General features: G+C 63.7%; 46 protein-coding genes and 2 pseudogenes. 24 read left to right on the forward strand and 24 right to left on the reverse strand.

What is annotated here, in order from left to right:
• Positions 1–96: 96 nt before the first annotated feature.
• The 7 genes from AC3WQA_RS00005 to AC3WQA_RS00035 form a co-directional block, all read right to left on the reverse strand.
• A complete protein-coding gene (locus tag AC3WQA_RS00005; protein ID WP_369488091.1) occupies positions 97–3,090 on the reverse strand; it encodes a Tn3 family transposase in 2,994 nt (997 codons plus the stop codon).
• Between the two features lie 108 nt (positions 3,091–3,198).
• Entirely contained in the window at positions 3,199–6,285 is a 3,087-nt protein-coding gene (locus tag AC3WQA_RS00010; protein ID WP_369488092.1) for an efflux RND transporter permease subunit, read from the reverse strand.
• Between the two features lie 102 nt (positions 6,286–6,387).
• Positions 6,388–7,341 carry an efflux RND transporter periplasmic adaptor subunit gene (locus AC3WQA_RS00015; protein ID WP_492673239.1) on the reverse strand — a complete coding sequence of 318 codons (954 nt, stop codon included), beginning with the start codon at positions 7,339–7,341 and terminating at the stop codon, positions 6,388–6,390.
• Positions 7,342–7,384: 43 nt separating this feature from the next.
• A complete protein-coding gene (locus AC3WQA_RS00020; protein WP_369488094.1) occupies positions 7,385–8,878 on the reverse strand; it encodes a TolC family protein in 1,494 nt (497 codons plus the stop codon).
• Between the two features lie 57 nt (positions 8,879–8,935).
• A complete protein-coding gene (locus AC3WQA_RS00025) occupies positions 8,936–9,412 on the reverse strand; it encodes a DUF2127 domain-containing protein (protein WP_369488095.1) in 477 nt (158 codons plus the stop codon).
• Positions 9,413–9,420: 8 nt separating this feature from the next.
• On the reverse strand, positions 9,421–10,890 hold the full coding sequence (locus AC3WQA_RS00030; protein WP_369488096.1) for a heavy metal sensor histidine kinase: 1,470 nt from the start codon (positions 10,888–10,890) through the stop codon (positions 9,421–9,423).
• A complete protein-coding gene (locus tag AC3WQA_RS00035) occupies positions 10,880–11,587 on the reverse strand; it encodes a heavy metal response regulator transcription factor (protein ID WP_492673240.1) in 708 nt (235 codons plus the stop codon). The genes AC3WQA_RS00030 and AC3WQA_RS00035 overlap by 11 nt, the downstream gene beginning before the upstream one ends.
• A 432-nt stretch (positions 11,588–12,019) precedes the next feature.
• On the opposite strand from AC3WQA_RS00035, the gene AC3WQA_RS00040 reads away from it, so the two are divergent.
• The 10 genes from AC3WQA_RS00040 to AC3WQA_RS00085 all read left to right on the forward strand — a co-directional run bounded on the left by AC3WQA_RS00040 (position 12,020) and on the right by AC3WQA_RS00085 (position 20,932).
• The gene (locus AC3WQA_RS00040; RefSeq protein ID WP_369488098.1) at positions 12,020–12,322 is read left to right on the forward strand and encodes a PepSY domain-containing protein; all 303 of its coding nucleotides are present in this window, start codon (positions 12,020–12,022) and stop codon (positions 12,320–12,322) included.
• A 162-nt stretch (positions 12,323–12,484) separates the two neighbouring features.
• Positions 12,485–13,579 (forward strand): glycosyltransferase family 9 protein, encoded by a 1,095-nt coding sequence (locus tag AC3WQA_RS00045; RefSeq protein ID WP_369488099.1) that lies wholly within the window; start codon positions 12,485–12,487, stop codon positions 13,577–13,579.
• Between the two features lie 235 nt (positions 13,580–13,814).
• Positions 13,815–14,885, forward strand: coding sequence for a DMT family transporter (locus AC3WQA_RS00050; RefSeq protein ID WP_369488100.1), 1,071 nt, complete (start codon positions 13,815–13,817; stop codon positions 14,883–14,885).
• 11 nt (positions 14,886–14,896) lie between these two features.
• Entirely contained in the window at positions 14,897–15,541 is a 645-nt protein-coding gene (locus AC3WQA_RS00055) for a class I SAM-dependent methyltransferase (protein WP_369488101.1), read from the forward strand.
• Positions 15,538–16,155 carry a cation efflux transmembrane domain-containing protein gene (locus AC3WQA_RS00060; protein WP_492614687.1) on the forward strand — a complete coding sequence of 206 codons (618 nt, stop codon included), beginning with the start codon at positions 15,538–15,540 and terminating at the stop codon, positions 16,153–16,155. The genes AC3WQA_RS00055 and AC3WQA_RS00060 overlap by 4 nt, the downstream gene beginning before the upstream one ends.
• 101 nt (positions 16,156–16,256) lie before the next feature.
• Positions 16,257–16,580 (forward strand): PadR family transcriptional regulator, encoded by a 324-nt coding sequence (locus AC3WQA_RS00065; protein WP_369488103.1) that lies wholly within the window; start codon positions 16,257–16,259, stop codon positions 16,578–16,580.
• The gene (locus AC3WQA_RS00070; protein WP_369488104.1) at positions 16,577–17,083 is read left to right on the forward strand and encodes a DoxX family protein; all 507 of its coding nucleotides are present in this window, start codon (positions 16,577–16,579) and stop codon (positions 17,081–17,083) included. The genes AC3WQA_RS00065 and AC3WQA_RS00070 overlap by 4 nt, the downstream gene beginning before the upstream one ends.
• Before the next feature lie 44 nt (positions 17,084–17,127).
• The gene (locus tag AC3WQA_RS00075; RefSeq protein ID WP_369492413.1) at positions 17,128–18,618 is read left to right on the forward strand and encodes a multicopper oxidase family protein; all 1,491 of its coding nucleotides are present in this window, start codon (positions 17,128–17,130) and stop codon (positions 18,616–18,618) included.
• Entirely contained in the window at positions 18,615–19,850 is a 1,236-nt protein-coding gene (chrA, locus tag AC3WQA_RS00080; protein ID WP_369492412.1) for a chromate efflux transporter, read from the forward strand. The genes AC3WQA_RS00075 and chrA overlap by 4 nt, the downstream gene beginning before the upstream one ends.
• 68 nt (positions 19,851–19,918) lie before the next feature.
• The gene (locus tag AC3WQA_RS00085; RefSeq protein ID WP_369492411.1) at positions 19,919–20,932 is read left to right on the forward strand and encodes a YncE family protein; all 1,014 of its coding nucleotides are present in this window, start codon (positions 19,919–19,921) and stop codon (positions 20,930–20,932) included.
• Between the two features lie 86 nt (positions 20,933–21,018).
• Here the strand turns inward: AC3WQA_RS00085 and AC3WQA_RS00090 are convergent, their stop codons facing one another.
• Both AC3WQA_RS00090 and merC read right to left on the reverse strand, forming a co-directional pair.
• Entirely contained in the window at positions 21,019–21,234 is a 216-nt protein-coding gene (locus tag AC3WQA_RS00090; protein WP_369492410.1) for a GDCCVxC domain-containing (seleno)protein, read from the reverse strand.
• Between the two features lie 70 nt (positions 21,235–21,304).
• Positions 21,305–21,727 carry an organomercurial transporter MerC gene (gene merC / locus AC3WQA_RS00095; RefSeq protein ID WP_369492409.1) on the reverse strand — a complete coding sequence of 141 codons (423 nt, stop codon included), beginning with the start codon at positions 21,725–21,727 and terminating at the stop codon, positions 21,305–21,307.
• 69 nt (positions 21,728–21,796) lie between these two features.
• Here merC and merR point away from each other — a divergent pair, with 69 nt between their 5' ends.
• The gene (gene merR / locus AC3WQA_RS00100) at positions 21,797–22,204 is read left to right on the forward strand and encodes a mercury resistance transcriptional regulator MerR (RefSeq protein WP_369492408.1); all 408 of its coding nucleotides are present in this window, start codon (positions 21,797–21,799) and stop codon (positions 22,202–22,204) included.
• A 134-nt stretch (positions 22,205–22,338) separates the two neighbouring features.
• Here the strand turns inward: merR and AC3WQA_RS00105 are convergent, their stop codons facing one another.
• The 4 genes and pseudogenes from AC3WQA_RS00105 to AC3WQA_RS00120 all read right to left on the reverse strand — a co-directional run bounded on the left by AC3WQA_RS00105 (position 22,339) and on the right by AC3WQA_RS00120 (position 27,565).
• Positions 22,339–22,680 carry a hypothetical protein gene (locus AC3WQA_RS00105; RefSeq protein WP_492673241.1) on the reverse strand — a complete coding sequence of 114 codons (342 nt, stop codon included), beginning with the start codon at positions 22,678–22,680 and terminating at the stop codon, positions 22,339–22,341.
• 131 nt (positions 22,681–22,811) lie between these two features.
• A complete protein-coding gene (locus AC3WQA_RS00110; RefSeq protein WP_369492406.1) occupies positions 22,812–23,162 on the reverse strand; it encodes a copper-binding protein in 351 nt (116 codons plus the stop codon).
• A pseudogene (locus AC3WQA_RS00115) lies at positions 23,159–24,484 on the reverse strand (efflux RND transporter permease subunit); the annotation flags it as partial. The pseudogene AC3WQA_RS00115 and the gene AC3WQA_RS00110, both read right to left, overlap by 4 nt.
• An 87-nt stretch (positions 24,485–24,571) precedes the next feature.
• The gene (locus tag AC3WQA_RS00120) at positions 24,572–27,565 is read right to left on the reverse strand and encodes a Tn3 family transposase (RefSeq protein WP_492673242.1); all 2,994 of its coding nucleotides are present in this window, start codon (positions 27,563–27,565) and stop codon (positions 24,572–24,574) included.
• A gap of 171 nt (positions 27,566–27,736) precedes the next feature.
• On the opposite strand from AC3WQA_RS00120, the gene AC3WQA_RS00125 reads away from it, so the two are divergent.
• The 3 genes from AC3WQA_RS00125 to AC3WQA_RS00135 are packed head-to-tail and all read left to right on the forward strand — an operon-like array spanning position 27,737 to position 30,926.
• A complete protein-coding gene (locus AC3WQA_RS00125; RefSeq protein ID WP_492673243.1) occupies positions 27,737–29,725 on the forward strand; it encodes an FTR1 family protein in 1,989 nt (662 codons plus the stop codon).
• Entirely contained in the window at positions 29,722–30,345 is a 624-nt protein-coding gene (locus AC3WQA_RS00130) for a cation efflux transmembrane domain-containing protein (RefSeq protein ID WP_027489457.1), read from the forward strand. Before AC3WQA_RS00125 ends, AC3WQA_RS00130 begins: the two co-directional genes overlap by 4 nt.
• Positions 30,342–30,926 carry a phosphatase PAP2 family protein gene (locus AC3WQA_RS00135; RefSeq protein ID WP_008216069.1) on the forward strand — a complete coding sequence of 195 codons (585 nt, stop codon included), beginning with the start codon at positions 30,342–30,344 and terminating at the stop codon, positions 30,924–30,926. Before AC3WQA_RS00130 ends, AC3WQA_RS00135 begins: the two co-directional genes overlap by 4 nt.
• A 27-nt stretch (positions 30,927–30,953) precedes the next feature.
• Here AC3WQA_RS00135 and AC3WQA_RS00140 read toward each other — a convergent pair whose 3' ends face one another.
• From AC3WQA_RS00140 to AC3WQA_RS00160, 5 genes and pseudogenes are all read right to left on the reverse strand, one after another.
• The gene (locus AC3WQA_RS00140) at positions 30,954–31,934 is read right to left on the reverse strand and encodes a cation diffusion facilitator family transporter (RefSeq protein WP_231378292.1); all 981 of its coding nucleotides are present in this window, start codon (positions 31,932–31,934) and stop codon (positions 30,954–30,956) included.
• A 70-nt stretch (positions 31,935–32,004) separates the two neighbouring features.
• The gene (locus AC3WQA_RS00145; RefSeq protein ID WP_008209838.1) at positions 32,005–32,331 is read right to left on the reverse strand and encodes a P-II family nitrogen regulator; all 327 of its coding nucleotides are present in this window, start codon (positions 32,329–32,331) and stop codon (positions 32,005–32,007) included.
• A pseudogene (locus tag AC3WQA_RS00150) lies at positions 32,328–34,481 on the reverse strand (efflux RND transporter permease subunit); the annotation flags it as partial. The pseudogene AC3WQA_RS00150 and the gene AC3WQA_RS00145, both read right to left, overlap by 4 nt.
• A gap of 94 nt (positions 34,482–34,575) precedes the next feature.
• Positions 34,576–37,605, reverse strand: a complete 3,030-nt coding sequence (locus tag AC3WQA_RS00155; protein ID WP_369501542.1) for a Tn3 family transposase — start codon at positions 37,603–37,605, stop codon at positions 34,576–34,578.
• Positions 37,602–38,564, reverse strand: coding sequence for a site-specific integrase (locus tag AC3WQA_RS00160; protein WP_008214102.1), 963 nt, complete (start codon positions 38,562–38,564; stop codon positions 37,602–37,604). Before AC3WQA_RS00160 ends, AC3WQA_RS00155 begins: the two co-directional genes overlap by 4 nt.
• 457 nt (positions 38,565–39,021) lie before the next feature.
• Here AC3WQA_RS00160 and AC3WQA_RS00165 point away from each other — a divergent pair, with 457 nt between their 5' ends.
• The 5 genes from AC3WQA_RS00165 to AC3WQA_RS00185 all read left to right on the forward strand — a co-directional run bounded on the left by AC3WQA_RS00165 (position 39,022) and on the right by AC3WQA_RS00185 (position 48,070).
• Complete coding sequence (locus tag AC3WQA_RS00165) at positions 39,022–44,553, forward strand: hypothetical protein (RefSeq protein WP_369501541.1); 5,532 nt, start codon at positions 39,022–39,024, stop codon at positions 44,551–44,553.
• A 22-nt stretch (positions 44,554–44,575) separates the two neighbouring features.
• Entirely contained in the window at positions 44,576–45,562 is a 987-nt protein-coding gene (locus tag AC3WQA_RS00170; RefSeq protein WP_081491815.1) for an RHS repeat domain-containing protein, read from the forward strand.
• Positions 45,559–46,095 carry a hypothetical protein gene (locus tag AC3WQA_RS00175; protein ID WP_157618160.1) on the forward strand — a complete coding sequence of 179 codons (537 nt, stop codon included), beginning with the start codon at positions 45,559–45,561 and terminating at the stop codon, positions 46,093–46,095. The genes AC3WQA_RS00170 and AC3WQA_RS00175 overlap by 4 nt, the downstream gene beginning before the upstream one ends.
• 493 nt (positions 46,096–46,588) lie before the next feature.
• Positions 46,589–46,873 (forward strand): hypothetical protein, encoded by a 285-nt coding sequence (locus tag AC3WQA_RS00180; RefSeq protein WP_157618161.1) that lies wholly within the window; start codon positions 46,589–46,591, stop codon positions 46,871–46,873.
• A gap of 174 nt (positions 46,874–47,047) precedes the next feature.
• On the forward strand, positions 47,048–48,070 hold the full coding sequence (locus AC3WQA_RS00185) for a DNA-binding protein (protein WP_492673244.1): 1,023 nt from the start codon (positions 47,048–47,050) through the stop codon (positions 48,068–48,070).
• A 108-nt stretch (positions 48,071–48,178) separates the two neighbouring features.
• Here the strand turns inward: AC3WQA_RS00185 and AC3WQA_RS00190 are convergent, their stop codons facing one another.
• Positions 48,179–49,441 carry a sensor histidine kinase gene (locus AC3WQA_RS00190; RefSeq protein WP_492673245.1) on the reverse strand — a complete coding sequence of 421 codons (1,263 nt, stop codon included), beginning with the start codon at positions 49,439–49,441 and terminating at the stop codon, positions 48,179–48,181.
• 83 nt (positions 49,442–49,524) lie between these two features.
• Between AC3WQA_RS00190 and AC3WQA_RS00195 the strand changes: the two genes are divergently transcribed.
• Both AC3WQA_RS00195 and AC3WQA_RS00200 read left to right on the forward strand, forming a co-directional pair.
• Positions 49,525–49,872 carry a response regulator gene (locus AC3WQA_RS00195; RefSeq protein ID WP_369488110.1) on the forward strand — a complete coding sequence of 116 codons (348 nt, stop codon included), beginning with the start codon at positions 49,525–49,527 and terminating at the stop codon, positions 49,870–49,872.
• A 180-nt stretch (positions 49,873–50,052) separates the two neighbouring features.
• Positions 50,053–50,427 (forward strand): hypothetical protein, encoded by a 375-nt coding sequence (locus AC3WQA_RS00200; protein WP_369487767.1) that lies wholly within the window; start codon positions 50,053–50,055, stop codon positions 50,425–50,427.
• A 53-nt stretch (positions 50,428–50,480) separates the two neighbouring features.
• Here the strand turns inward: AC3WQA_RS00200 and AC3WQA_RS00205 are convergent, their stop codons facing one another.
• The 5 genes from AC3WQA_RS00205 to AC3WQA_RS00225 all read right to left on the reverse strand — a co-directional run bounded on the left by AC3WQA_RS00205 (position 50,481) and on the right by AC3WQA_RS00225 (position 54,093).
• Positions 50,481–50,609 carry a hypothetical protein gene (locus AC3WQA_RS00205; RefSeq protein ID WP_369487769.1) on the reverse strand — a complete coding sequence of 43 codons (129 nt, stop codon included), beginning with the start codon at positions 50,607–50,609 and terminating at the stop codon, positions 50,481–50,483.
• A 78-nt stretch (positions 50,610–50,687) separates the two neighbouring features.
• Complete coding sequence (locus AC3WQA_RS00210) at positions 50,688–50,963, reverse strand: hypothetical protein (RefSeq protein ID WP_492634753.1); 276 nt, start codon at positions 50,961–50,963, stop codon at positions 50,688–50,690.
• A 175-nt stretch (positions 50,964–51,138) separates the two neighbouring features.
• A complete protein-coding gene (locus tag AC3WQA_RS00215) occupies positions 51,139–52,272 on the reverse strand; it encodes a tyrosine-type recombinase/integrase (RefSeq protein ID WP_369487772.1) in 1,134 nt (377 codons plus the stop codon).
• Positions 52,269–52,973 (reverse strand): RES domain-containing protein, encoded by a 705-nt coding sequence (locus AC3WQA_RS00220; RefSeq protein WP_369487773.1) that lies wholly within the window; start codon positions 52,971–52,973, stop codon positions 52,269–52,271. Before AC3WQA_RS00220 ends, AC3WQA_RS00215 begins: the two co-directional genes overlap by 4 nt.
• Positions 52,963–54,093 carry a hypothetical protein gene (locus AC3WQA_RS00225; RefSeq protein ID WP_369487774.1) on the reverse strand — a complete coding sequence of 377 codons (1,131 nt, stop codon included), beginning with the start codon at positions 54,091–54,093 and terminating at the stop codon, positions 52,963–52,965. Before AC3WQA_RS00225 ends, AC3WQA_RS00220 begins: the two co-directional genes overlap by 11 nt.
• A 217-nt stretch (positions 54,094–54,310) precedes the next feature.
• On the opposite strand from AC3WQA_RS00225, the gene AC3WQA_RS00230 reads away from it, so the two are divergent.
• From AC3WQA_RS00230 to AC3WQA_RS00240, 3 genes are all read left to right on the forward strand, one after another.
• Positions 54,311–56,017: a DNA-binding protein gene (locus tag AC3WQA_RS00230; protein WP_369487775.1), complete on the forward strand. Its 1,707-nt coding sequence runs from the start codon at positions 54,311–54,313 to the stop codon at positions 56,015–56,017.
• A 184-nt stretch (positions 56,018–56,201) separates the two neighbouring features.
• Positions 56,202–56,834, forward strand: coding sequence for a hypothetical protein (locus AC3WQA_RS00235; RefSeq protein ID WP_369487777.1), 633 nt, complete (start codon positions 56,202–56,204; stop codon positions 56,832–56,834).
• A gap of 239 nt (positions 56,835–57,073) precedes the next feature.
• Positions 57,074–57,604 (forward strand): hypothetical protein, encoded by a 531-nt coding sequence (locus AC3WQA_RS00240; RefSeq protein ID WP_369487779.1) that lies wholly within the window; start codon positions 57,074–57,076, stop codon positions 57,602–57,604.
• The last annotated feature ends 67 nt before the right edge of the window (positions 57,605–57,671 follow it).

Genomic DNA, 57,671 nt, shown 5'->3' on the forward strand with positions numbered 1-57,671 from the left:
GTTTGGGGAGCAATGGAACGAAAAACCGGGATAAGGTCTATTTATCCATAGAAACCATATAGATAGCCAAACACCCCTCCGGGGGCACTCATCCTCTCAATCGCCTTCCCTATCGTTGGGATCTCGTAGCGGGCGTAGTTCTCCGCGGGCCACTGCCTCGGGCACGGCAAAGGAATATCGGCCGTGCATGTTGATGTGGTCATGGCTGAGCGGCGACAGCCGTGCGACGTCCTCATCCCGTACGGGAAAACCGTCTTGACGCAACTGATCCAGTGCCGCCTCCATGTAGATGGTGTTCCACAAGACGACGATGTTGGGCACCAGGCCCAGCGCGCCCAGCTGGTCCTCCTGACCCTCCTGATAGCGTTGCCGGAGTTCGCCGCGTTTTCCGTGAAAAATGGCGCGCGCCACACTGTGACGCCCCTCGCCACGGTTGAGTTGGGTCAACGTGCTACGCCGCTTCGCCTCATCGTCAATATAGGTCAGTGTGTGCAGGGTCTTTTCAATCCGTCCGAACTCAGCCAAGGCCTGGGCCAGACGGGTTGGACGGTCGCCGATCTGCAAGGTTCGCATGATGCCGTTGGCTGGTACACGACCCAGTTTCAGCGAGCCCACCAGCCGCAGGATGTCGTCCCACTGCTCCTCGATCAATGGCAGTTTCACCCGCTGGCGGGCAACGGCATTGAGGTCGCCGTAGTCGGCCTCGGGATCGATGCGCCAGAATCGCGTGCCGCCGACGTCCGCCAATCGGGGACAGAACCGGTACCCCAGCAGCCTGAACAACCCGAACACCACGTCGCTGTATGCGCCGGTGTCGGTCATGATCTGCGTCGGCTGCAATTCGGTGGGCTGTTCGAGCACCACGCCCAGCAAGATCAAGCTGTCGCGCAGCGTGCCCGGCACGGTGATGTGGTTGAGACCGCTGAACTGGTCGGAGATCAGGTTGTACCAGGTCACGCCGCGTTCCCGACCGAAATACTTCGGATTGGCGGCCGCATGCACAGTGCGCACGGGCACGACGAAACGCATCCCGTCGGCTGACGCCACGTCGCCACCACCCCACTGATGGGCCAGAATCGACCGGTTCTGAGCCGCCACCAGGATGGCATTGGCCGCAACCAGGGTGTCGTTGCGGAGGTAATTCTGGTCGACCCACGACAGACGCGATCGTTTCAGTGCAGCGATGTCGGCACGAACGAGGGGTTCGAAGCCCGTGTTGCTCGCCTCAGCCAGCAATACGGCACAGAGGCTGATCGGAAGCTCCGCAGCACGAGCAGACCGCTCGGTGAGATGGGTGAAGGCATCGGTGAAACCGGTACGGGCCGCAATCTCCAGCAATACCTCTTCAATGTCCACGCGTGGCAAACGCTCATTAACCGCAGCGCGCAAGGCCAGCAAAGACGCTGGTTCTTCGAGCTTGTCGAGGGAGCTGACGACCAGGTCGTTCTCGCCCTCGAAGCGCACCGCAGGATTGTCTGGGAGCCGGGACGCTACCGCGCGGTAGGTCTCATCGAGTTCTTTGGTAATCGCGACGAGCGCCGATGAGGGTGTTGGAGACAAATCGAGCGTGCGGCAGATGATGGGGCGCGCAGCTTCCCATTCGCTGCCGCTCAACAGCCCTGCGCGCGGGTCGGCATACTTCCAACTGGGTGCGACGAACACGTCGCGTCGGCGCAATGACGTATGCAATTCGTCGAGCACGCAGAAGGTGTAAGCACGGTGATCGATGCTGTCGTCGTCGCGAATCGCGTAGCGCTGCCAGCGCTTGCGAATGACATCGCGCGGGACGTCATCGTCGGCCTTGAATCGCCCGGGGTGCGAGCGAAGCCATTCATAGGCGGCGACCACGGCCTCGCCTGCGGGGCTCGCTCCAAAGCGCAGGTTCTCCAAGACAAAGGGTAGAAAGCGGCGGATGCGCCGATAGCGCTCACTCAGCTCGCTGTAAAAGACATCGTCGGGTGGTCGCACCAGGTTGCTCACTTCCTGAAGGGCCTGGGCGAGGATGTCGCGTGGCACCTTGGCGAACAAGGCTTTGCGTAGTTTCTTGTCCGGGAGCGTGGTGTCCAGCATCACTTGGCAAGCATCGGCCAGCAGCGTGGCTGCACGATCGAGGTCTTTCAGCGTGCGCAAACGCGTTTTCCGGTCTTCCTTTCGTGCCGTGGCAAAGACATCCCGCAGCAACATTTCAAGAACTTCGACGGCGTCATCATGCGCGGTAGCTTCCAGGCAGTGCACGAATGCCACAAGGGTCGCGAGGCGACGAACTTCGGGCAAGCGGCTCACCGCGCTGGCTTTGGCGGCCCCCGCAAAGCGGGCCAGCGCCGTGATGCGACTAGCCGGAAGATGCGACACGGTAGGTAGATCGATCCCGAGCTCCCGAACCTCTCGAAGCCGCATCAGCGTTTGAATGAGCGCTGGGCCACTGACACGGGTGGGGCCTGAGCGCAATTGATCCAGAAGCGAATAGCGGCTGCCGGTCGGCACGGTCAGCAACTGCTCAAGACGCTCATGCTGCGCATCCGAGAGCCGGGTACCCAGACGACGCCATAGACGCTCTTCGGCGCGACTTTTTACACTCGCGACAAATCGTTCGAGCGTGCTGCGACCCGGGAGCAGTATCTTGTGCGTCAGGAGCCATGTTGTGGCTCGCTCGAATAGAGCGCTGGGTCGCTCCGTTCCCGTCCAGCACAACGCGTACAGCCAGCGCCCCAACCGAAAGCCGATGGGCGGTTTGGTGATTTCGACGAAGCCGTACTGACGACAAATATCGCGCTGATGATCCCACCTGAGTTCACCAGTCCGGTAGTCATCGAGAGAGGGATCTGTGTCCGTAATACCCAGCTGTCTGGCAACGGTGGATAGCACCAGTGGCGGTAGATCCAGCGGATCGTCGAGGAATGTTCCCAGGTAGCGGAGTGTCGTGAGCTGCAGCGCGATGCCCAAGCGGTTGGCATGGCCGCGCTTGCGAGCGATGTACGCGCGATCAGCATCGTCGAGATGGAAATAGCGTGCCAGCTCGTCGCTAGACGGTTCGCCGTTGTATCGGCCATAGCTGTCGCGCTGCTCCTCGGTGACATAGCTGACAGGCATAGGGATTTTCTTCCGTAGAAGGCTTGTTCACAGCGAAGTTTGTAAGTCCACGCGTCGAAACGCCACCAAATCGAGCTGAACGCGCAACCGCCAACGCGCACGTCTGCCTCACGGCGTCGCTGGGGCAAAATGGAGCCAGCGTACGGCCATCACCGGCAGCACCAGCAGGTTGAGGATTGTCGAGGTCAGCAGTCCGCCCAAGATCACCGCGGCCATCGCGCCCTCGATCTCGTTGCCCGGCGCGCCGGCCGTGAGGGCCAGCGGCAACAGCCCGAGTGCGGTCACCAGCGCCGTCATCAGAATCGGCACTAGCCGCTCGGCGGCGCCGCGTTGCGCGGTGTCCATGTTCCATGGCAGGCCTTCGACCTCAACCAGATGGCGGTAGTGCGACACCAACATGATCGAGTTGCGCACGCTGATGCCGAACAGGGTGACGAAACCGACCAGTCCGCCCAAGCTCAGCGTGCCACCCATCAGCAGCGCTACCGCCACGCCGCCGACCAGCGCGAACGGCAGATTGACCAGCACCAGCGTCACCGAACGCAGGCTGCGCAGGGCCAGATAGAGCAGCACAATCACCCCGGCCAGCGCCAGCGCGGCGTGCGCCAGCAACTGGTTGGTCGCCGCCGACTGCGCGGCCGCATCGCCGCCGAACACTGGATAGGTGCCGGGTGGCCACGTGATGTCATGCGCCAGCGCCTGCTGCGCCTGGCGCGTGAACGTCGCGGCGTTGGCCCCGCGCAGATTCACCGTGACCACCTGCACGCGTTGGCCGTCTTCGTGCAGCACCATCACGCGCCCCTGGCTCATCGTCAGATTGGCCAGCGCCGACAGCGGCCACTGGCGTCCATCGGGTGCGATGACCGGCAATGCGCCAACGCTGGCCGGATCCAGTCGCAGCGATGGCGGCAGGATCACCTCGACGTCAAACACGCGGTTGCCGTCCAGCACCTGTCCCACCCGCGTGCCGGCGTACGCGGCCTGCAAAGTGTCGAGCACATCGGCCGGTGCGATGCCGTCGCGCGAGAGCACGTCTTGGCGCAGGCGGATCGACAGTTGCGGCTCACCCTGCGCCGCCTGCACCTGCACGTTCGCGGTGCCCGGCAGGCGGGACAGCACCGTGGCCGACTGTTGGGCCACGCGGTCGAGCTGGTCGAGCTGGTTGCCGTAGATCTTCACCACCACCGGTGCGGTGTAGCCGGACAGGGTTTCGTGGATGCGTTCGGTTAGAAAGGTATTGACCGAAAACGCGCTCCCCGTAAACGGCTTCAGCGCCCGCTGAATGCCGTCGAGCACACGCTGCTGGCTGGAACCGGAGAGCGGCTTCAGATCCACCTCGAATTCGGTGGCGAAGATCGGCGAGGGATCGACCACGCGCGCACTGCGGCCAGTGCGCTGCGCCACCGAGCGCACGCCCGGCACCGCCAGCAGCGCTTGGCTGACACGCGCACCCAGATCCTCCGAGGCTTGCAGCGAGGCACCTGGCGCCAGCCGCATATGCACGATGTAGTGGCCTTCGCGCAGTTGCGGCAGAAAGCTGCTCTGCAGGAACGGCAGCACCGCCAACGCGGCCACGCAGAGCACCGCCACCACGATCGGCAGCGCGCGCGGATGCCGCTCGACGCGCGCCAGCAGGCCGGCATAGCGCTGCTTGATGCGCCGCTGCAGCGCCGGTTCCGGTGCGTTGTCGCTGCCACGCAGCAGGGTCAGCGCCAACGCCGGCGTCACCGTCAATGCCACCACCAGCGAGGCCATGATCGCGGCGATGTAGGCGATGCCCAGCGGCGCGAACAAGCTGCCCGCCACGCCGGACAGCGTGAGCACCGGCACAAACACCAGCGCCACGATGAAGGTGGCGTAGATCACCGCGCCGCGCACTTCCAGCGAGGCGGCCAGCACCACCTGCGCGGCGGGCAGCGGCGCGGCGTCGAGCCGGTTCAAGCGTAGCCGGCGCACGATGTTTTCCACGTCGATGATGGCGTCGTCCACCACTTCGCCGATGGCGATCGCCAGACCGCCCAAGGTCATCGTGTTCAGCCCCAGCCCGAAGTGCTCCAGCACCACCACCGCCGCCAGCAGCGACAGCGGAATCGCCACCGCCGAGATCAGCGCCGCCCGCGCGTTGCGCAGGAACAGGAACAGCACGGCCAGCACTAGCGCCGCGCCGATCAGCAGCGCATCGCGCAGATGACTGACCGCCGCGTCGATGAAGTTGGCCGGGCGGAACAACGCCGGGTACAGCGTCACGTGCTGCGCGGCGAGCGCGGGTTTCAGCGACTGCAGCCGCGCATCCAGTGCCTGGGTCAGGCGTACGGTGTCGGCCCCGTACTGCTCGGCGATCACCAGCATCACGCCGGGCTGGCCCATGATGGTGGCCGCGCCAGCGGCCGGCGCCGCAGCGTTGCTCACCGTGGCCACGTCACCCAGCCGCAGCACCGCGCCGTGATGCGTTTTCAGCGCCACCTCGGCGATCTGCGCCGGTGTGGTCGCCAGGCCGGTGGGCGCCAGCACGATGCGCTGGCTGGCGTTCTCGACAAAGCCGCCGCCGGCTTGGCCGGTGGCACGACGTGCCGCTGCCATCACCTGCTGCATCGACAGGCCATAGCGTGCCAGCGCCTGCGGGTGGACCTGGATCTGCAGCTGGCGCTGGTCGCCGCCGAAGACGCTGACGTCGGACACGCCGGGCACGGACAGCAACTGCGGCTTGAGCGTCCAGTCGGCCAGTGTGCGCAGCTGCAGCGCGTCCAGTTTCTTCGAGGTCACGCCGATCGTCAGCACGATGCCTGATGACGACGACAGCGGCAGCAGCACTGGTGTGCGTGCGCCGGTGGGCAGTGTGCTGGCCACCCGCTGTAGCCGTTCGCTCACCGTCTGGCGTACGCGCTGCAGATCGGCGCCGTTGCGAAACGTGAGGGTGATCATCGACAGACCCTGCAGCGATTTGGAGCGCATGCTGGTCAGCTCGCCAGCACCGGCCAGCGCGTTCTCCAATGGCTGCGTCACCAGCGTCTCGACCTGGCTGGGGGCAAAGCCCGGTACCTCGGTCTGCACGATCGCCTGCGGCGGTGCAAATTCCGGGAATACGTCGAGCCGGGCGCGCCCCAGCGCCAGCACGCCGTAGGTCGTCGCAAGCACGGCCAGCGCGATCATGACCCCGCGCAGGCGCACCGCAAAACCGACAATCGCATTCAACATGAGCCGGTACCTGTGGCGCGGCAGGATGGAATCGCGCGGTGGATCGAGACCTCGATGTCCGCGCGATGCGGTGTGGATCGATCGGCCGGTACCAGGCCGGCCTCAATCGTCATCGTCATCGCCTCCGGCGGGCTTCGCGCCGGGCGGTGGCAACAGTTCCTGCGAGAGGAGCAACTCGCCACCCCGCACCACGATTCGTTCGCCGGCGCGAAAGCCACTCGCCTCGAACCAGCCGCTGGCGTTGCGTGCCGCCACACTCAGCGGCCGCCGCTGGTAGTGGCCAGCTGCGGTCTCGGCATAGGCCCATGGCTGACCGGCGTACCAGATCACCGCCGCCGTCGGCACCGTCACGCCGGTCTGCGCGGTGCCTGCCAGCGGCACCGTGGCCGTCAGCCGCTGATCCGTGCGCAACCCGGCGCCGTCGGCGCGATAGAAGAAGGTCGCGCCCTGAACAACCGCATCGGCACGCGGGGAGGTTCCGATCAGATGGGCCGGCAGCGAGCTGCGGCCAGGCAGCGACAATACGACGGTGTCGCCGGCCGGTGCGGGTGAATCCACGGGCATGGCCACGGCCAGCAGCGCACTTTGGCCGTCCGCATAGTCTTCCAGCGCCGACGGTCCGCGCGCGGCCAGCGCTGCCAAGGAGGCCCCCCACTGCGCTAGCGCGCTGCTGAGCACCGCCACCTCCTGCGTCTGTGCGATCTGCGCCTGCGCCTGTGCCTGTGCGGCCGCGGCGGCGGCCGCCTGCATCTGCTGCAGCGAGGTATTTTCACCATCGCGATAGAGCGCCGCCGAGCGTTTGGCCTCGGCATTGGCGCTGTGGGCGGCGACCGCGGCGGCCACTGCCTTGGCGTGCGCGGCCTGCAACTGCGCCGCCAGCGCCAGCAGCGGTTGCGGATCCATTACGCTGGCGATGGCCTGTGCCTGTGTAGTCTGTTTCGTTGCCTGCAGCGCGACGGTGGTAATGCCACTGGCGTTGACACTGGCTGCGGGCAACGTCACGCCGCCGTCGGTGTCGGTGGCGGCATGCAGGGATGGCATCCGCAGCGCCAGCACGGCCGCGCAGGCGCTGACGAAAGCGACGCGACGCCAACCGGAATCAGTGCGCATGGGCAGTCTCGGTTAGTGAGGAGGATGGCAGCGGATTCGCTGTCGAGGGTGGTGCCAGCGTCGAAGCGGGCCATAGCGGTCGCTGCAACACGTCTTCCAGTTGGCCGAGTGCATTCAGCGTGGCACCAAGCGCATCGACGGCGGCCAGGTCGGTGTGCGCAGCGGCTACCTCGGCGATCGTTTCGCGCCCGCGATCCATCTGCCCGGCGCGACGCTGCACGCGAGCATGCGCCGCGGTCTGGTGGGCGGCGGCGGCCGCGTCGAGCGTACGCTGCCAAGCGGCGTAGCGTGCGGTGTAATCGGCGCGTGCAGCATCCAGGGCGTTGAGAATCTGCGCCTGTCGCGCTTGTACCGCCGCCGCAGCCTCATCGCACGCGGCGGCCGCCGCGCGGATGCGCGCGCCGGCACCGTGGAACAGTGGCAGTTCGATATCGACACCGAACCCGAACTTGCGCTGCCCTTGGTCGTAGATGTAGCCCGGTGCCACCGCGGTTGTCGGATACCGCGTGCCCGCCGCCAAGCGCAGCCGTGCTGCACTGGCCCGGTACTGCGCCAGCAGTGCGGCGAGGTCGAGTCGGTTCCAGGCGGCCGCCTGGGCCAGCGCTCCCGTTGGCAGCGCGGCTGGCGGGGGCGGCGCATCCAATTGTGGCCACACCAACGGCACGCCATTCAGCGCCGACCACGGTACGCCGATCGCACCGGCTAGGGCATGTTCCGCCGCGATGCGCTGCGCTGTGCGATTGGCCAGGTCGGCAGCGGCGCCCTGCGCCGCCAGCTCCGCCGCCAGCTCCGCGTCGCGACTGCTGGCACCGGCTGCCACACGCCGGCGCACGCCATCGAGATAGCTGGCCTGGGCAATAGCGACCGTTTGAGCCAATGCCTGCGCACGGCGCGCGAGCAGCACCTCGCGCAGCGCTGTCACGGCGCGCGCGCGGCTCCGCCAGACCGCCAGCGCCGCTCGATCACGGGCCTGTTCCGTGTGGGCGGCCGCGATGTCACGCCGTGCAGCCGACTCGCCGGGATGCAGCAGCGGCAGCAGTAGCGATGCACCGATCGTCCACGGCGAAGCGACGTCGAGGCCGCTAATGGCTTTTTCCGGGCTTAGTTGCAGGGTAGGGTTGGCGCGCTGGGCGGCCAGCGCCGCGTCGGCCTCGGCGCGCTGCGCTGTGTCGCGCGCCTGCGCCAAGGTGGGGTCGAAGTACCAGGCCGCCACGGTGACGCGATCCGGCGTCCATGTCACATCGGCGGAGGTGGGCAGATGCAAACGCGCCTCGGCGGCAACCAAGCCTGGATCATCCAGTCGACGCGTTTGCAGCGCCTGTGCCTGATGCTGCAGGTCGGGGACGGGCGAACTAGGAACCGATGCGCAGGCGGCAACGCTGAGCGTCAGCAGCGCGCTGAGTGCGGTGCGCACGGCACTGGCACTCGAACCACCTCGGGTCTTCGCTGCTAGCGTGATCGCCTCGTACGCATGGATTTTCATCCAGCGAGCATAGTTGGACGTTCGTGATGAACCGCGCTCGGTTGGATGTCATTTCTGTCATTCGATGGGCGGAGTCTTGGCGGGTAGATGCCGCCACTCGCGCACGATCAGGCACGTCACGATGACGTCGATGACGGTGAGTAGGCCAAGCAGCAACGAAGGCTGATGGAGCTGCCGGTAGCCCTGATAGCCCATGAAGGTCGTCATCAGCACGACCGCCATCGGGTATGACCAGCGCAGCCCACGCAGCAACCCCACCACCATCACGATCTTCACCAGTCCATGCGCGAGCAGATAGATTCCCGCAAAATGCCGCGTGCTCAGCGAGAGCTGCTGCGCCATGTGCTGCAGGTAATTGGCGACGACATCGTGCGGATCCTCGATCAGCTCCTGCCGCGTGAGCAGCGCCACGGCGTGATGAATCGCCGGTCGACCGGTCAGCAGCAGCGCACTGCCGCCCACCAGTTCCAACAGGCCATCCAGCCCTTTGATGACGATGCCGATCTTGAACGCGCGATGCGCGACATGGGCCAAGTTTGGCTTCATAGGTGCGCGGATGTCGGCGATGGCGTGCCAGTTGATGTGCCGGGCTGGATCTGCAGGGCCGACGGCACATGCATGGTCACGCTGGTACCGCGGCCGCGCACACTCTCCACGCGCACTGTGCCGCCATGCAGTTCGACGATTGTTTTCACGATGGATAGCCCTAGTCCGGTGCCTTGGCCGACGCCGCGACGCCGCGCCGCGTCCACCTGGTAAAAGCGATCGAACAGGTGCGTCAGGTGCGCCGCCTCGATGCCTTCGCCGTCGTCCTGCACGCGGATGTCGACACCGGAAGCCACTTCCTGCAACGTGATCCGCACCTCGCCACCGTCGTGCGAATGGCGTATGGCATTGCCCAGAAGATTCGCCAGCGCCTGCCGCAGCAACAGCGGATCGGCCACTGTTGTAGCGGCGCCGTCCAGACGAATGCGGATGTCGCGAGCGGTCGCGCTTGGGGCATGCTGGGCAGTCACCCAGGCAAAGGCTTGCGCTATATCGAAACACTCGCAGCGCAGGGCTTGCTCGGCGTGCTCGGCGCGCGCCATGAACAGCAGGTTCTCGATCAGCCCATTGAGCCGCCGGCATTCTTCCAGGCCCGACTCCAGCGCCGTGCGATAATCTGCCGCGTCGCGCGGGCGCATCAGGCACACCTCCAGTTCGCCACTGAGGTTGGCCAGAGGCGTGCGCAACTCGTGCGCCAGATCAACCGAAAAGCGCGACAGTCGTGAAAACGCCTCCTCGATCCGTGCCAGCATCGCGTTGAACACCAGCACCAAGTCGTGCAGCTCGTCCGGCCACGGCGGTGTCAGTGGCAATCGGGCCGAGAGGTCAACTGGCGTGATCGCGCGCGCGGCACCGGCGATACGCGTGAGCGGTGCCAACCCCTGCGCCGCCACCCAGCGCCCGGCGAACGCCAGCAGCGGCACCAGCAGCAGAAACGCCAATGCCAGCGCGCGACGCAGGCTGTTCTGCAGCGCTGCGTCGCGGGTCACGTCCAATGCCAGCTGCAGTTCCGGTGGTGTGTCGCCGTTGACGCGGGTCAATCGCACTGTCGCCAGCATGTAGATATACTGGTCCGCGTGATGCGGTTGCAGCGGCCCCGCCGGCAGGCCGTCGGTGGCGGGAGGGAACACCGTAACGGGCAGCTCGCGCCGCATCTCCGGCGTCTCGCCTAGCACGTGCCCACCGATGAGCACGCGCGCCTCGTACTGACGCAAGCGCGTGCCCTCGGTTTCCTTCGCGATCTCGCCCAGCAGCACCTGCGGCTTGCCCTCGGCGTCGTTCAGGTCCATCTGCAACTCGGCCACCTTGGCCTGCATGAAACGCAGATGCTCGGCGCTAAAGTTGGTCGACAGGCGCCAGTCGGTGATGCCGGCGAATAGGACGACGGCGGTCAGCGCCACGAGGGTGTAGAGCAAGCTCAGCCGCGCGCCGATCGAGCGCCGCCGCCACGGCAGTTCAATGCTCATGGCTGTCCAGCATGTAGCCGACACCGCGCACGGTGTGCAGCAGCGGCGCAGCAAATGGCGCATCCAACTTGCTGCGCAAACGCCGGATCACCACGTCGACCACGTTCGTTTGTGATTCAAAGCAAATGCCCCACACACTTTCGGCGATCAACGTGCGCGACAGCACTCGTCCACGGTGCCGCACCAGTAGCAGCAGCAGGGCATACTCCTTCGGCGTGAGCTGAAGTGTCCGGCTGTCTCGGGTGACTTGGTGGCGCAGCGAGTCGATCAGCAGCGGTCCCACGCGCAGCATCGCCGCTTCACCCGTCGGCTCGCCCTGGCGCAACAGATTGCGCAGCCGCGCCAGCAGCTCGGCGAAAGCGAAGGGTTTCACCAAGTAGTCGTTGGCGCCGATCTCGAAGCCGCGCACGCGGTCTTCCACGTGATCGCGCGCGGTGAGAAACAGCACCGGGGTACGGATCGCCTCGCTACGCATGGTCTGCACGATGCTCCAGCCATCGCGGCCCGGCAGCATTACATCCAGCACCGCCGCGTCAAAGGCGTGCTCACGCAGCAACGTCAACGCCACGTTGCCATCCTCGGCGAGTTCGACCGAGTAGCCTTGTTCTCCCAAGCCCCGAGCCAGGTAGCGCCGGGCTTTGACCTCATCTTCGGCAACGAGTATTCGCATGATTGGGTGGGGGTTCGGTGAAGTCATCCGCAAGCCAGATGATACGTTCGACGCCCCACCTTGACACGGAACCGCATCGGTTGGCGGATGCGGCGCATGACCCGCGCAGGGACACCCTCAAGGTGAGAGGCATCCAAAGTGTTGGAAGCTCTTCGGCTACAACGCCAGCGTCAGGCGATCGCCTAAGCATCATGCTTCCTCGGGTACTCCGACTCGGCGCAGGCGTTCCCGACGCTGTCTGTTCGCAAGCCAGGACCTGCCGGTGGCGGCAGGCTGGTGGCTCGTCGAGAAGGCGTTGTCCACCTTCACCTTTCGTGGCAGATCTGGCGGGCTGGATTGAAAGCCGTGGTCATGGCCGGCCGATAAGGGCGGACTAAGTGTGGCGACGTAGGGTGCAGGTACAGCTCGCCGCATGCTCGTCGCGCGCGGCGTTCCTCATCATCCACGCCGGAGAAAAACATGCGCAAATCGATCATCCTCGTCCTCCCGGTCGCCCTGTGTGGCTTTGTGACGGTCGCGCAGGCCCAGACGCCTTCCCAGCCGGCCACGCAAGCGAAAATCAGCATGATGCAGGCGCGCAGGATCGCGTTGAAGACCTTCCCCGGTAGGATCGTCAGCGGCGAACTGGAGCAGGAGGCCGGCGGCAGTGGACTGCGCTACTCGTTCGACATCAAGGCGGGCAAGAACACGCATGAGGTTGGTGTCGACGCGAAGACCGGCAAGGTGCTGGAAAACTCGCTCGACAACAACGACGCGGATTGACGTGTACCGCGATCACAGCAAATAGCCTGCCATCACCCTGCATTTCCAGAGGTGTGGGCGTACTTGACGCAATTGCCTAACAACGGTCCGCCGGGACCCGCCGCAGGCGAACGCAGAAATCACCTACGGCGCTGTCTCGTTGCGTTCTGCTTTCAGCGTCTGTTGAAATCCATCGAAGCACAGTTGTGCGAACCTGACCAACTACCGGTTCGCGGCATCCATCGCGTGCTCGTCTGCCGCCCCAATCACCGCCTGGGCAACACCATTCTGCTCAGTCCCCTGCTGACGGAAATCGAGACGCTGTATCCCGGTGCCGAGATCGACATGGTCAACGGCGGCTGTGCGGCGGAGAGCCTATTCGCCAACCGCTTCCAGGTTCGTGCGATCTATTCGCTACCGCGAAAAATCGCGCGGCATCTGTGGTCGACCGCCCGTTTGCTCCGACAACTACGAGGCAACACCTACGATCTGGCCATCGATGCCAGCTATGGCTCGCAGTCCGGCCGTTTGCTGTTGGCCATCGTCAGGGCACGTTTCAAGCTGGGATATCCGGACGAGCATGGAAGCAGGCATGCGGCATTGCGCGCCATGCCTTGCCCAGAACATCAGGCGCATCGCAGCGTATTCCTGCTGCGCGCTGCGTATGCGGGAGCGGTCCGGCAAGCTTTTCCGTCGCTCAATCTGCGGATATCGGACGCTGAAATGACGCAAGCCCGGCAGACGCTGGCAGCAATCCTCGGCGAAACGGAGCGATCGCATGGCACGTCAGCTGTCGTCGGCCCAGCTGTCGTCGGCATATTCGCCAACGCCACGGACGACAAACGTTACGACACAGATTGGTGGATGCAGTTCATCCACACGCTGCTGGCCCGACAACCGGATCTTCGCATCGTGGATCTGGTGGCTGAACATGGCCAAAGCCAGCTTGGTGGAGATTTCCCTTGTTACTACACGCGCAACCTGCGCCACCTTGCCGCGGTGATCGCGAACATGGATGGTTTCATCAGCGCGGATTGCGGCGTGATGCACCTGGCCGTCGCCAGCGGCACGCCGACTCTCGGCCTGTTCAAGGCCACGTGCTCGAAAAAATACGGTCCATGCGGACAGGGCCATACAGCCATCGACACCCGGACCATGCTTGCCGCTGAAGTCGCCACCATCGCGTTGGACTGGCTCGATCTGACGGTGCCGGATCCGCCGCAACGCTCATCATCCGATGGGCCAGACAACCTCCTGACGCCCAGGAGGCTTGCATGATGGAATTTTGCATCCGGTACCCATCGACGAGACACGCTATCTCGCGGTCGTGTGGAACATGCACTGGAGCGGACATTGGGTGGTTCCGCAACTGGACGGCCCCCCGTTTGGACAAGGCGCACGGGTCTGGGCCGCGTCCATATCCGCCCGCGCGGCCTGCACCTCGGGGTTGGCTTGCCAAATATGGCGCACCGCCTCTTCCCAATCTATCGACCATCGTCCCTATCATGGGACCATGAAACAACCCAACTCCGATCAAACACGAAGCATCCTGCAGGCACTGGCCGCCGCCGTTCTCTTCGGACTGAGCACGCCATTGGCCAAGTTGCTTATCGGCACGATTCCGCCTTTGCTGCTGGCGGGATTGCTGTACGCCGGTTCAGGCATCGGGCTGTCGTTGTGGATACTGCTGCGCAAGGTACGCCACCAGGCGCCGACCGAAGCGCCGTTGATCCGGCGCGATGTCCCGTGGCTGGCGGGCGCCGTGCTGGCGGGCGGTGTACTCGGCCCGATCCTTCTCATGGTAGGGCTCACACGCACACCCGCTTCGACCGCTTCGTTGCTGCTCAATCTGGAAGGGGTGCTGACCGCGGTCATTGCGTGGGTGGTGTTCCGCGAAAATGTGGATCGCCGGGTATTCCTCGGCATGCTGGCGATCATTGCCGGCAGCGTGCTGCTTTCCTGGCAGCGTCAGACGAACACCGACATTCCCTGGGGTGCCTTGGCGATCACCGGTGCCTGCCTGTGCTGGGCCATCGACAACAATTTGACACGGCAGGTGGCCGGCGGCGATCCCATGCAGATCGCCGCGATCAAGGGTGGCGTGGCCGGCGCCATCAATGTGGTGCTTGCCCTGATCCTTGGTTACCGCTTTCCCAACGCGCTGCCCTTGTTGGCCACAGGATTGCTCGGCTTTGTTGGCTATGGTTTGAGTTTGGTGCTTTTCGTGCTCGCCTTGCGCGGCTTGGGCACCGCGCGTACGGGTGCCTATTTCTCGACCGCGCCCTTTGTCGGGGCCGCGCTGTCGTTGCTGTTGTTCACTGAGTACCCAGGCCTTGCGTTCTGGGTGGCCGGAGTGCTGATGGCTGTGGGTGTTTGGCTGCATGTCAGCGAGCGTCATGCTCACGAGCACGTGCACGAGCCGCTGGCGCACGATCATCGCCATCGCCACGACGAGCATCACCAACACGCACATGACTTCCCGTGGGACGGCAAGGAGCCCCACACCCATCCGCATGTGCACGATCCGCTGGTGCATAGCCACGCGCACTTTCCGGACATCCACCACCGGCATCGCCACTCCTGAAGAGGCATCTTATGGGCGACAACCAGCAGCACTGGGAATCGGTCTACCAGACCAAGGCGTCGGATGCGGTCAGCTGGTACCGCCCGCATCTGGACATTTCACTGGCGCTGATCGAGCGCGCCGCACCCGACCCCAACACCGCCGTGCTCGACGTGGGCGGCGGCGCGTCGACCCTGGTCGACGACCTGCTCGCACGCGGCTACCGCGACCTCAACGTGCTCGACATTTCCGCCGAGGCACTGCATGTCGCCCGCGAACGCCTGGGCAAGGCGGCGGACGGGGTGACCTGGCTGACGGCTGACCTGCTCGACGAACCGTTGCAACAGGCCCGCTACGGCCTGTGGCATGACCGCGCCGTGTTCCACTTCCTGACCCACGCGGAACAGCGCGCACGCTACCTGCGGCAGTTGACCCGCGCCCTGAAGCCGGGCGGCCACGCGGTGCTGGCCACGTTCGGTCCGCAGGGCCCGGTGAAGTGCAGCGGGCTGGATACGGTCCGTTACGATACCGAGGGACTTGTTCGCGAACTTGGTGACGGCTTCACGTTGATCGACAGCACGCTGGAGTTCCACGCAACCCCGTTCGGCACCACCCAGCAGTTCCTCTACACGCTGTTCCAACGAGCACCCCACCAGTACGGAGAAGTGATCGAGTGACCCATTGTGCGGACTGTTGTGGCGAAGCGGCGGCGCAACTGGCATCCCGTCAACGGGGCGTGCTGAAGGCGGTGCTGGTCATCAATGCCATCGCGTTTGTGGTCATGGTGGGTGCCGCCATGGCATCCCACTCGTCGGCGCTCTTGTCGGATAGTTTCGACTACCTCGGCGATGCGCTGACCTATCTCGTCAGTCTCTGGGCGGTCGGACGCAGCGCACTGGCCAAGGCTCATGTAGCCCGCATCAAGGGTGGATTGATCGTGGCAGCCGGGTTGTTGGTGCTCGCCCAGCTGGGCTGGCGTTTCTGGCATCCCGCCGAACCGCTGTTCACCTGGATGGGCGGCTTCAGTTTGCTGGGGCTCGCCGCCAATGGCCTGTGCCTGATGCTCTTGCGTCGACACCGGAATGACGACCTCAACATGGCCTCGGTGTGGATCTGTTCCCGTAATGACATCGCTGCGAATCTCTCTGTGCTGCTTGCCGCCGTCGGGGTATGGATGTTCGATGCCGCGTGGCCTGACCGACTGGTGGCGCTCGGCCTGGCGCTGCTGCTGTTGCACTCGGGACTCGGTGTTCTGCGTCGGGCCAGCCATGCCGTGCAAGGCACAGGCTGACGCCCCGGCCGCTTCGACGCGGACGGCAAGCCATCCGCACCTGTCTTGACGCTGCCTTTCTATCGGAACACGATATCGTCTTTCGATAGCTTCTCGTCACGATGGACGATCGAGACCTCTACGCCGGATTGATCCGTTTGCATCTGCTGCACCACGCGGCGGAAGCCCCTATCTACGGCCAAGCCATGATCGACGAGCTGGCCCATCACGGCTATCAGCTCAGTCCCGGCACGCTGTACCCCGTCCTGCACGGACTGGAGAAGAAGGGCTACCTCACCTCCACGCAGATCACCACCGGCAAGTTGAACCGCCGCTTCTATCGGATCACTCCGCAAGGGCGCCGCGCCTTGAAGGGTGCCAAGCGCAAGGTCCAGGAACTGTTCGGCGAACTGTTTCACCAGACCGCGCAGGAGAGCCGACCATGAAACTGACGAGCATGCGGGCTTGGTTGGACACCCGCGACAGAGACTGGATCGTACTGGTGCGCCTGTTGGTCGGCCTGGTGGTGTTCTTCCCGGAAGGCATCCAGAAGCTGATGTTTCCGGCGATCATGGGCGCCGGCCGTTTCACCGGATTCGGCATCCCGTGGCCCAACTTCACCGGTCCGTTCGTCGGCATCGTCGAGATCGTGTGCGGAGCACTGATCACCGTGGGCTTGCTGACTCGTCTCGCAGCCATTCCGCTGATCATCGACATGATCGTGGCCATCGTCTCGACCAAGATTCCGATGCTGCTGGGGCACGGCTTCTGGGGATTCCACCTGGTTCACTTGTCGCGTTACGGCTTCTGGAGCATGGCGCATGAGGCGCGCACGGATGTCGACATGCTGCTGGGGTGCATCTTCCTGCTGATCGTCGGCGGCGGCCGCTGGTCGATGGACGCCCTATGGGCGCGACGAGTGGGCAGGCCCGTTACGCACAGATCATGACGGCTTGATGCTGGATCCTTTACCTATTCCTGAGAGCTGAAACCATGCCGATTGATCGACGCGCATTTTTGAAGCTGGGTGGGTTCGCTGCACTGAGCGGCAGCGTCCCCGGACTGGTGCGTGGATCGCCCGCGACCAACCCCTTGTCCAACGCGCCGATGCGCCCGGTCGGCAAGGCCGATTACGACCTGGGCATCGGCACCAGCCTGATCGAGGTTGGGCCGCAGCGGTTCCTGTCGATGACGGCCTACAACGGGCAGTTTCCGGGGCCGCTGCTGCGCTTCAAGGAGGGGCGCCAGGTGATCGTCGACATCCACAACGAGACCAACACGCCGGAGCAGTTGCATTGGCACGGCCAATCCGTGCCGGATGCGTTCGATGGCGCCGCCGAGGAGGGCACACCCTACTTGGTTCCCCACGGCATGCGGCGCCAGGCTTTCGTGCCGGGGCCGGCGGGGTTTCGCTTCTATCACACGCACCTGCGCGCCGGTTCCGATCTTTCCCGCGGCCAGTACAACGGCCAGGTCGGCCCGGTGTACATCGAGCCGAGGCATGAGCCGGGCGCCTACGACCGCGAGGTGTTTCTGACCTTGAAGGAGTTCGAGCCGTTCTTCAGCCAGGGCGGCGACATGGCCATGGACTTCCTGCATCCCGGCGATCGCGAGCACAGCCTGGAGGAGCACGGTGAACAGGCGATGAAGGCCTCGCTGGCCAGCGGCATGAAGAAGGGCTACGAGGTCGGCTATCGCATCTTCACCATCAACGGTCGCCAGCTCGGTTTCGGCGAGCCGGTGCGGGTGAAGCGCGGGGAGCGCGTGTTGTTCCACGTGCTCAACGGCAGCGCCACCGAGATTCGCAGCCTTGCCTTGCCCGGTCACACGTTCAGGGTGGTTGCCCTGGACGGCAACCCGGTGCCACATCCGGCCGAGGTGCCGGTGCTGTGGATCGGTACCGCCGAGCGCATCAGCGCCATCGTCGAGATGACGCAACCGGGCGTCTGGGTGCTGGGCGATCTCGCCGACGACGACCGCGGCAACGGCATGGGCATCGTGATCGAGTACGCCGGTGAACGCGGCAAGCCGGCATGGCGCGCACCGGCAGCCTTTGCCTGGGATTACCGTCGTTTCGCCGACCCGAAGCGCCCTGTGCCGGCACCCGATGAGACCATCGACATGTTGTTCGCCAAGGACAACGCCGCCGACCATGGCTTCAACCGCTGGACCATCAACGGCGTCGCCTTCGACATGGCGACGATGCCGGTGTCCTGGCATCTGAAGCGCGGTCGCCGCTACCGGCTGCGCATGCGTAATGCCACCGACGACATCCACCCGATCCATCTGCATCGGCATAGCTTCGAAATCACGCGCATTGCCGGGCAACCGACCGGTGGCGTGATCAAGGACGTGGCGATGCTGGGCGGCTACCAGACGATGGAGGTGGACTTCACCGCCGACCAGCCGGGCCTGACGTTGTTCCACTGCCACATGCAGCTGCACATGGACTTCGGATTCATGGCGCTGTTCGACTGCGCATGACGCCGACGAATCGATCACCGCAGCATGAGCAGACACCCGGCGATAGCCCTCCCGGCAGCGTCGCCGAGGTCGGAACCGCGTTTCTGAAACTCGGGCTGTCGTCGTTCGGTGGTCCGATCGCCCACCTGGGCTATTTCCACCGGGAGTTCGTCGAGCGGCGTCGCTGGCTGGATGAAGAACACTTCGGTCAGTTGCTCGCGCTGTGCCAGTTTCTGCCCGGACCGGCGAGCAGCCAGCTCGGTTTCTCGCTCGGCTTGCTGCGTGCGGGGTGGCTGGGAGGCATCGCCGCCTTCATCGGTTTCACACTGCCCTCGGCGCTGCTGCTGTTCGTGTTCGCCGCATGGAGCAGCCACATCGCGGGACCATGGGGTCAGAGTGCGATCCACGGGCTCAAGCTGGTGGCCGTGGCCGTGGTCGCCCAAGGTGTGCTGGGCATGGCGCGGACGCTGACGCCCGATCGCTCACGCGCCCTGATGGCTGCGGCAGCGGCCGGACTCATTGCCGTCAGTGGCAGTGCCTGGATGCAGCTGCTAATCGTTGTCGGTGGTGCGGCCCTGGGCCCGTTGCTGTGCCGGCAGGTGACGGCGCGACGTGGCGCGACGTTTGCCTTGCACTATGGCCGCCGCTCGGGCGGCACATTGCTGGTCTTCTTTGGCGCCTTGCTGGTGACGGCCGTGGTGGTCGCACCTCACCTGCCGCCACTGGCCCAGGTGGCCGGTGCGTTCTATCGCGCTGGCGCCCTGGTGTTCGGCGGCGGTCATGTCGTGTTGCCGCTGCTCAAGCGCGCGGTGGTCGATCCGGGCTGGCTCAGCAACGACACGTTTCTTGCCGGTTACGGCGCCACGCAAGCGGTGCCCGGGCCGATGTTCACGCTGTCGGCCTTCCTCGGCGAACGTCTGTATGGCGGCCAAGGCGGCGCGCTGGGCGCCACGGTCAGCTTGTTGGCGATCTTCCTGCCGGGGCTGTTGCTGGTTTCCGGCGCGCTGCCGTTCTGGCGGGCATTGGGCGCGCGCGATGGGGCCGCCCGCATGCTCGCCGGCGTCAATGCGGTTGTGGTGGGTTTATTGGCGGCCGCGCTCTACGATCCGGTATGGATCAGCGCCGTGCACGATGCCGGCGACTTTGCCATTGCGCTGGTGGCTTTCACCTTGCTGGTTGCCGCCCGCTGGCCTGCGCTGGCAGTGGTGGCCTGGTGTGTCGTGGCTTCACTCCTGCGCACCGTCTGGATCTGACGCGTCGCAAGACAAAGCATCTTGCCGGCCGCCGAAGACCACATTCAAACCTGACCGATGGAGTGCCCTTGAACACGTTGATCTTGCTGCGCCGCATCGGGTGGATGGTGGCATTGCTGGGCACGGCGTTGGCCTGCATGGCGGCACCCAGTACCGGTCAGGCGCTACCGTTGACCAAGGTGGCGGATGTGCCGCTCGGCGGCGGCACCACGCGAATGGACTATGCAAGCCTCGATCCCGGGCGGCACTTGTTGTTCATTGCGCACCTGGGCGACAGCGCGGTGATCGTGTTCGACACGCAGGCCCAAAAGGTGGTGGCGCGGATCGCCGGCATCAGCCACGTGCATGGCGTGCTGGCGATTCCGGCCCTCGGCCGCGTCTACGCAACGGCGACCGGCACCGATCAGGTGGTCGCCATCGACGAAGCCACGTTCAAGGTGGTGGCACGCGCGCCGGCCGGGGTTTACCCGGACGGCATGGCCTATGCCCCCGAGGCACACAAACTCTATGTCTCGGACGAAACGGGTGGTACCGATACGGTGATCGACGTGCGCACGAACGCGCGTGTGGCGACCATTCCGCTCGATGGCCAGGTCGGCAACACCCAGTACGACCCCGTGTCCAGGCACATTTTTGCCAACGTGCAGACGCGCGCCCAGTTGGCCGAGATCGATCCGGCGACCGACCGGGTGATCGCGCGCATTGATCTGGCCGGCGCCCAAGGCAATCACGGCCTGCTGATCGTACCGGCACAGCGCCTTGCTTTCATCGCTTGCGAGGACAACGCCAGGCTGCTGGTGCTGAACCTCGCCAGCCGCCGCGTGGTCGCCACGTTCGCAGTGGGCGGTGATCCCGACGTGCTGGCCATCGACCCGCAGCTTGGCTGGATCTACGTCGCGGGTGAAGCGGGCATCGTTTCCGTCTTCAAAGCGCAGAACGGCACGGTGACCAAGATCGGCGAAGGCATGCTCGGCCCGAACGCGCATGTCGTCGCGGTCGATCCCATCTCGCACCGTACCTATTTTCCACTCAAGAACCTTGAGGGGAGAACGGCGCTGCGCATCATGCAACCTCGCACCTGATCGTCACGCCGAGTGGCTCACCCGTTGCACCTGCCGGTTGACGCGAAGGACGAGGCAATGGCACCTCTCCTGCATTCCCGCACCGCTTAACCGCAGCAGGATTTCTGCTGTTGAATCGGTGGGCACGGCACGTTGCCGTACGAGCAGAACACGCAGCAGTCGCCCGCTTTCGGCCGGAGCATCTCGCCGCAACCCGCACAGTCGTAGAAGAACTGGCACGCGTCAGTCGGCATGGTCTCGGTGGCTTGGTGGCCGCAATGCGGACACGTCAGGGTGTTCTGCAGGATGAGTTCGGTCGTCATGCGTTTCGCCGGAGAAATGAATGGATAGTGTCGGCAGGGTCTTCGCTGCGCCCGTGTCTATCGTGTCGATTCAGTGGGCATCCATCGCATCGCTGGCCGTGCGACAGGATGCGCTCGGTGCTGGCGCCAGCAGATCGCGGACTGAGACCGCCACCATCAGCAGTAGGCCTGGATAGAGGAGCCATCCGGTGCGATGGCCACTGGCCCGCATCACCCATACCGCCACCAGCACCAGCAGCGGGCCGAGCACACCGAGCGCGGCACGCCGCCACTGCCGGTGACTGAGCCAGCCCAGCGCATTGGCGAACAGCGCGATGGCGGCAAACGCCGGCAACAGGATACGAATGAACAGGCCTTCATACGGACTCAGTACGCCCAGCCCGATCGCCGCACCGAGGCTGGCCAGCGCGGGAAAGCAATTCACGCAGGCCGCTGCCGAGACGACACTGCCGATCAGTCCGGCCTTGTCGGCCAGCCGAGGGAGCAGGGACATGGGGTTCTCCTTTCGTGCGGAATGCCGGAGGTTTAAGGTATTCCCGTAGTCAAGTACGGAGTCAAGTCCATGCCCTCCACGCAGGAAACGTTTTCCATCGGCGCCTTCGCCAAGGCAGCCGGAGTCAATGTCGAGACGGTCCGCTTCTACCAGCGCAAGCGCCTGTTGACGGAACCCGCTCGTCCGCTGGGCGGCATCCGTCGCTACGGAAACGCGGAGGTCGCGCGGGTGAAGTTCGTGAAATCCGCGCAGCGGTTGGGATTCAGCCTCGATGAGGTGGCGCAGCTGCTGCGGCTGGAGGACGGCACCCATTGCACGGAAGCGGCCGGTCTGGCCGCGCTGCGGCTGGCCGATGTACGCAACCGGCTGGCCGACCTCGCACGTATGGAGACGGCCCTCGCTGCGCTTGTCGAGCAATGCGGCACGCGTCGGCGCAACGTGTCCTGCCCGCTGATCGCCTCGTTGCATGCCCGCTGACATGGCGACAGGCAGGGTGCGGCAGGCCTGACGCCGGTGAAGCGCATCGGCTGGATGGTGTAACCACGCCCTGGCCACTCCGCCATGGCCCGTCGCGGAGCATGCAGCCTTGGCGGCCCCGTCGTCGCGCCCATTCAGGGCATGGGCCGCGCGTGATCTGCCCACTGCGCCGTGCCCTGGGTCAGTTCGGCCCGCACGCAATGCGCGTCCGTGATCGACGTTACCGTGGCTTGCCCGTTCGCGACGAAGTGTTCAATGGGCACGCCTTTGCTGGGAATCACGTAAGCCACCCGCATGACTTGCAGTCGCGTGCCGACAGCAGGCAGTGGCGTAACCCGGTAGCAGATGTCCAGCTGCCGGCCGTTGACATGACCAATCCAGCCGTCGGCGTAAGCATTGGTCGCGTGCGCGATCGTGCCGATGGCCAAGCCCGTGAGTAGCAGGGCGGTACCGAGATACGCAGCGTGCAATTTCATCGTTCGTACTCCAAAAACAGCGGACTACCGTGATAAGCGCGGCCACAAACCTCACGAGGCACGTGGCCACACCACCACCGCCGCCGGTTGGCCCCTGCCGGAGGCAAGCGCCGGTTGGCGGCGGTTCCCGATCAACCTGCCGGGCTGATCGCCGTCACCGTGCTGGCCATACCGGCCGCATGCAGGGTGAATCGCACCGACTCGCCCACCTTCACCTTTTGCAGCAGCGCCGGTGGATCGGCCTTGAAGGTCATGGTCATCGCCGGCCAGCCGATGGCCGTAATGGCCTGGTGCTGGAGCGTGATCGTGCCCTTGGTGGTATCGATGGCCTTGACGATCCCCACGCCCTGCGCCAGGGTGGGTTTGGCCGGTTGCATCCCGGCCATGCCGGGCATGTTCGGATCCATCTGCTGGGCGAAGGCGGCGGTCGAGGCCAAGGCCAGCGCACCGGGAAAGGCCAGGGTAAAAACCTGCTTCTTCATGATTGGATCTCCTGAGGTGGGTGGAACGTCGGGGTGGCTGGTGCGGACTTGCGCAGTCGGTGCCGCATGAGCAGGCGGAATGCGGCTGGCAGGATGAGCATGGACAACAGAGGTGCGGTCACCATGCCGCCGATCATGGGGGCGGCGATGCGTTGCATGACTTCAGAGCCGGCGCCATGGCCCAGCAGGATCGGAAACAGACCCGCCAGGATTACGGCCACCGTCATCGCCTTGGGTCGTACGCGCTGAACCGCGCCTTCGCGGATGGCCGCGTCCAGCGCCTCGATACCCGCCTGCGGGTTGGCCGCGAGTTGCCGATCCCAGGCATGACGCAGGTAAAGCAGCATCACCACGCCAAACTCCGCGGCGACGCCGGCCAGGGCGATGAAGCCGATGACCGTCGCCACCGATACGGCTTGGCCCAGCAACCAGACCAGCCATAGACCGCCGACCAGCGCCAGCGGCACACTCGCCATGATCAGGGCCGCCTCGACCGCGCGCCGGAACACGGCGTAGATCAGCACGAAGACGATGAGCAAGGCCACCGGCACCACCAGCCGGAGCCGCTGGGCGGCGCGGGCCAGGTACTGGAACTGGCCCGACCAGTCCAGCGTGACGCCGGCGGGCAGCGTGACCTGTTGCGCCACCGCGCGCTGGAGCCGGGCGACCACGCCACCGAGGTTGCTGCTATCGGTGTCGACGTAGACGTAGGTGGCCAGCTGGCCGTCTTCGCTCTTCAGCATCGACGGTCCCGCCGCGACCGTGATGTCGGCAATCTGGCCCAGCGTGAGCTGGGCGCCGTTGGCCGCCACGATCGGCAGTTGCCGCAACGCCTGCACCGAGTCGCGGTCCACGCGCGGGTAGCGCACCACGATCGGAAAGCGCTCGCGCCCCTCGATGCTCTGGCCGATGGGATCGCCACCGACCACGGTGGCGATCAACTGCTGCACCTGATCCTGCGTCAGTCCGTAACGCGCCGCCGCGTCCCGATGGATGTGCACGTCGACGTAGCGGCCACTGGCCGGGCGCTCGGCGATCGCCGAGCGCACACCGGGCACGGTGCGTGCGACGGCCTCGATGCGATCGGCCACCGATTGCAGTGCCGCCAGATCGGTACCCAGCACCTTGATGCCGATCGGGCTCTTGATGCCGGTGGAGAGCATGTCGATGCGGTTGCGAATCGGCGGCACGAACAGGTTCGTCAGGCCTGGCACGTGCACGGCGCGGTTCAGCGCCGCCTTGATCTTGTCCATCGTCATGCCGGGACGCCACTGGTCCTTCGGCTTGAAGGTGATCGTGGTCTCGAACATGGGGTTTGGGGAGCAATGGAACGAAAAACCGGGATAAGGTCTATTTATCCATAGAAACCATATAGATAGCCAAACACCCCTCCGGGGGCACTCATCCTCTCAATCGCCTTCCCTATCGTTGGGATCTCGTAGCGGGCGTAGTTCTCCGCGGGCCACTGCCTCGGGCACGGCAAAGGAATATCGGCCGTGCATGTTGATGTGGTCATGGCTGAGCGGCGACAGCCGTGCGACGTCCTCATCCCGTACGGGAAAACCGTCTTGACGCAACTGATCCAGTGCCGCCTCCATGTAGATGGTGTTCCACAAGACGACGATGTTGGGCACCAGGCCCAGCGCGCCCAGCTGGTCCTCCTGACCCTCCTGATAGCGTTGCCGGAGTTCGCCGCGTTTTCCGTGAAAAATGGCGCGCGCCACACTGTGACGCCCCTCGCCACGGTTGAGTTGGGTCAACGTGCTACGCCGCTTCGCCTCATCGTCAATATAGGTCAGTGTGTGCAGGGTCTTTTCAATCCGTCCGAACTCAGCCAAGGCCTGGGCCAGACGGGTTGGACGGTCGCCGATCTGCAAGGTTCGCATGATGCCGTTGGCTGGTACACGACCCAGTTTCAGCGAGCCCACCAGCCGCAGGATGTCGTCCCACTGCTCCTCGATCAATGGCAGTTTCACCCGCTGGCGGGCAACGGCATTGAGGTCGCCGTAGTCGGCCTCGGGATCGATGCGCCAGAATCGCGTGCCGCCGACGTCCGCCAATCGGGGACAGAACCGGTACCCCAGCAGCCTGAACAACCCGAACACCACGTCGCTGTATGCGCCGGTGTCGGTCATGATCTGCGTCGGCTGCAATTCGGTGGGCTGTTCGAGCACCACGCCCAGCAAGATCAAGCTGTCGCGCAGCGTGCCCGGCACGGTGATGTGGTTGAGACCGCTGAACTGGTCGGAGATCAGGTTGTACCAGGTCACGCCGCGTTCCCGACCGAAATACTTCGGATTGGCGGCCGCATGCACAGTGCGCACGGGCACGACGAAACGCATCCCGTCGGCTGACGCCACGTCGCCACCACCCCACTGATGGGCCAGAATCGACCGGTTCTGAGCCGCCACCAGGATGGCATTGGCCGCAACCAGGGTGTCGTTGCGGAGGTAATTCTGGTCGACCCACGACAGACGCGATCGTTTCAGTGCAGCGATGTCGGCACGAACGAGGGGTTCGAAGCCCGTGTTGCTCGCCTCAGCCAGCAATACGGCACAGAGGCTGATCGGAAGCTCCGCAGCACGAGCAGACCGCTCGGTGAGATGGGTGAAGGCATCGGTGAAACCGGTACGGGCCGCAATCTCCAGCAATACCTCTTCAATGTCCACGCGTGGCAAACGCTCATTAACCGCAGCGCGCAAGGCCAGCAAAGACGCTGGTTCTTCGAGCTTGTCGAGGGAGCTGACGACCAGGTCGTTCTCGCCTTCGAACCGCACCGCAGGATTGTCCGGAAGTCGGGACGCTACCGCGCGGTAGGTCTCATCGAGTTCTTTGGTGATCGCGACGAGTGCCGACGAGGGCGTTGGAGACAAGCTGAGCGTGCGGCAGATGATGGGGCGCGCAGTCTCCCATTCGTTGCCGCTCAACAGCCCTGCGCGCGGGTCGGCATACTTCCAACTGGGGGCGACGAACACGTCGCGCCGGCGTAACGACGTATGCAATTCGTCGAGCACGCAGAAAGTGTAGGCCCGATGATCGATGCTGTCGTCGTCGCGAATCGCGTAGCGCTGCCAGCGTTTGCGAATGACATCACGCGGGACGTCGTCGTCGGCCTTGAATCGCCCGGGATGCGAGCGAAGCCATTCATAGGCGGCGACCACAGCCTCGCCTGCGGGACTCGCGCCGAAACGCAGATTCTCCAGCACAAAGGGGAGAAAGCGCCGGATGCGCCGATAGCGTTCGCTCAGCTCGCTGTAAAACACGTCGTCGGGCGGTCGTACCAGGTTGCTCACTTCCTGGAGCGCCTGGGCGAGGACGTCGCGCGGCACCTTGGCGAACAAGGCTTTGCGTAGTTTCTTGTCCGGGAGCGTGCTGTCCAGCACCACTTGGCAAGCATCGGCCAGCAGCGTGGCCGCACGATCCAGGTCTTTCAGCGTGCGCAAGCGTGTTTTCCGATCCTCCTTGCGCGCTGTGGAAAAAACATCCCGCAGCAGCATTTCAAGAACTTCGACGGCGTCATCATGCGCGGTGGCTTCCAGGCAATGCACAAACGCTACGAGAGTGGCAAGGCGGCGAACGTCGGGCAAGCGGCTCACGGCGCTGGCTTTGGCGGCTCCCGCAAAGCGAGCCAGTGCCATGACGCGACTGGCCGGAAGGTGTGACACCCTGGGCAGGTCGATGCCGAGCTCACGAACCTCCCGTAGTCGCATCAGCGTTTGAATGAGTGCCGGTCCGCTGACGCGCGTGGGGCCCGATCGCAGCTGATCCAGCAGTGAGTAGCGGCTGCCGGCTGGCACGATCAACAACTGTTCGAGGCGTTCGCGCTGCCTGTCCAAGAGACGGGTTCCCAGACGCCGCCAAAGATGCTCTTCGACGCGGGCTTTCACGCGAGCGACAAATCGTTCGAGTGTGCTGCGCCCGGGAAGCAGTACCTTGTGCGTCAACAGCCATGTCATGGCTCGCTCGAACAGGACGCTGGGCCGCTCCGTTCCCGTCCAGCAGAGTGCGTACAGCCAGCGACCCAATCGAAAGCCGATAGGCGGTTCGGTGATTTCGACGAAGCCGTATTGACGACAGATATCGCGCTGATGATCCCACCGGAGTTCACCTGTCCGGTAGTCGTCGAGGGAGGGATCCGTGTCCGTAATATCCAGCTGCCTGGCAACGGTGGATAACACCAGCGCAGGGAGATCCAGCGGATCGTCCAGAAATGTTCCCAAGTAGCGCAGCGTCGTCAGCTGCAATGCGATGCCCAAACGATTCGCATGACCGCGCTTGCGCGCGATGTAGGTGCGATCTGCATCGTCGAGATGGAAGTAGCGTGCCAGTTCGTCGCTGGACGGGTTGCCGTTGTACCGGCCGTAATTGTCGCGTTGTCCCTCGGTAACGTAGCTGACCGGCATCAAGGTTTCCTTCTGCGGAGAGTTGGGTAGAAGGTTCCATCACTGAAAATCAAGCCTTTCGCCCATCACGCCTTGGAGCTGGCGAGGTGGGATCGCCTTCAACCATGTTTCTTGGGTTCTGCCGGGAGGCATTGCATTGGCGGTTTCGCCAAGGTCGAGTACGATACATGAATGATAACGACTCGTATTCGCAGCATATTGCGCAACCTCTCCGTGGCCGCCCTTCTGCTTTGGGCACTCCCACTCCCGCGGGCGCATGCTCAAGACGTCAGTTCAACCGTGCCGCAGACATGGCAGATGATCGACTATCTGGCCACGGATTACGCCGGCGCGGTCAAGAACGGAGCGGTGCTCAGCGCGTCTGAATACGCCGAGATGCGGGAGTTCACAGCCACCGTGCATCGCCGCCTTCAGGCGTTGCCGCCGACGCCCGGTACACCCGCGTTGTTGTCCCAGGCCGACCGGCTCATCGCTTCAGTGGATGCGAAGGCCTCGCCAGCGCAGGTGGCGATCGAGGCACATGCCCTGGCCGATGCCTTGCTGAAGGCGTACCCGATACCCACCGCGCCGGCCCAAGCGCCCGATCTGACGCAGGGCGCAACGCTGTACCAGAACCAGTGCGCCATGTGTCACGGCGCCACCGGGCATGGCGATGGTCCCGTGGGGCTGCAGCTCAATCCGCGACCGGTGGACTTCACTGACCAGGCGCGTGCGGACCAGCGCAGCCCGCTGTCCCTGTACGAAGTGATCAGCCACGGTGTCGAGGGAACGCCGATGGCCAGTTACTCGTCCCGGCTGTCGTCGGACGAGCGATGGGCACTCGCGTACTACGTGGGGTCGCTAGCCTATACCCGCGAAGCCACGACCGGTGCGACCCTCTGGCAGCACGATACGGCCGCGCGTGCGCAGATCGCGGACCTGAAGGAGTTGTCGCAAACACGCGTGTCGCAACTGGCTCCTGCACTGGGTGCCGAACATGCCCGCGCGATCATCGGTTACCTGCGTGCGCATCCGCAGGCGATGCAACAGGCGTTGACGGGGCTTCCGCTTGCGCGGGGGCGACTTGCTGCAAGCCTGGCGGCCTATCGTGCCGGCGACGCCAAGGAAGCCACACAACTGGCATTGTCGGCCTATCTCGATGGCGTCGAACCCATCGAACCCCAGCTCAACGCACGCGATGGCGCGCTACGCGCCCGCATCGAAACGGCCATGGGCGCCTATCGCACAGCGGTGTCGGGCAAGGCCGCGCTGCCGGCGGTGACCCAGCAGGCCCACGCCGTGGATGTCCTGCTTGCGCAGGCGCAGGAGGTCACGGCGGATGCGGCGGGCGATCCGGCCGCCACGTTCCTCGGCGCCTTCACGATTCTGGTTCGCGAGGGTCTGGAAGCCTTGCTGGTGGTCGTCGCCTTGCTGGCCTTCCTGCGCAAGGCAGATCGACGCGTGGAAGTGCGTTACGTGCATGCCGGCTGGATTCTTGCCTTGGTGGCCGGCGGGATCACCTGGGCACTGGCCAGCTATGCCATCTCGATCAGTGGCGCCGGTCGCGAACTAACCGAGGGCCTGTCTTCGCTGTTCGCCGCCGTGGTGCTGCTCAGTGTCGGCTTGTGGATGCACCAAAAGAGTATTGGTGGACGCTGGCAGGCCTACCTGAAGGAAAAGATGGCCGCGGCACTCGACCGACGTTCGGCGTGGTTCCTGTTCGGCCTCGCCTTCATTTCGGTGTATCGGGAAGTGTTCGAGACGATCCTGTTCTACGCCGCGCTCTGGAACGACGGCCAGGAAGTCTGGCTGCTGGGCGGCATTGCGGCCGGCGCGGTGACCTTGGGACTGATCGCCTGGCTCCTGCTGCGCACCAGTCGGCGTCTGCCCATCGGCAAGTTCTTCGCGGCGAGTTCGATCCTGATCGCCGTGCTGGCCGTCGTTCTCGCGGGTAAGGGCATCGCCGCGTTGCAGGAAGCTGGCTGGGTGTCGGTGACGGTCGCCCCGGTGCCGCACATTGAACTGCTCGGCATCTATCCGACCTGGCAGACGCTGCTCGCACAAATCGCCGTGGTCCTGATGCTGAGTGCGGGTTTCATGTTCAATATGCTTCGTGGCCGTAGCGCTCCCGACGCATTGCCCGCATCCACCACTACACGCCCGGAAGAGGATCGCGCATGAGCGACTGCGGTTGCCACGCCGAAGCCGCCAGCGAGGCGGAACGCCGCATCCTGCGCATCGCGCTCGGTCTCAATGCCACCATGTTCGTGGTCGGTGTCGTGGCCGGCCTGATCGCCCAATCGATGGGCCTGGTCGCTGATTCGCTGGATATGCTGGGCGATGCCTGCGCCTACGGCATCGCCTTGCTGGCGTGGACACGCAGCGCCTATTTCAAGGCGTCGGCCGCGCACTGGAATGGAACCTTGCTGGTGGTTCTTGGCGTCGGCGTACTGGTGGGGGTGCTCTGGCGTCTGGTGACCGGTAGCCACCCGGAAGGCCTATGGATGATGAGCGTTGCCTTCGTTTCCTTGATCGTGAATGCCACGGTGCTGAGGCTCTTGGCGCGATTTCGTCACGGTGAAGTGCATCTGCGCGCCATCTGGATATGCACGCGGGCCGACGTCATCGCCAATCTGGCGGTGATCGTGTCCGGTGTGCTGGTGCTTCTTCTGCACAGCGCCGTGCCTGATCTGGTGATCGGTACGGCCATCGCCTGCTACGTGCTGAAGGAGGCGTTGGGCATTCTGCGCGAAGCGAAGGACGCACGGATCGCCGCCATTGCACCGAACGGCAAGCCATGACGTCGCCGATCTCGGGATTTGGCTCGATGGTTTACGCCGTTGACCTTCGACTGTTCAACGCCATTCATTCGCCGGTGCCACCGTCGCCAGCGATGCTTCATGTGGCGCGCGTCCTGGCCGATGGACCGTTGATCCTGACAGCTCTCCTTCTTGGGTGGATGCTGATGGTTCCTCGCCAGTCGATGCGCTTGATCGCCCTGAAAGCATCGGGTGCCGCCGCTGCAGCATTGCTCGCGAACCTGATCATCGGCTTGGTTTGGGATCGCGCACGTCCCTTTGTCGCTGGAGTCGGTCAAGCATGGGTGTCTCATGCGGCGACCGGCAGCTTTCCCAGCGACCATCTGACTGTGCAATGGGTGGTGGCCGGCATACTGTTGCTGAATCAATGCAGCCGGCCTTGGGGCATCGGGATCGCACTGCTCGGCCTGCCGATGGCCTGGGCACGGATCTACTTGGGCGTGCACTACCCCGGCGATATGCTGGGAGCCCTCGGGATGGGCGGACTGGCCATGCTCAGTGGCTGGCTGTGGTTTCGCCGGTCCGTGACATCAGCCATCGCGCCATTGCCATCTCAGGGATAAGGTTTCGCCCCGCTGCGAAGCGAGGGTCTAGTGCGCTGCGCCGGGTGAGGTGAACGTGCAGCCTGTCGCGCGGGCCGATTCGTCCGTGGTCGCGTGATCGGTTTGCAAGGTGGTGTGCGTGATGGCGAAACGATCATGCAGCATCGCTTCGATCTCTCGGCGCACATCGTGGCAGTCGATGTCGTGATTCACGTAGATGTGGCCCGACAGTGCCGGCATGCCCGAGGTCACTTCCCACACGTGCAGATCGTCCAGCCGAGTCACCGCCGGCATGGCACGGATCGCCTCGGCAATGGATACTGGGTCCAGACCGCGTGGTGCCGCTTCCAGGAAGATGCGGCCCGAGTCGCGCACCAGTCCGATACCGGCTTTCAGCATCAATCCGGCGACGACCAGTGCGGCAAGGGAGTCCACGCGATTCCAACCCGTCCACCAGATGATGGCACCGGCAATGGCAGTGGCGATGAAGGCGTAGAGATCGGTGAGGATGTGCTGGAAGCTGCCTTCCACGTTGAGGCTTTGCCGGTTGGCCTTGCTCATCGCCCACACGGCGAGCAGGTTGACGCCAATACCGACCACCGCGATCACCGTGACCAGCAGACCTTCCACCACCGGCGGGTCGATCAGCCGGCGGATCGCCTCGACGATGAACCAGACCGACAGCAACAACAGCGTCAGCCCGTTCGCCTGGGCGCTCAGGATTTCGACCCGCTTGAGTCCGAACGTGTAGCTGCCACTGGCCGGGCGGCTGGCCAGACGCATCGCGACCAACGCCAACCCGATCGAGCCCACATCGGTGAGCATGTGCCCGGCATCGGAAATCAGGGCCAACGACTTGGCCAGGATGCCGACCACCACCTCGACCGCCATGAAGCCGAGCAGCAGCAACAGCGCGATGGTCAGGTACTTCTTGTCCGCATCCGGTGCCACGCCATGGCTATGGTCGTGATGATGGTCATGTTCGTGGGGCTTGGTTGTGCCCATAGGAGTCTCCAGTGCGGCGGCCACTCTACGTGAGCGCCAAAGTGTTATGACATGACATCGGGAAGGACGGGCGGGAGTGACCCGCCCGTCTTCTTCATTCAGCCCCTTGACCGTCGATGGGCCACGCCCGATCCACCGTGCTCTGGTAGACCCAGCCGGCCACACTCTGACCGGTGCGCCCGTGCAGGCGGATCAACTGCACCGCCCGTTCGGCCTGATCGTCCTCACAGAACACTTCGAGCTTGATCTGCCGGGTCACCCGTTCGCCCAGTTCCATCGAATAGACCTGTTCCTGGCCGTTGAGCGCGGTCAGCAGACCTTTGACGTCGCTCACCGACAGGTAACGAAACCCCGCTTCTTCCAGCGCATGGATGACGTCGACCACGCGGCCACGATGGATGAAGGCCTTCACTTCTTTCATGGGGTCTTCTCCTTGGCGAGGCGCCGGGCGGCGCGTTCTTCGATCCAGTCGTAGAGCACCGGCAGCAGCACCAGCGTCAGCAAGGTCGAGGTGATCAGACCACCGACCACCACGGTGGCGAGCGGGCGCTGGGTTTCCGCACCCACGCCACTGGAGAGCAGCATCGGCACCAGGCCCAGGATCGCTACGCTCGCGGTCATCATCACCGGGCGCATGCGCAGGGCCGTACCGCGGATCACTGCCTCGCGCACAGGCAAGCCTTTCTCACGTTCTTCGTTCAAGAAACTCACCAGCACGATGCCGTTCAACATCGCCACGCCGAACACCGCGATGAAGCCGATGGCCGAGGGTACCGACAGGTATTGCCCGGTGATCGCCAAGCCGACGATGCCGCCGATGGTGGCAAACGGCACGTTGGCCAAGATCAGCGTGGCGTGCTTCACCGAGTTGAACGCGGTGTAGAGCAAGACAAAGATGAAGAAAATCGTCGCCGGCACGATCAGCGACAATCGCTTCAACGCCCGCTGCTGGTTCTCGAACGCGCCGCCCCATTCGCTGTAATAGCCAGTCGGCAACTTCACCTGTTGCGCGATGGCCGCATTGGCTTCCTTGACGAAGCCGTCGATGTCACGACCGCGAACATCCATCTGGATCACCGCATAGCGCTGCAGTTGTTCTCGACGAATGAACGAGTAGCCTTCCGCATCGCTGACCTCAGCCACCTGCGACAGCTGCACCAGTGCGCCGCTGGGCGTGCGGATCGGAATGCGCTTGATCGCCGGCAACGAGGCCTTGTCCGCATCGTCCAGCCGCACGGCGATGTCGAAGCGTTTCACGCCGTCGAGTAAGGTCGTCACCGGCTCGCCGCCGATGCCGTTCTTCACCACGGTGAGCACGTCGTCGGCGTTCAAGCCGTAACGGGCCAGCGCATCGCGATCCACCTTGATGCGGATCTGCGGCTTGCCGATGTTCGCCTCCAGCGCGAGATCGGCGACGCCAGGCACCCCGGCCAACACGTTCTTGATGCGACTGCTCAAGCGATCAAGTTCGCCCAGGTCATCGCCATAGATCTTCAGTGCCAGCGTGGCGCGCACACCCGAGATCAGTTCCTCGATGCGCATCTGGATCGGCTGCGTGTAGCTCACCACCGCGGTGGGCAGCGCCGCCGACAGTTCCTTCTGCATCGCTTCCTCGATGCTTTCCAGCGTCTCGCCCTTGCGCCATTGATCCTTCGGTTTCAGCGGCGTGTACACCTCCATGTAGTTCACATCCGCCGTTTCGCCTTTTTCGGCGCGACCGATCATCGCCAGCGTGGTTTCCACTTCCGGAAACTTTTGTTTGACCAGTGTCGACACTTGCTTGGAGATGGCGATCGATTCGTCCAGCGATGCCGACGGAATCGAGGTAATGCGCCACATGATGGCGCCTTCCTTCAGGTTAGGCATGAACTCCTTGCCGAGGAACGGGAACAGCGCGAGGCTGCCGACCAAGGCTCCGGCGGCGATGCCCAGCACTAGCTTGCGGCGCGCCAGCGCCCAGGCGAGCACCGTGGCGTAGTGGCGTTTCAGGAACGCCACCAGCCAGGTGTCCTTTTCTTCCTTGGGTTTCAACACCAGCGCGGCGAGCACCGGGATCAGCGTCAAGGCGAGAATCAGCGAACCGGCCATCGCGAAGCTGATATTGAACGCCATCGGCTTGAACATCTTGCCTTCCAGCCCTTGCAGGCTGAACAGCGGAAGGAACACCACGATGATGATCCCGATCGCGAACGTCATCGGGTTGGCCACCTCGCGGGCGGCCGCCAGCACAGCCGACGTGCGATCGACTGGGCCGCCATGCGCCTTGCGCTCGGCCATGATGCGGTAGGCGTTTTCCACCATCACCACGGCGCCGTCCACCATCATGCCGATACCGATCGCCAGGCCCGCCAGCGACATCAGGTTGGCCGACAGGCCGACCTGATTCATGCAGATGAAGGCGATCAGCATCGCCAACGGCAACGCCACGACGACCACCAGCGCGCTGCGAAACTCACCCAGGAACAGGAACAGCACCAGTGCCACCAGGATCGAACCTTCCACCAGCGCACGCACCGCGGTGCCCACCGCCGCGTTGACCAGTTCGGTGCGCTCGTACACCGGCTTGACTAGGGGTTCCACGCCGGAACCGCCGAAAATTCCGAAAAACAGTGTAACTAATTGTTCTAAAAACCCTCTACTAGCCGTCGAGATGTTGGGGTGTCCCTCAACCCAGTTCAACCTCGGCGACGAGCGCGTCCAAATCGATCATCTTTCCGTTGTTCTGGAAGGTGTAGTGGCCGTTGAGCAGGATGTGCCGCCAAGCTGCCGGCGATATCTGGGTGATCATTGCCACGGCCTTGGCATTGCCGGTCGCTTCGTACTTGGTCAGTAGCCGCGAGAGGATGGCCGAGTTGTAATAGATGATCGCATTGGCAATCAGACGAGCACACTGGTTGCTAATCTCGATTTCGATGTCGGTACGCCCGGTCAATTCCTTCTTGCCACCAACCTGGGCGATGGTCGAGCGTAGCTGGTGGTACGACTCGATGCGATTCTGTGAACGATGAACGTTTCGTTCGACCTTCGGATCACGCAGGTAGCGCAGCGTATAGATGCTGCGGATGAGCTTGTCGAACTCGAAGATCGCGCGCCGCGTCGGGTTCGACTCGGTGTAGGTGCACAGCTTGCGGATCAGCGTACCCTGCGTCATTTCCTTTAGGCCAAGCGTGGCAACGATCCGGTCAATGTTCACCTTCTCGCTGACGATGAGCTGTCGATCGATCTGGCCGACTGGCTGGATCAGGCACTTTTCATACTGCGCAGGGTTGTCAGCGCAATGCAGGTCCTTCAGCTGACGATCGAGGTCGACGAAGCGTGGCTCGAAACGCCGCCCGAACCAGTGAAGTATGGCGAAATTGGCCTTGTTGACGCTGTGCATGTCGCCGGTGATCGCCGTCGGCATGATGTCCGAGGTGTTGCGATACCAGATGTCGAACACATGATGAGCTTCGTAGTCGTGCGCACCGATGAGGTAGCTGTTGATCGGCGCGTGGTTGCACAACAGCGTGTAGGCGACGACGCCCTTGCCGCGTCCGAAGTATTTGCGCGAGTAGCGCGCTTTCACAGTGGGCCGCTCGACACCGAATTTCTGGCCGTCGACGGCGCCGTATAGCGTATCGAGGTCGAACGAGTAATGCGGGAAGATCGGTAATGCGGCGATAGCGTTGCTGATGAGATCGTTGGCTGCGTGCAGCGTCGCTTGTCGAAGGTATTGCTGGTAGGTGTTCTCCAGGACGTGGTACGGAATGTCGCTGGTGCGTGCCATGACCTGATTACCATGGTTCATGGCCTGCGCCATGATAACGGCCATCAGACTGTCAGCGTCCGCCACCTTCTTTGCGTAGCGTGGCTGCAGTGGCGTGAGTGCCGACAGGAACTGGCACTGGTCGTTGACGAAGCGGAACACGTCGGCGACATCGCAGTGCGGTAACTGATCGTAGAACGCCTGTTCGCTTACCTTCGGGGCTTCGCCCTTGGGCTTGTGCCAGACAAGCGTCTGTGTGACCTTATCGTAATCCAGATGCTTCAGCTTGCCCTTTTTCAACTCGCGGTTGAAGTCCAGCCATTGCGTGTGCAGTTCGGTCGCCAGAGCATCGAGCTGGTCGTCGATCGGCTGCCGCAGGAAAGGGATATCCATCTGGGCGAGTACATCCGGCTTCTCGCTCAGCGACACCAGCTCATCGGAGAAGTGACGATGCTGCAGGCTGTCGTCGATGTAGACCTCGCCCGACTGGAGCCGCTTTCTGATCTGGCGGTACAACCAGAATTCGTAGCGATCGGCCTGCAAGCCGCTCGGTTGGCCATCGGCATCGAAAGTGAGCAGGTGCGCGCGCAACCGTTCTGGCAACGTGGCGGCTGGGCATTCGGCAACCGGCCGCAGCGATAGCCGCTGCTGCTTGGCGAACATGCTCTTGGCCCAGGCCAACTCCGCAAGCCACGGGCTGTTCGGATCGGTGCCGGCGAAATCGAGTGCAGCATATAGCGGCCGAAGATGACGACGCATGCGCCCAGCCAAACTGTCCACCGCCTTCCAGTGCAGGGCCAGCTTGTTCGCTGGCTTCACGCTCATACGTTGGCCTATGACTTGAAGCGTATCCTTCGGCAGGATCTTGTAGGCCTGCTTTCGCACGTGACCGAATGGTGTGGCGTCGACCACGGTGTCATCGACATATAGCAACAGTAGACGCCCTACACGAGGGGATTCCTGTTGCCTCTGCAACTGCTCGGCAACAAATGAATTCTTTGCGCCGGCACGGCTCTCGTCCTCCACTCGCTTCATGTGGTACGCCATGGCATCGACAAGATTGTCGGTGAGTTGCCGGTAGCGCAGCCATGCGTAGCACAGCAGATAGAGGTGGGTCTGCTCCGGTTTGAGGTCACGCAAGTCGTGGATGGTGTAGAAATTCGCCAAGCTGGCGTAGTACAGCAGGTTCTGTTGTGAGATGCCCAGCTTGGGTAGCAGCGTCTTGGCGATCTCGTGCAATGGCTCCAGCGTGACGCTCTTCTCGCGCTCGCGGGCCATCTGGCGCCAACCGAAGTCTTTGGCGTCTTGCTTGAGTGCCGCCAGTTGAGACAGGGTGTCATCGCGCACCAACAGCTGGGCCAATGCAGCTTTGGTCGATTCATCGAGCACTTCAGCCAGGAGGCCGCCCAGACGCAGGCGTTCGGTGGACAAGGCGTCACTGATCAGCTCTTGCAGGGTGGTGTAGCCAGGCCGGATGATCTTGTGTTCGTTGATCCAAACAATCAGCTCCGCGGCGACGAAGCTGGGTGTTACGTCGCGCAGAACGATTTGCGCGGCCTGCTGCGCGAGCTGTGGCACAAACCTACTTGTCCATGGCTGGTAGCCGAACAGCCTGGCGATCTGCTCGCGCTGGGCGTAGCGCTCGTGTTTGGTGATTGATTCGCGCTTGAATCGCTTGCCATGGAAGTAGCGGCTGAGTACGAAGGTGCGGTCATCCTCGACATCGTCCAAGTCGAAACGGAAGAAGGCATGCTTGGCCTTGAAGTAGCCGATCTGCAGGGCGCAATAAACCTTCGCATGCATGCCTGACCGGCTACTGGCGAGCGCGAGTTCAGCTTCTGTCAAAGCCAGGTATTCCAACCGCTGCGCATCATCGAAATCTGGCAGGCCGTACAGGGCTTCCTGTTCGGCTTCCGAGAGGACGGCCAGTCGCTCGTTTTTCGCAATCATCGTGGCGTGGGAAGTGCCGGCGTAGCCGCTGTCTGCAAGTTGGTGCTGATCGGAAGAAACGGCACACTCGCGTCCATATAGCGCATGGCCGTATCGACCTTGCGCCATCCCACATACACCATCAGGCTCTTGAGATCCCAGCCGCTGGCGTTCGCCCAGTTGGCGAAGCCGCGCCGCAGCGAATGTCCACTGTAGGCATGGGCCTGGGACAAACCGGCCTGGGCAAACGCCCGACGCAGGATCGGCACGATACTGTCGACATCGAGTGGCGTTTCGCCCAGCTTTCCCCAGCGATTGATGGCAACGAACAGCGGCCCTTCCGTTCGTTTGGAGGCGGCGATCCATGCCTGGACAGCGTCGATCGGGCACCAGCGCGACAACGCCGGCATCTTGAATGTTCGGCCATGGTTGTCCCGATCCGTCTTGCTGCGCGGCAGGAACCCTGTCAAGCCTTCGCCAAGCCGAAGATCGATGTGTTCGATACGTAAACGGGTCAGTTCATCGGCGCGGAATCCTTGCCAGAAACCCAGCAGCATCAGGGCCCGATCGCGCCGATATTGCAACGTGCGCAACCTATCGTCATTCTGTTCTGCGAGTGAGCCTGCGGTATCGAGCCAGTCTGCCACCGTGCCCAGTTCAGTCAGTTGCAGAGGGATAGCCTGTTTCTCGACAGCCGGATGCAAGGCCCTGATGCCCTTGAGCACTTTCCGCACTAGCGGCATGCGCGTCGGATCAGCAAACCCCTGTTCAATGTGCCAGTTCGCCAAGGCCGCCAAGCGTTGCCGGAGCGTGTTGATGGAATGTTGTTCCGCGTAATCCGCCAGATATCGCGCCACACTATCGGCCGTCGTTGGCAGGTGCCCGCCCCATTCCACCTCAAAGTGGCGGATGGCCGAGGCGTAACTTTGCCGTGTATTGACGCGCGTTGCGGCATCGAGATATGGGCGGAGGTCAGCCATGGGGGTGATTTGACCATATTTGTGCTCAACCCGCTGTTTGTGAGTCCGCGATCAGCATGATTCGGACGGTGTGATTACTTCTGACCTGCACATTTCTCCGCGGACGCGATCTCGTCGAGTTGTCATCCTTTGTCGTCGGCTCGTGTCGGATTTCACCTACATGCTTGACTTGCGTCGCCCACACGATGAAGTACGCGCCCTCCGTCTGCTCGGAATCCTGTCGAAGGATTCCGAGCGAACCCCCAGTTCCTGCCGAGTCGATACCGCCTGTCGCATGAACCTGCGGTTGACGCCGTTGGCTGTGGCGCAGTAGAACGTTAGTCAAGTCATGACGCCCGTCATGCGCAGTTGGGGACAATCGACGATGCGATGGATGCCAAAGGGAGCTTTGGCGCGCGTAAGTGCGCTCGTGTGGGTTGGCTGGATGGTCGGGACAGGGATATGTCACGCGCAGTCCGTGACCCCCGAAGACGAATACAAAAAGCTGATCCAGGTGCACACGGGCATCCAGCCCTTGGGCGCTCATCCCTTTGGCGAGAGCATCAACCTCTACAACGGGGCGCTATCGTTCGAAGTCACGGACGTCAGCCTGCCAGGCAGTGGTCCGACCCTGCAGCTGTCGCGCTCACTGGATACCACCGAACTGGACAGCTTTACGCTCAATAGATCGCGTCCGTTCGGTGACTGGGATCTGGATATCCCCCGGATCGAGACAGCGACCGCCAAAGAGCCGAGCGTAACCGGCTGGGAGGTGGAGGCGACCAATCCGCTGGATCGATGCACTGATTTTGGCGCGCCGCCACCGGTGCCGACGCCGTTGGGGGCCACCTGGGATCCGGGTCAGTGGTGGTATGGCTACCATCTCATCATTCCAGGTCGGGGCAGCCAAGAGCTATTGGAACGCAGTACAAGCATCATACCGACGAGTGGTGGAGTCTTCCCGGCCGTCACCAAGCGGAACTGGATGATCCGTTGCGGCGTAACGGCCGACGACGGTGGTGAAGGTTTCGTGGCGATGGCGCCCGACGGGACCCAATACACCTTTGCGCACCTGGTCTACCGCCCGATGTCCGGCATTAGCCAGGGAGGGTCGGTTTTGGTTCGCCGTGACGCCCTGATGTATGTGACGCAGGTGCGCGATCGCTTCGGTAACACGTTGACCTATCACTACGACAGCAGCACAGGCTATCTCAGCAGCATCACGGCCAGCGACGGTCGATCGATCACGGTGAGCTATGTGTCGGGCAGTCTACATATCAGCTCGATCACCGCGCAGGCGTCAAACGGAACGACGCGGATCTGGACCTACAGTTACGACAGCAGCAGCTCGGCGCTGACGCGCGTCCAGCTACCCGATGGCAGTGCCTGGTCCTACAACCTGGGGCCGCTCCAGAAATCACAGGTCACCAGCAGCGGGGGTAATTGCTACGCCAACGTGGTGCCGACGCTCACGGGAAACACCGTCACAGGGACTGCCACCACACCCTCCGGACTCACGGGTAGCTTCACGCTAATCCCCATGATGCGTGGTCGTTCCTATGTGCTCAAGAGTTGCTATGGCGGCAACGGCGGCACTCAGGCGGTGTACTCCACCTACCCCGAGGTGTACTACCAGCCGTCGATGTCCAGTGAGGTCGTTTCAGGGGCGAACGTTCCCATCGAAACCTGGAGCTACAGTTACTCGCCCGCCAACGAGAGCTGGAAGACCGACAGCTGCGCCAGCACCAGCAGCTGTGCATCGACGGTGTACATCGATGTCACGAATCCGGGCGGCAGCACCACCCGCTATACCCACAGCAATCGCTTCGATGCCACCGAGGGGCAACTGCTGCGGACCGACACCTACAGTGGTGCCGCCGGCAGTACGTTGATGCGTTCGGTGGTCAACACCTACGCCAACCCCACCGGGGGGCCCTGGCCGTCGAGTTATGGCGCGGATCCTCAAGATCGGAACAACTTGATCCAAACCGAAGAACTCGCGCCCCTCGGCCAACGCCAGATCCAACAGAACGGCGACACCTACACCTGGCACGCGAACGCGTTTAACGATTATGCCCAGGTGACTGATGCGACACGCAGCAACTCGATCAGCGGCGAGCCGTCGATCGAGGAGGCAACGACCTACCTCAACGACACCAACACCTGGGTGCTGGGCCTGCCGGAGACGGTCACGAACGTGGGGACCGGCGAGCAGGAGGTGAGCAACATCTACAACACCTCCTCAAACATAAGCGGCATCGACTTGCTGACGTCGCGCGCACGCTTCGGCGAGACCCTGATGACGTACACCTGGAACGGTGCGGGTCAACTGGCCAGCTTCACCGACGGCGACAACCACACCACGACCCTGGGCAATTACTACCGCGGCATTCCGCAGGCGATCGGCTACCCCGATGGCACCAGCGAGTCCCTGAGCGTCGATGACTTCGGTGACATCACGTCGATCACCGACCAGGCGGGGCATACCACCCAGTACAGCTACGACGCGCTGGGCCGTGTCACCCAGATCACCTACCCCTACGACAGCAGCATCGACAGCGCGTCGTGGTATCCGAAGACCTTCAGCTACAGCTACGTCACCGGTGCCGAGCGTGGGGTGGCCGCCGGCCACTGGCGCGAGACGGTGACCCAGGGCGCGTCGACCGACACCACCTACTACGACGCCGAGCTGCGCCCGGTGCTCAACGACACCTCCAACGGCAATACAGATATCACCACCGCCAAGGCCTACGACTGGCGGGGGCTGACCACGTTCGCCTCGTACCCGGTCAGCGGCAGCCCGGCCCTGTCGTCGGTCACCAGCGGCACCCACAGCACCTACGACGCCCTGGGCCGGCTGACCCAGAGTCAGCAGGACTCGGAGCTGGGCACGCTGACCACCGCGATGGCCTACCTGTCCGGTGCCCGTGAGCAGGTGACCGACCCGAAGGGCAACGTCACCACCACCACCTACCAGGTGTTCGACCAGCCCTCGTACGGCGGTGTCCTTGAGGTCCAGGCGCCGGACGGCGTCACCCAGACGGTCACCCGCGACGTCTACGGCAATCCGACGTCGATCACCCAGTCGGGCAGCTACGGCACCGAAACGGACAGCGTCACCAAGACGCTGGTCTATGACAGCTTTCACCGCCTGTGCCGGACCACGGAACCGGAAACCGGCAGCACGGTGCTGGCCTACGACGGTGCCAACAACATCGCGTGGAGTGCCAACGGACTCAGCCTCACCGGTACCGGGTGCGACCAGGATCAAGTGGCGGCGGCGGCCGAGACCACGCGCACCTACGATGTGATGAACCGGGTGCTGACGATCCAGTCGCCCAGCGGTACGCAGAGCACGGTCTACACCTACGATGCGCTGGGTCGCGTCCACACGGCGGCCTCTGGGATCGCAACGCAGGCCTACGCCTATAACAGCCTGGGCCTGGTGACCGGTGAGAGCCTGGCGGTGGCCAGCAGCGGGTACACCTGGGCGCTGGGCTACAGCTACGATGCCTACGGCCATCTGGCCAGCATGAACTATCCGGCCGGAACGGGGACGAGTGAAACCGTGAGCTATGCCCCCGATGCGTGGGGCCGCCCCACCCAGGTGGGCAGCTACGCCACCGGCGTCAGCTACTTCCCGGACGGCCAGCTCCAGGGCTTCACCTTCGCCAGCGGCACCAGCTACCTAGCCGATGAGAATACCCGACACCTCACCCGTAACTTCACCTACGGCGTGGGCAGCACCCTGGCGGTGAGCGAGGACCTGGCCTACGACGCGGACGGCAACCTCACCAGCGTCAACGACCTGGTCGACGGCACGCGCAGCAAGACCTTCGGCTACGACGCACTGAACCGCCTGACCAATGCCAGCGCCCCGAACCTGTACGGCACGGAGAGCTATACCTACGACCCGGTCAACAACCTGCGCACGCGGCTGAGTGGCGGGGCGACCTACACCTACAACTACGACGCGAGCAACAAGCTGACCAGCATTACCCAGGGCGCGAGCACGGTGGACAGCTTCGGCTACGACGTCCGGGGCAACGAGATCACCCGCAACGGCGCGACGCTGACCTTCGATGCGAAGAACCAGTTGACCTCGGTCCCGGGCGTGGCGACCTATGCCTACGACGCCGAGGGGCGACGGGTGGAGAAACAGCTGACCAGTGCCAGCTATCCCACGTACGCCTTCTACGGCCACGCCGGGCAGCTGATGTACCAGTACGACCCGGCCACGGCCACGGCGACGAACTTCGTGTACCTGGGCACCAAGCTGATCGGCGACAGCACCACCGTGCAGCTGACCCAGCCGGGCGGCATCAGCTTCAGCGCCAACCCGAGCGGAGGCAGCACGGGCGTGAGCTGGGGCAGCGTGCCGGATGCGACCAGCTACATGCTGCAGCAGAGCAGCGATGGCGGCGGCAGTTGGAGCACGGTCTACAGCGGTAGTGCGAGCAGCACCACGCTGTCGGGGCTGGCCGGCGGCCGCTACGTGTATCGGGTCCAGGCTTGTGCCAGCAGTGGCTGCGGACTGTGGACGACCTCGCCCACGCTGGGCGTGCAGCCGGCGATCCCGACGATCAGCACGCCGGGCGGTACGGTCAACGGGACCTACACCGTGAGCTGGAGCAGCCCTGCCAGCGCGACGGGCTACATCGTGCAGGAGCAGGTCAATGGCAGGTCCTGGACGACCTTGGCGAGCAACACGCCAGCGACCTCGATCAGCCGTCCGGGCACGAGCACGGGCAGCTACGTGTACCAGGTCGAGGCGCTGAACAGCTACGGCACCCGTGGCTGGGGCACCTCGGCGACGGTGAGTGTGAACACCGCCTACGGCGTGGTGCCGATCCCAGTGCCGACGTTGTCTGTGCCGGGCACCAGCAGCACGGGCAGCGCCACGGTGAGCTGGACCGCCGCCTCGCCGGTCACCGGCTACATCTTGCAGCAGAGCGGCAACGGCGGCACGAGCTGGAGCACGGTGTACAGCGGCACCGGGACCAGCATGGCCCTGAGCAATCTGGGCAACGGGAACTACACCTACCAGGTGCAGGCGTGCAACGACACGGCCGGCGACTCGGTCTGCACGGCCTGGGCGAGAGGCGGTACGTTGGTCGTGACCCATCCCCCAACGAGTGCCCCGGGTCTCAGCGTGCCGGGCACCAACAGCACGGGCAGCTACACGGTGAACTGGAGTCCTGTCAGTACGGCGACGAGCTACACCCTGCAGCAGAGTGTCAATGGCGGCGGCTGGACGACGGTCTATAGCGGCGCTGGCACGGGCTTCGGTCTGAGTGGTGAAGGCAACGGGACCTATGCATACCGAGTGCAGGCGTGCAATGCAGGCGGCTGCAGCGGGTGGAGCGGCACTGGAACCTCCACGGTCACGCACCCACCGGCGAGTGCGCCGGGCCTGAGCGTGCCCGGTAGCAGCAGTACGGGCAGCTACACGGTGAGCTGGGGAGGTGACAGTACAGCGACCAGCTACACGTTGCAGCAGAGCAGCAATGGCGGAAGCAGCTGGGGCACAGCCTACAGCGGCGGTGGGACAAGCGATGCCATCAGCGGGATCGGTGACGGCACGTATACCTACCGGGTGCAGGCCTGCAATGCCGGCGGTTGCGGTCCCTGGAGCGGAACGGGGACCATCAAGGTCGCCATCATCCCGGCCGAGCCGGGGTATGTCTCGGTCCCGACTGATGTTTACTATCCGAATGGTCGGTGGGCAGTGAACTGGCCAGCGGTGAGTGCGGCGACGAGCTACACCCTGCAGCGGGCACCGTCAGGCACGGGGACGCCCTTGATTACAGTCTATACGGGGTCGGCAACGAGCGCGGATGACGGTGGGACGGTGATGCCTGGGACCTATGTATACAGCGTGAAGGCGTGCAACGCGAACGGATGTTCGGGATGGAGGGCATCGTCGCTGGTAACGGTGATCTGCAGCTATGGAACCTCGGCGATGCTGAAACCGGGAACGGTACAGCCGTACCTGATCCGTTGTCCTTGACCGTCATGCAGGGAGCGAGGCCATGAAGCGACTAAATGGGATCTGGGTGTGCTTGGCGCTGTTTTGGGTTGGTATGGCCGCGCAGGCGCGCACGATGCACTTCTACTACACCGACCCGCAGGGCACGGTGCTGGCGAAGACGGATGTGCAGGGGAACATCTTGGCGCGCTACGACTACAAGCCGTACGGCGGGCTGGTGAGCGGACAGGGACCCGATGGACCGGGCTACACAGGACATGTGAACGACCTGGAGACCGGGTTGGTGTACATGCAGGCGCGCCACTACGATCCAGTGGGGCGGTTCCTTAGCGAAGACCCGGTAGGCCCGGAACCGGGCAACATATTCAGCTTTAATCGGTATGCCTATGCCAATAACAATCCAGTACGGTTTACCGATCCGACGGGCCGTTGCGCGGAGTATTACAGCAAGAAGCAAGGTGGAGGTTGCAAGGTCAATATACAGTCTGGCCTGAAGGGCAAAGCCTTGGCTGCCGCCAAGAAAGCACAAAAATCTTTGGAGGGGGCGCTAAACAGGTATGACAAGAAAATTAATGCGCTGTCTGGCAATGCAAACGTGAAAATTGTAAATTCGCAAGGAAAGGTCATTGGCTCGATGACTGGTTCCGAGATTAAAGCTGTTTGGAATGGAACGAAGTTCACTGTAACGTCCAATATGAACTACAGAAATGGTGGGGCTGGAGGCGGAACTGGCGGAATATGGAATGGAAGCTCGTTTTCAGGGCACAGTGGCCTAAATGCTTCAGCTGTTTCGCAGTACGCTACAGCGGCGGGCTGGTACAAGCAATCGCCGCTCGCCGGAGTCAGTACCTTAGTATTTCATGAGCTCGGCCATGAAACCCACTTCGGAATGGGGTTGACGCAGAAATATCCGGTGACATCCACAATTGAGTGGCCGCGTGAATGGGGCGCAAGTTCTGCGGGTAACGCCATGGCCGGTTCGGTGGGGGCTTCTTTCAATTGTTCGATACCAGGTGGTTGCATGCCATGATACGTTACACTGCATCAGTTTTTTTGCTCATAGCTGGCCTGACTCCAGCTGTTGCGCAACAGAAAAAATGTGAGCATTCCAATATCCATGCCATTTTCACGGCATCAAATGGGAGCGACATCGAACTTAATGCCCGCACAGGAACTATCCGTCTTTCACACTCGCAAGCTGTTGCACTTTACGATTGCGGAAATAACACTGAAACATGTTTTACAGATTATCACGGCTTCGCTTTTTCTTTCTCTCGTGAGTGCGACAAGATTGGAATTAGTCGCGACCCAAAAAATACGAAATTAACACCCGAGATAGTTTCCGTGTTACACGGTAACTTATGGGTTGTTTTTGATGCCTCGCCGAATTTTCTATTCCATTACGTAGTACCTAAGGGCGTTGTTGGCATATACGTTGGGTCAACGCCATCATTCGATTTCCGTAGTCTTTTTCATGACCATAATGTGCAGATTGGTACTTTGAATGCCGTGGAGTATCAAATTACCTCTGATTCAGACGCTGTGGCTGCGTGTAGGCGGTAGAAAAAGTAAGGCGCTGTTCGCATTGAGTAGTGACGTCTCAGGCTGTGAGTGGGCCTGAGGGCATGGTTGCGGCAAGTCCGAAGGGTTCGGGCGCAGGAGCCACCGATGCGTGGCCGCGAACTGAACCGCTGGCTGGAGCAACTGGCGAGCTTGACGCCCCGCCAGCGCGAGCAAGTCAAAGCCCACCTCCAGGACTTGACTGGCCATGATGCAATGACCGAACCGCTTGCCGAACGCCCCCCCCATTGTCCTGGCTGCCAAGGGTCGCTGGGTTCGCAACGGTCAGGCCTATGGTCTGCAGCGGCTCAAAGGTTGCGGTAGGAACGCCGGTTGCCCGACGCCCTCCGCACAGATCCGTACGTGCGGCATTACCGCATACGGCTCTTGCCTAAGGTCGTGACGCAGCGAAGTGCACCCCCGGATACGGGTGGATTTGTCGACAGTACAGCACAGGGCGACGAGCGAGACGATTGAAGCGCTCCCAAGACTGTCGATGACGCTGGCTGCGCCGCAGCAGGGCATGTCGCCAAGTGCGACAGACTTCGCTGCGGAAACCTGCCAAACGCTTCAGGTTGCCGGGGACGGCATGGTAGTTGTGGTGGAAGCCGACGACTCCTATTTCCTGCACTCCTACAGGGACAACCGTAAGCGTCCGGTGATTGATACTGGTGGTCTGCATGCTCGCACGCGACGCCAATCCAAGGTGACTTGTGTGGTCGAACGGCAAGTGTTGCAGCTCGGGTTCGGCCCCGGGCCGCGGCTCGGGGCGGAATCGTAATGATCGACGATAGTGCGCCCCCCAGAAATTGTGTTAACACCGGATAACTTCCCATTATCCGGTGTTAGATTTCTCGCGTAACCCACCCACTCGCGCACTTGAAGTATTACGTAATAACATGGTATGTAATGCGTTACGAAATACCAAGGAGACCCAGCGATGGCCCGTGGCGGGGTGTACAAGACCGAGATCGAGAAGGCCCGTAACGCCTTGCTGGCCAAGGGAAAACACCCTTCGGTCGACGCGGTGCGGGTGGCGTTGGGCAATACTGGCTCGAAAACGACCATCCATCGCTACCTCAAGGAACTGGAGGCCGAGGATGCCGCCGGCGTGGGTGGCAAATTCCCGATCAGCGACGCTTTGGCCGATCTGGTTAGCCGATTGGCGGGACGGCTCCAGGAGGAGGCTGACGCCAAGATCACTGAGGCAGCCGCCCGTTTCGAGGCCCAGCGGAAAGAGCTGACCGCCCAGTTGGACCAGGCGCGGCAGGAGGCGGCGTCCATCCGTGCCGACCAGGAACGCACGGCGACGGCGCTGCGTGACGAACAGGCGCAACACGACGCCACGCGGCAGGCGCGGCTCGATGCGACGTTGCAAGTGCGGCAACTGGAGGAACGGGTCAGCGGCCTGACCGCCCGCATAGCCGAGCACGAAGCGCATGCGCAGTCACTGGAAGAGAAACACGCACATGCCCGCGAGGCGCTGGAGCATTACCGCACGTCCGTGAAGGAACAACGGGAGCAGGAACAGCGCCGACATGAGCACCAGATCCAGGAGCTGCAGGTGGCACTGCGTCAGGCCAACGAAGCCCTCACGGGCAAAAATCACGAACTTCTGCAGCTCAATCGCGACAACGGGCGCCTGACGGAACACAACGCGCGCCTGGACAAGGAAGTGCAGCAGGCACGAAGCGCCGTGCGCGCAGTGCAAGACGAGGTGGCCACGCTCAAGCCCTTGGTGACGGAACTGGCCAGCCTGCGCATGACATGGAGCCACGATGTCCAGGCGCTCGAACGCGCGCGCCTCGACCTGGAAGCCGCCGCACAGGCGCTCGATCAAGAAAGGGTGGCGCGGCAGGACGCCGAGGGTCGAGCCGCATCAACGCAGGCTCGGCTGGGCACGCTGGAAGAGGTCTTGTCCAAGCTGCAGCTTGCCTCCACGTCAGCGCCACCTGCCATACCCGAGCAGCCAGGGTGACCGGCCTGACAGCAAGTGGGGCGGTTTCGGTGTGCCGCCGCGATTAGCAGGAATTCTTCGATCTTGCCGATTTTAGCTCAGGCCAGCTAATTCAATGGAAACAGTGCTTTAGGCACCATGTGAGCGTTTTCGCACGAATCTCGGCCATCCCCCGGGTGGGCTCGCAAATCGGTCGAGGATGGTCGCTGGCGCGTGGAGCCGAAACGTCGAGCCGAGGTGGCCGCTGCTCAGTTCGACCCGGCCGCCGATTCGCTCGATAGTATCCTTGACGATGGCAAGCCCCAGCCCGAGGCCGTCGATGTCTGAACTGGCCGCGCCACGGTGGAAACGGTCGAAAATTCGCTTCTGCAGAGCAGGCGCGATGCCGACACCATCGTCGGCAACTTCAAAGAGCAGCCCTCCAGGCTCTTCCGAGACCGAAAGTGTCACCTGTGTTCCCTTGGAGTGCTTGCCGGCGTTATTGGCGAGGTTCATCAGGCAGATCGACAGCGAGTCGTAGCCGCCGAAAAAGGTGCCTAGCCTCGCGCGGTTCACGACTTCGATTCGGATCCCTCGGCTTTCTGCCAGCGGCTTGACGATCGCGGCGACTTGTTTCAGGAGCTCGGCCGGAACGAAGGCCTCCTCAGGTTCGTCGAAACTGAGGTCTTCGGCAGCGGAACGTCCGATGATGGCGCGGATCTGTCGCGTCAGCTGGATCGCACTGATGCGAATCCCTTCGATGGAAGGTTGGGCGAGTTGGCAATAGCCGATAATCGAGCTTACCGGTGTGAGAAGGTCGTGGCTCACGTCCGAGATGAAGCGGATTTTTGTCTTGTTGGCCTCATCCAGCATCTTGTTGGTAGATGCCAAGCGGTCGAGAAGATTGATCATCTCAGTCATTGGGCGCATGAGCGCCAGTGGGATGATGATCAAGGTAACCAATAGGGTCGAAAAGACCACTAGCTCCTGCCAGTGCGTCAACATCGCGGACACGACGAAGGTCGCGCTGGTCAGGATCATTCCAAGTTTCAGATAGAGCGGCGACCGATATCTCAGGCCGTAGCCGATGCTGACCCATAGGAGCACCGCGAACATGCCCATCATGCCGCTGCCGAAGCCGATCATCACAAGGCCGATGATCCCGCAGTCGTACACGAGAGCGCCGATATGACGGACCTTGTCCGGTCCGACCTTCCGCCAGGCCATCCCGAGCCAGAAGAGCGTGGCGACGAAGGCAAAAAAGGTGATCTCGCGGAGATAGGCCGTGTCGTACTGTGCAAAGCAGTAGGCCATGCATCCGACGAAGATGAATACGCGAAGGTAGGCTTGGCTAAGCTCGCGGCGATCGGGGTTGATGCAGACCTTGCCTTCCAGTTGGCGTAAAATGTTCATTCCATAGCTCGTCGCGTTGAACGGTGGTTGCCGGATCGTGATCGCTTTACTCAACTACGAGTGCACGCATTATGTGGGTCTTGGTGATTGACGACGTAGTATCCAACACCTTCTTCATTACAGAAGCACTCAAATCTCTGGATCATAGGGCCGTGGTGTCGCATGACGCTGTGGCGGCCTTGGCTCTTCTCGATCAGATGGCTTTCGACTGCATCATCGTTGACTTCCACATGCCGACGATCAACGGCGCTGCGTTCTTGACGTCCCTACAGGCCAGGCTGGTTGCCTCCGCGCACAAGATCCCGGTCGTCGTGATGACAGCAGACACATCCCCGGACATTGAGAGCCAAGTGAGAAACCTTGGTGCCGTGACCGTGCTCCACAAGCCATTCGGCATCAACGTGCTGGGTGCCGCGCTGAATAGCCTGTGAGGTCGGTCTAGGTCGCCCGCCCCCCCAGGAGGTCGACTTGTCGCCGATCATACCGTAACGACGCTAAGTGGCCGTACGCCGGCGTACCGCGACTGACAGCAAGGTCTGTCGGCCACTGTGGTACTACCATTGCGAAAACCGCCCGTTGCCGTTTCGTGTTGAAGGACGCTTAAGATCGTTATGGAGTTTTCTGCCATCAATTTGGCCGTCCTCCCGGACTCCCAGCTGGACACCCTAGCCAACCTCAACCGAGCAGCGGGGATCCAGTACGCCGACTCGCTGGTGAATGAGCTTGAGCTGGCGATGGCCGGGTGCACCATCGACGACGCAGCGACGCCCGTAGCCGCTGGGTTCGAGCAGATCCACGCACTCAAAAACATGGTCATCCCGACAGGGAGCGAAGCGCTCCTGGAGGCTTGCGCGAAGCTGAAGGCCTCCGCTGGTTCGATGGCGCACGGCGCGGAGCTCAGGGCGAGCTTTCTCGCCATCGCCCAAGCCGCACAACGCGTCATCGTGGCTTACCGCAGTCGGTTGGTCGTCGAGCGCCCGGTGTGATCTCGTCCCGCGGTGACCGTGTGGCAACCGCGTAGGACGGACACTGGTTCGGCTCAGCCCGAGGCCCGCCCCAGCGCGGCGCGAGCGTGCTCGTATTTCGCGCTGAGGCGTTCCGCAACGGCCCTGGGCAGCTTGGCCAGGCGATCTGGTGCCGCGTTGTCGGCGAGGTCCGAGAGCTTCACGGCCAAAGCCACTGGAGAATGCCGGATGCGCGCGTAAGGCGAGCGCTTTGGCGATGGCAACCGTGTTTGCATCCATCATCAATCGGCGACCATTTCGCGCATGCGATCAAGAACGCGGCGGGCAAACTCCGGCGCCGCATGCTTCGCGATGTCCATCGTGCGGAAACCACCGGTCGCGAAACCTAGGTAGTGCAGTTCGAAGCCGCCCGCATCGTCGGTGATGGCCATCATCCGCTGTCCCGCGAACAACGCAGTCTCGAGCACGCCCTTGCTTTCGTCGCTGGGCCCAGCGTCCCAGCGCTGTTGCGGGCCGAGAAACTGAACACGACCGCCGGCATGGAGTTCTATTGTCATGCCAATACATCCTTTTCGGTTGAGTGCCTCAGCGGTACCACGCCAAGGCCTCCTGGGCAGCAAAGGCGGTCTTTTCGGAAGGCGATCTTCTCGGTTCGTCATGGGTGCGTCCTTCACTTGGTACTGTCCTTGGAAGCTTGGCCACCGCGGCGGTACGCGGCCAGTTTTTCACGTATCAGGGGTCCGCCCGGGATTTCGTCCCGCGGCCATCGTCGTTTCGCCTGCGCAGCAGGGCAACAGCATTGCTGCCGGCCTGCGATCGGCGGGTGTACGCGCTGACCATCTCGGCGCTCTTCCAGTTGCCTGCGTTCTGAATTTGGGCAGTCGTCGCGCCGTTGTTAATCAGGTCGTTAGCAGTCCCGATGCGCGTGGAGTGCCCGGAGATCGCCGCAGCATGCTCCAGGCCCGCGGCTTGGGCGCGGCGGCGGAAGATCCGCGCGACCTCGCGCGGCTTCAACGCGACAATCGGCGCCAGCTCCCCCGGCGTGCCCGCGTCGTGCCCCTGGCGTGGGCGGCCGCCGATCGGGCGGAAGAGTAGTCCGTCCTCGATGCCGGCGGCCGCCTGCCAGGCGCGCACGCGCGCCATGGTGGCGGCGTGGACGTAACGGTAGTCGGCCTCTTCGCCATCCTGGTTGGTCTTGGAGAACGGCACCCACAACGTCCAGCTGCCGGTGGCGCGTTGCGGTAGGAAGTGTTCCACGCACACGGATACCAACTCGGATTCGCGCAGCAGGGTGTCGGAGGCCAGCGCGAGAAGGGCCGCATCGCGGAGATCGTGCAGGCCATCGCCAAGGGAGGCCAGCACGGTCGCCACGTCGTCCTTGCCCAGCGCGCCGGCCTGCTTCTTGAGGTTGCCGTTGTCGGGACGCCCGAGCGCGTCCTTGCGGCGCGACAGGGCCTTGCCGAGCGCCGCCCACTTCGGACCCCACAGCGGGTTCTTGGCCGGGTTCGGGAGACCGGCTGCTTCGTGAATCAGGCCCACGGTGTAGACGTAACGCTTGAGTGTCGTGCGCTTGCGGCCACGCTGCGCCGCGTTCGTCAGGAAGGCTTCCAACTGGTCGGGCGACGCCGGCAGCGGGGGATGGCGCGTGCCGTCACACCAGGCGATGTACTGTCCCCAGTCGGCGCGCACGGCCTTGAGCGTCGCGTCGGCCTGGCCGCGGGCAAATTCGCGCGCCCAGCGGGTCAGGCGATCGAGGACGTCCTCGGCATCGGCCGCTGCCGTCGTCGCCACCGGCCCGACCGGCTCGACGCGCTGCAGGCCGTGCAGCGCGTCCACCACCAGGAGTGTCTGGCCTACGTCGGTCATATCGCACCCGGCGGCGGCGTGCCGCCGGAGGTACCGGGGTCATTCAGCCAGACCATCTGGTCCTGAGCCAGGACACTGCGGATCAACTGGTGCCCGGCCGGTGTGTCGAGGCGCACCAGATCGTCCACGGCGGCCCACTGGGGTGTGGGGCACGGCGGGACATAGAGCACGTACGCCAGATCGGCATCGGCCTGACGGGAGCGCCAGGAGATGCCGGGCAACTCCACGGCGGGATCAGCCGCGCGGCATTGCAGCTGCGCGAGGCCGGCCATGACGTGGGTCGTCTCGTAGATGGCCGTGGTCAGGTGGTGGTCCCACTCGCTGTTGAGGCGGTGGTTGTTGAAGGCGATCACGTGCCGCCGCGCGGCCGGCTCCAGACGCAGAACAGCGCCCGGTTTGAGCAGTTTCACGGACTGCACGGCGTACTTGGCCAGGACGCGCAGGTCGAGGAACACGCCGCCCTCGTCGTCAGGATCGACGTCCCGCAGCACGGTTTCCCACATCGCGGCGCGCAGGGTCTCGGCGATGTACCACGACGCGGCGTGTGTGGCGCCGCGCGGGTTGTCTTGCTTGAGGGACAGCCGACCGGAAGCGTTGGGGTTGGCGCTCAGGACGTCGCCATAGGCCGGTTCAAACACGCGAATGTACGTGCGCGCGACCAGGGGTAGCAGCTTGACGCGATCCAGGACGTTATGGGCCACGCCAATTCCCCTCGGCATCCGTGTCGGGGCGGGCGGCTGCCGCCGCCTTCTTGGCGAGCGCGATCACGGCGGCAGGATCCTCCGCAAACACCTCGGCCGGTGTCCGTGCACGTTGGGCCTCAGGATCCGCGTAGGCCTCCCGAAGCGTCCTCAAGGAGTCGAAGGCGCCCTCCGGATCGTCCTGCAAGGCGGAGCCTTGGCCGTCCGGATACGTCCCGGCGAAGGCGAGGGCGGCTCGACTCAGCGAGCGGAACGGCTGGTAGAGCCAGTACGCCCGTCGCCAGCCGTTGGCGTCGGCCTCGGCGGTCCAGTCGGGATGCTCGCCCAGCGCCGCCAGCAGCGTCTTGACCTCCGAGCGTAGCCGACCGTCCCTCTCGAACTGGAAGTCCGGATGGCGAAAGGTGCGCGCCGCGCCGTCCCACACGCCCAGCAGTTGCCCGGCATCGCGCTTGTCTTTGGCCCATTGCCCGGGGTTACGCGACTGGCTGCCGGCGCGCGCGGCGACCTCGGCGGACGTCGGCCAGCCCAGGGCCAGCAGGCTCGCGCGGCGCGCCTCCGCAGGGTCGGTCTGAATGACCACCGTCGGGCCGCTGACGCTTGTGGCCACCTCAACAGGTGGCGGCGTGATTACCACGTCCCGATCCAGTGTGTCGCGCAGCCCCTGCCAGACGACCGCGAGCGGCTCGTCTGTGCGGCTGCGCAGCAGCTCGATGAGCACGCCGGTTTCGTCCGCGGGGCGCTCGGGCAGGTGCATCTCCGCCCACGCCAGGGCGTGCGCTTCGTAGTCCTGGCTCGGTACCGCGCGGACCCGGCGGCCCTGACGCTCGTAAACGAAGTACAGGTGCCGGGCGGAGGGGTTGATGTCCCAGTAGCCCTCGATCACACGACGGGCGTGCGCGTGCACGTTGCGCGTGACCAGGCGGTCGGCGATACCTTGCAGCTGCTGGATCACTGCGGAGGTCAGGCGCCCGGCGCGCCAGAGCACGCGCATCGTCGTGCTTTCGGGAACCTCGGCGCCGCCAGTCAGTTCGTCCAGGGCACCACGGTCATAGCTCACGCCACCGCGCGCAGCGACTTCCATCGCCACCCACGACTCGCGTTCGGCCGCCTGGGTTGTCATTTCGTTCTCCGTGCCGGCCAACGTACCGGCTCGGCTCAGAGTATGCGCCCATCTTATCCACCTTACAACATCCCCATTGGGCAATAACTGTAATTATTGCTCATTTAGGGGCGGATGATATGCTGCGAGCATACGGGCGCCGTATCTGGTAGCTTGTAGCGAACGCCATGATGCGATAAAACGTGATCATACGCCACGATATGCTGCACAAACCACGATGACCAGCAACTCGAAAACACGAACCGCCGACCTTGAGCGCGCCCAGCCGTGGGTGGACGCTGTCGCTGAAGCGCGGCCGGCCACCATCCTCGAGCACGAGCCCCTCACGAATGCCGAGCAAATCGCCGCGGTGCTGGCGGGACTCGCCGCCAGTGGGGTGGCTAGCGCCGATGCTGGCGGAAGCCCAGCCACCGGCGATGTCCTGTTCGGGCGAGACGTCGCTGAAGGCGGGCGCATGGGCGCGCTGAGCGATGTTCGCGTGCAAACCCAGACCGGCGCCCTGCACTTCAAAATCGGCGACACGCAACTAGCGGTGGCCCAGCCGACACTGACATTCATCCGGCACGCTCACGGCCTGCTCGACTCGGTGTTCCTGTTGTCGGCCACGCCCTTGAGTGACTCGGCGCTGGCATGGCGCAGCGGGATCCTCGGTGGTGGCGCACTTTACGTCGCTATCGGCTGCCCGCTGGGTCGCGGCCTCCACGAGGCACACCCGAGCCTAGCCATGCGCCCTTCCCTCATGCTGCCGCTGTACCTGCGTACGCGCTTCGCGAAAGCCGATGCGGACGCCGAAACGGAATCGCGCCGCGTGATGGAAGCCAAGGCCCGCGACACGCTGAAGGCGGAGTACGCACGGGCCAACCCCGATCGGACCACCCTCACGGATGCCGCGGTCGACGACATCGCCTGGCGGGCGCTGCAGCTGGGCGTACAGCCCACGATGGAGCTGATTCGCGACGTCGCCGGCGGCGGCTCGCCGACGCACATTCACCCATTACTCAAGCGCTTCTACGCAGGCCTCCTCGACAACCATTTCATCCCTGCGCCACCCTCAGACGTACCGCGCGAGGCACAGGAGATGTGGGAACGCGTGCTCGAAATCGCGCGCCGTGAAGCCTCGCTGCAGCAGCGTGCCGAGCAGACCGCGCTGGAAGATGCTCGCCAGGCCCAAAATGCGGCTGTCGCTGCCCGGGAAGCCGACCTCGCCGCTGCGCAGGCCGAACTGGCGCGCCAGCGCGAGCAGCTCGCCGCGGCCGCCGAGGAGCGCAATCGCGCCTTGACGCGCCTGGAGTCCGACCTGGCACGCGCCCGGGAGCATATTGAGTCCCTGACGCACGTCGAGCGAGGCCAAGCCCAAGATATCGCGCGACTGACCGCAGAGCGCGACACACTGCGCGAGCAAGCCCTCGCAGCCACCACCCACGGCACAGCCCTCGCCACCCGCCTCGAGCAGCTGCAGGCCGACCGCGCCGCCCTCGCCGAGACGCTGGCCGCCGAGCGCCTCTCGGCGACCCGGGCCGCCGCCGCCGCCGCCGCCGAGACCGCCGAAGTGACCCAGCGGCTCGCGGTGGTGACGGCAGACCGCGAGCACCGGAAGGTCGCGATGGAGGATCTCTCCACGCAGCTGGCGGACACCCGTCAGCGCCTTGACGAACGCGAACGCCAACTAAGGGACCTGCAACATCGCCTGCACGCGCAAGCCGACGCGCAAGCCCTCGCGCAGCGGATGGTTGCAGACTCAAATGCTCGCCTGGCCGAATTGGGCGAGACGGCCGCGAGCCAGCGCGCGCAGCTTGAGCGGGCCAATGCGGACCTTACCGCTGTCACCCGAGAACGCGACCGCCTGGACACGCTGGTGCGCACGCTCCACGGCACCCCACCCCGCCAGTCCGATCCAGCCGGCGCCAAGAGCAAGAGAACCTGAAGGCCCACGCCCCTCCACCCGGAATCGGAGCCCCCTGATCCGAACGGGCGCCTCAATGTCGAACCGAAGGCTGCCAGACGGGTCGAGTCCCAGAGTGCGACCGCGCGAAGCACAGTGCTGCTTGCGGGTACCCTATCATCGCATACACCGCGCGGCAGGACGTCACCATGGGAGCGCCATCGCGATGGTCGAACCGAACAACCTAATTCAGATGGCCCGCGATCTCTATCAGGAATGCGAACGCCTGGCCACCGACGTATCCGCCGGAGCGGCTGCGATGGAGTCCGTTACGGTCCGCGCACGCGAGTTGGGCTGTTGCTGGATGCGGGCTGCGCCAGGCGAGCGCCCCGCTCAGAACGAGGTCATTGCACTATTTGGCATCTGGTTCGACCTCGAGATCGCGTTCTTGGCGGGCGCGACGGACGTCGTGAACCACCACGCAAACGAGCGCCGCATGGAAGAGCTCGACTACGAAACGACCGGTGACGTGGTGGCGCAGATCAAGGACGGACTTCTGGCGGTCGTACCGGAATTGGCCGGTTGGTGCGACCGGCACCAACGAACGGAGCACCTCCTCGGTGACTGGCTCTACCTCTGTGCGGTCGGCGACGCATTGATCGAGGCCGTCACCTTCGTCGCATCTGAGGATGCGGACATCGCGCGCGACGAAAACGGGCCGTTTGAGCTGCGGCTGCCAACCCGCGCCCTCGTCATTACCAACGAGTCCCTGTTCGGGGCGATCAGTGAAGCCCGGGAACGCATTTCGCAAAACACTGCAGAACACCCAGGCCGCGCCCACCACCGATGCGGCCAATGAGAGGCGGCGGCAACGAAATGAACCACGGCTATTAGTGGGAGGTTACCGCCTTCATGGCGTTGCCTTCCAACTGTGGAGGCTGAAGGAAGCTCGGAAGCTCCATCACTACGGGACCGTTAGCCCGCAAGCGGCAACTTATGCGCCGATTGAACCTGCCGAACGATCCGCTCAAACTTGCGAGACCCAGGTGGGCATCGACCCGGAAGACACTATTTCCAGTAGCAGGAAAGGCAGCAAGCATGAGCTCGGAATACGCGAAGCTTGACGAAATACAGGGTGTGTCGTTTGGCGAAGCCGATCCCTATGGCGAGGCCGTGCTGGTCAATTTCCACGTCCGAGCCAATGCAACGTTTGGCGGAAAGGAAGGCAGTCGCGCTAACGTTATGCTTCCTCTTGAACTGCTCCAGGCGCTGACGGACGGCCTGCCTGGACTCATCAATGCGATGAGGGATAAGGGCGCTGATCGCGACGTGTTGCCACCGCCGGCCGTACCGTTGCCTCCGTGGAACGCTGGCCCACGATGGAACCCGGAGGTAGCCTTACCCCACCTATGCACAGCATTCGACACGCCCGACATTTCCCGAGAGCTTGGCGCCGTCGTGGTGGTCATGGCGGTATGCACGCCTGGAAGACACGCGTCGACCGACGACTCCGACAGCGCCGAGTACCTGATGGGATGGCGCGCGCTGTTGGGCCTCCAGGAAGCGCTCCCTAAGGTAGTGCGCAAGCTAGAGCAGCGCGCAGCCAGCAGAATGGCGCGTCGTCACTAACTCCCCCCTACTTCGAACGTGCGCAGCACGCATGGCCAGGGTGGCGCAGAGCGGCGCCCGTAGGGCT

The organism is Rhodanobacter sp. FW106-PBR-R2A-2-24, assembly GCF_058789615.1.

What these genes read in the sequence shown, in the direction of transcription:
- AC3WQA_RS00005 (WP_369488091.1), bottom strand. Translation starts at nt 3,090, where the DNA reads ATGCCTGTCAGCTATGTCACCGAGGAGCAGCGCGACAGCTATGGCCGA.
- AC3WQA_RS00010 (WP_369488092.1), bottom strand. Translation starts at nt 6,285, where the DNA reads ATGTTGAATGCGATTGTCGGTTTTGCGGTGCGCCTGCGCGGGGTCATG.
- AC3WQA_RS00020 (WP_369488094.1), bottom strand. Translation starts at nt 8,878, where the DNA reads ATGAAAATCCATGCGTACGAGGCGATCACGCTAGCAGCGAAGACCCGA.
- AC3WQA_RS00030 (WP_369488096.1), bottom strand. Translation starts at nt 10,890, where the DNA reads ATGAGCATTGAACTGCCGTGGCGGCGGCGCTCGATCGGCGCGCGGCTG.
- AC3WQA_RS00035 (WP_492673240.1), bottom strand. Translation starts at nt 11,587, where the DNA reads ATGACTTCACCGAACCCCCACCCAATCATGCGAATACTCGTTGCCGAA.
- AC3WQA_RS00040 (WP_369488098.1), top strand. Translation starts at nt 12,020, where the DNA reads ATGCGCAAATCGATCATCCTCGTCCTCCCGGTCGCCCTGTGTGGCTTT.
- AC3WQA_RS00050 (WP_369488100.1), top strand. Translation starts at nt 13,815, where the DNA reads ATGAAACAACCCAACTCCGATCAAACACGAAGCATCCTGCAGGCACTG.
- AC3WQA_RS00055 (WP_369488101.1), top strand. Translation starts at nt 14,897, where the DNA reads ATGGGCGACAACCAGCAGCACTGGGAATCGGTCTACCAGACCAAGGCG.
- AC3WQA_RS00065 (WP_369488103.1), top strand. Translation starts at nt 16,257, where the DNA reads ATGGACGATCGAGACCTCTACGCCGGATTGATCCGTTTGCATCTGCTG.
- AC3WQA_RS00070 (WP_369488104.1), top strand. Translation starts at nt 16,577, where the DNA reads ATGAAACTGACGAGCATGCGGGCTTGGTTGGACACCCGCGACAGAGAC.
- AC3WQA_RS00075 (WP_369492413.1), top strand. Translation starts at nt 17,128, where the DNA reads ATGCCGATTGATCGACGCGCATTTTTGAAGCTGGGTGGGTTCGCTGCA.
- chrA (WP_369492412.1), top strand. Translation starts at nt 18,615, where the DNA reads ATGACGCCGACGAATCGATCACCGCAGCATGAGCAGACACCCGGCGAT.
- AC3WQA_RS00090 (WP_369492410.1), bottom strand. Translation starts at nt 21,234, where the DNA reads ATGACGACCGAACTCATCCTGCAGAACACCCTGACGTGTCCGCATTGC.
- merC (WP_369492409.1), bottom strand. Translation starts at nt 21,727, where the DNA reads ATGTCCCTGCTCCCTCGGCTGGCCGACAAGGCCGGACTGATCGGCAGT.
- merR (WP_369492408.1), top strand. Translation starts at nt 21,797, where the DNA reads ATGCCCTCCACGCAGGAAACGTTTTCCATCGGCGCCTTCGCCAAGGCA.
- AC3WQA_RS00105 (WP_492673241.1), bottom strand. Translation starts at nt 22,680, where the DNA reads ATGAAATTGCACGCTGCGTATCTCGGTACCGCCCTGCTACTCACGGGC.
- AC3WQA_RS00110 (WP_369492406.1), bottom strand. Translation starts at nt 23,162, where the DNA reads ATGAAGAAGCAGGTTTTTACCCTGGCCTTTCCCGGTGCGCTGGCCTTG.
- AC3WQA_RS00120 (WP_492673242.1), bottom strand. Translation starts at nt 27,565, where the DNA reads ATGCCGGTCAGCTACGTTACCGAGGGACAACGCGACAATTACGGCCGG.
- AC3WQA_RS00125 (WP_492673243.1), top strand. Translation starts at nt 27,737, where the DNA reads ATGATAACGACTCGTATTCGCAGCATATTGCGCAACCTCTCCGTGGCC.
- AC3WQA_RS00130 (WP_027489457.1), top strand. Translation starts at nt 29,722, where the DNA reads ATGAGCGACTGCGGTTGCCACGCCGAAGCCGCCAGCGAGGCGGAACGC.
- AC3WQA_RS00135 (WP_008216069.1), top strand. Translation starts at nt 30,342, where the DNA reads ATGACGTCGCCGATCTCGGGATTTGGCTCGATGGTTTACGCCGTTGAC.
- AC3WQA_RS00145 (WP_008209838.1), bottom strand. Translation starts at nt 32,331, where the DNA reads ATGAAAGAAGTGAAGGCCTTCATCCATCGTGGCCGCGTGGTCGACGTC.
- AC3WQA_RS00155 (WP_369501542.1), bottom strand. Translation starts at nt 37,605, where the DNA reads ATGATTGCGAAAAACGAGCGACTGGCCGTCCTCTCGGAAGCCGAACAG.
- AC3WQA_RS00160 (WP_008214102.1), bottom strand. Translation starts at nt 38,564, where the DNA reads ATGGCTGACCTCCGCCCATATCTCGATGCCGCAACGCGCGTCAATACA.
- AC3WQA_RS00170 (WP_081491815.1), top strand. Translation starts at nt 44,576, where the DNA reads ATGAAGCGACTAAATGGGATCTGGGTGTGCTTGGCGCTGTTTTGGGTT.
- AC3WQA_RS00175 (WP_157618160.1), top strand. Translation starts at nt 45,559, where the DNA reads ATGATACGTTACACTGCATCAGTTTTTTTGCTCATAGCTGGCCTGACT.
- AC3WQA_RS00180 (WP_157618161.1), top strand. Translation starts at nt 46,589, where the DNA reads ATGACGCTGGCTGCGCCGCAGCAGGGCATGTCGCCAAGTGCGACAGAC.
- AC3WQA_RS00190 (WP_492673245.1), bottom strand. Translation starts at nt 49,441, where the DNA reads ATGAACATTTTACGCCAACTGGAAGGCAAGGTCTGCATCAACCCCGAT.
- AC3WQA_RS00200 (WP_369487767.1), top strand. Translation starts at nt 50,053, where the DNA reads ATGGAGTTTTCTGCCATCAATTTGGCCGTCCTCCCGGACTCCCAGCTG.
- AC3WQA_RS00210 (WP_492634753.1), bottom strand. Translation starts at nt 50,963, where the DNA reads ATGACAATAGAACTCCATGCCGGCGGTCGTGTTCAGTTTCTCGGCCCG.
- AC3WQA_RS00215 (WP_369487772.1), bottom strand. Translation starts at nt 52,272, where the DNA reads ATGACCGACGTAGGCCAGACACTCCTGGTGGTGGACGCGCTGCACGGC.
- AC3WQA_RS00225 (WP_369487774.1), bottom strand. Translation starts at nt 54,093, where the DNA reads ATGACAACCCAGGCGGCCGAACGCGAGTCGTGGGTGGCGATGGAAGTC.
- AC3WQA_RS00230 (WP_369487775.1), top strand. Translation starts at nt 54,311, where the DNA reads ATGACCAGCAACTCGAAAACACGAACCGCCGACCTTGAGCGCGCCCAG.
- AC3WQA_RS00235 (WP_369487777.1), top strand. Translation starts at nt 56,202, where the DNA reads ATGGTCGAACCGAACAACCTAATTCAGATGGCCCGCGATCTCTATCAG.
- AC3WQA_RS00240 (WP_369487779.1), top strand. Translation starts at nt 57,074, where the DNA reads ATGAGCTCGGAATACGCGAAGCTTGACGAAATACAGGGTGTGTCGTTT.